Source organism: Micromonospora sp. NPDC049107 (genome assembly GCF_040648595.1).
Classification (GTDB): Bacteria; Actinomycetota; Actinomycetes; order Mycobacteriales; family Micromonosporaceae; genus Micromonospora.
The window spans coordinates 168905-225843 of record NZ_JBEZEC010000008.1; the positions used below are offsets into that span (position 1 = coordinate 168905).

Annotated in this window: 52 protein-coding genes, 4 tRNA genes and 1 pseudogene (2 of these 57 running past the window's edge); 31 read left to right on the forward strand and 26 right to left on the reverse strand. The window is 69.9% G+C overall.

Going from position 1 to position 56939, the window contains the following annotated elements:
- The 7 genes from AB0B55_RS20785 to AB0B55_RS20815 form a co-directional block, all read right to left on the reverse strand.
- Positions 1–470, reverse strand: the 5' portion of a protein-coding gene (locus AB0B55_RS20785) for a glycosyltransferase family 2 protein (RefSeq protein WP_357127643.1). 442 nt of this gene lie to the left of the window's left edge; only the first 470 of its 912 coding nucleotides appear in the window; the start codon lies at positions 468–470; its stop codon lies off the left edge, out of view.
- A complete protein-coding gene (locus AB0B55_RS20790) occupies positions 458–1927 on the reverse strand; it encodes a hypothetical protein (protein WP_357127640.1) in 1470 nt (489 codons plus the stop codon). Before AB0B55_RS20790 ends, AB0B55_RS20785 begins: the two co-directional genes overlap by 13 nt.
- A complete protein-coding gene (locus AB0B55_RS20795; RefSeq protein WP_357173058.1) occupies positions 1924–3018 on the reverse strand; it encodes a glycosyltransferase family 4 protein in 1095 nt (364 codons plus the stop codon). The genes AB0B55_RS20790 and AB0B55_RS20795 overlap by 4 nt, the downstream gene beginning before the upstream one ends.
- Positions 3015–3914, reverse strand: a complete 900-nt coding sequence (locus AB0B55_RS20800) for a glycosyltransferase (RefSeq protein ID WP_357173061.1) — start codon at positions 3912–3914, stop codon at positions 3015–3017. Before AB0B55_RS20800 ends, AB0B55_RS20795 begins: the two co-directional genes overlap by 4 nt.
- Entirely contained in the window at positions 3868–5139 is a 1272-nt protein-coding gene (locus AB0B55_RS20805; RefSeq protein WP_357127634.1) for a hypothetical protein, read from the reverse strand. The genes AB0B55_RS20800 and AB0B55_RS20805 overlap by 47 nt, the downstream gene beginning before the upstream one ends.
- A 138-nt stretch (positions 5140–5277) precedes the next feature.
- Positions 5278–6582, reverse strand: coding sequence for a sugar transferase (locus tag AB0B55_RS20810; RefSeq protein WP_357128029.1), 1305 nt, complete (start codon positions 6580–6582; stop codon positions 5278–5280).
- Positions 6583–6899: 317 nt separating this feature from the next.
- On the reverse strand, positions 6900–7976 hold the full coding sequence (locus tag AB0B55_RS20815; RefSeq protein WP_357173064.1) for an LCP family protein: 1077 nt from the start codon (positions 7974–7976) through the stop codon (positions 6900–6902).
- Positions 7977–8191: 215 nt separating this feature from the next.
- Between AB0B55_RS20815 and AB0B55_RS20820 the strand changes: the two genes are divergently transcribed.
- A complete protein-coding gene (locus AB0B55_RS20820; RefSeq protein WP_357173067.1) occupies positions 8192–9010 on the forward strand; it encodes an MOSC N-terminal beta barrel domain-containing protein in 819 nt (272 codons plus the stop codon).
- Positions 9011–9106: 96 nt separating this feature from the next.
- Positions 9107–10141 (forward strand): expansin EXLX1 family cellulose-binding protein, encoded by a 1035-nt coding sequence (locus AB0B55_RS20825; RefSeq protein WP_357127625.1) that lies wholly within the window; start codon positions 9107–9109, stop codon positions 10139–10141.
- 23 nt (positions 10142–10164) lie between these two features.
- Here the strand turns inward: AB0B55_RS20825 and AB0B55_RS20830 are convergent, their stop codons facing one another.
- From AB0B55_RS20830 to bcp, 4 genes are all read right to left on the reverse strand, one after another.
- Positions 10165–10692, reverse strand: a complete 528-nt coding sequence (locus tag AB0B55_RS20830; protein ID WP_357173070.1) for a GNAT family N-acetyltransferase — start codon at positions 10690–10692, stop codon at positions 10165–10167.
- A 70-nt stretch (positions 10693–10762) separates the two neighbouring features.
- Positions 10763–10836 (reverse strand) — tRNA-Leu (locus AB0B55_RS20835).
- Positions 10827–11423, reverse strand: a complete 597-nt coding sequence (locus tag AB0B55_RS20840) for an HNH endonuclease signature motif containing protein (protein ID WP_357127619.1) — start codon at positions 11421–11423, stop codon at positions 10827–10829. The genes AB0B55_RS20835 and AB0B55_RS20840 overlap by 10 nt, the downstream gene beginning before the upstream one ends.
- Positions 11424–11454: 31 nt before the next feature.
- On the reverse strand, positions 11455–11931 hold the full coding sequence (gene bcp / locus AB0B55_RS20845; protein ID WP_357173073.1) for a thioredoxin-dependent thiol peroxidase: 477 nt from the start codon (positions 11929–11931) through the stop codon (positions 11455–11457).
- A gap of 232 nt (positions 11932–12163) precedes the next feature.
- Here bcp and AB0B55_RS20850 point away from each other — a divergent pair, with 232 nt between their 5' ends.
- Genes AB0B55_RS20850 through AB0B55_RS20865 form a run of 4 tightly spaced genes read left to right on the forward strand, consistent with a single transcriptional unit; the run spans position 12164 to position 14839 of the window.
- Positions 12164–12883: an energy-coupling factor ABC transporter permease gene (locus AB0B55_RS20850; protein WP_357127613.1), complete on the forward strand. Its 720-nt coding sequence runs from the start codon at positions 12164–12166 to the stop codon at positions 12881–12883.
- Positions 12880–13299, forward strand: coding sequence for a PDGLE domain-containing protein (locus tag AB0B55_RS20855; RefSeq protein WP_357127610.1), 420 nt, complete (start codon positions 12880–12882; stop codon positions 13297–13299). Before AB0B55_RS20850 ends, AB0B55_RS20855 begins: the two co-directional genes overlap by 4 nt.
- 14 nt (positions 13300–13313) lie before the next feature.
- The gene (gene cbiQ, locus AB0B55_RS20860; RefSeq protein ID WP_357127607.1) at positions 13314–14084 is read left to right on the forward strand and encodes a cobalt ECF transporter T component CbiQ; all 771 of its coding nucleotides are present in this window, start codon (positions 13314–13316) and stop codon (positions 14082–14084) included.
- The gene (locus AB0B55_RS20865; protein ID WP_357127605.1) at positions 14081–14839 is read left to right on the forward strand and encodes an ABC transporter ATP-binding protein; all 759 of its coding nucleotides are present in this window, start codon (positions 14081–14083) and stop codon (positions 14837–14839) included. Before cbiQ ends, AB0B55_RS20865 begins: the two co-directional genes overlap by 4 nt.
- A 96-nt stretch (positions 14840–14935) precedes the next feature.
- Here AB0B55_RS20865 and AB0B55_RS20870 read toward each other — a convergent pair whose 3' ends face one another.
- From AB0B55_RS20870 to AB0B55_RS20885, 4 genes are read right to left on the reverse strand one after another with little or no spacing between them, the layout of a single operon-like run.
- Positions 14936–16015: a hypothetical protein gene (locus AB0B55_RS20870; protein ID WP_357173076.1), complete on the reverse strand. Its 1080-nt coding sequence runs from the start codon at positions 16013–16015 to the stop codon at positions 14936–14938.
- Positions 16012–16728, reverse strand: a complete 717-nt coding sequence (locus AB0B55_RS20875) for a thioredoxin domain-containing protein (protein ID WP_357127599.1) — start codon at positions 16726–16728, stop codon at positions 16012–16014. Before AB0B55_RS20875 ends, AB0B55_RS20870 begins: the two co-directional genes overlap by 4 nt.
- Entirely contained in the window at positions 16721–17245 is a 525-nt protein-coding gene (locus AB0B55_RS20880) for a MauE/DoxX family redox-associated membrane protein (RefSeq protein WP_357173079.1), read from the reverse strand. Before AB0B55_RS20880 ends, AB0B55_RS20875 begins: the two co-directional genes overlap by 8 nt.
- Before the next feature lie 32 nt (positions 17246–17277).
- Complete coding sequence (locus AB0B55_RS20885) at positions 17278–17868, reverse strand: sigma-70 family RNA polymerase sigma factor (protein ID WP_357127593.1); 591 nt, start codon at positions 17866–17868, stop codon at positions 17278–17280.
- A 202-nt stretch (positions 17869–18070) separates the two neighbouring features.
- Between AB0B55_RS20885 and AB0B55_RS20890 the strand changes: the two genes are divergently transcribed.
- The 3 genes and pseudogenes from AB0B55_RS20890 to AB0B55_RS20900 all read left to right on the forward strand — a co-directional run.
- The gene (locus AB0B55_RS20890) at positions 18071–19735 is read left to right on the forward strand and encodes a copper resistance protein CopC (protein ID WP_357173082.1); all 1665 of its coding nucleotides are present in this window, start codon (positions 18071–18073) and stop codon (positions 19733–19735) included.
- Between the two features lie 17 nt (positions 19736–19752).
- Positions 19753–20484, forward strand: a complete 732-nt coding sequence (locus tag AB0B55_RS20895) for a YcnI family protein (protein WP_357173085.1) — start codon at positions 19753–19755, stop codon at positions 20482–20484.
- A gap of 677 nt (positions 20485–21161) precedes the next feature.
- Positions 21162–21446 (forward strand): annotated as a pseudogene (locus AB0B55_RS20900) (hypothetical protein); the annotation flags it as partial.
- A 171-nt stretch (positions 21447–21617) separates the two neighbouring features.
- Here AB0B55_RS20900 and AB0B55_RS20905 read toward each other — a convergent pair.
- A complete protein-coding gene (locus AB0B55_RS20905; protein ID WP_357127585.1) occupies positions 21618–22895 on the reverse strand; it encodes a glycosyltransferase 87 family protein in 1278 nt (425 codons plus the stop codon).
- A 73-nt stretch (positions 22896–22968) separates the two neighbouring features.
- On the opposite strand from AB0B55_RS20905, the gene orn reads away from it, so the two are divergent.
- Both orn and AB0B55_RS20915 read left to right on the forward strand, forming a co-directional pair.
- Positions 22969–23559 (forward strand): oligoribonuclease, encoded by a 591-nt coding sequence (gene orn, locus AB0B55_RS20910; RefSeq protein ID WP_308195323.1) that lies wholly within the window; start codon positions 22969–22971, stop codon positions 23557–23559.
- A 108-nt stretch (positions 23560–23667) separates the two neighbouring features.
- A tRNA-His gene (locus tag AB0B55_RS20915) sits at positions 23668–23743 on the forward strand.
- Between the two features lie 145 nt (positions 23744–23888).
- Here AB0B55_RS20915 and AB0B55_RS20920 read toward each other — a convergent pair.
- On the reverse strand, positions 23889–25172 hold the full coding sequence (locus AB0B55_RS20920) for an Ig-like domain-containing protein (protein WP_357173087.1): 1284 nt from the start codon (positions 25170–25172) through the stop codon (positions 23889–23891).
- 249 nt (positions 25173–25421) lie between these two features.
- Entirely contained in the window at positions 25422–26693 is a 1272-nt protein-coding gene (locus AB0B55_RS20925) for an Ig-like domain-containing protein (RefSeq protein ID WP_357173090.1), read from the reverse strand.
- Between the two features lie 188 nt (positions 26694–26881).
- Between AB0B55_RS20925 and AB0B55_RS20930 the strand changes: the two genes are divergently transcribed.
- Both AB0B55_RS20930 and AB0B55_RS20935 read left to right on the forward strand, forming a co-directional pair.
- Positions 26882–26957: transfer RNA gene (locus AB0B55_RS20930), tRNA-Lys, on the forward strand.
- 206 nt (positions 26958–27163) lie between these two features.
- Positions 27164–27409 (forward strand): DUF4326 domain-containing protein, encoded by a 246-nt coding sequence (locus AB0B55_RS20935; RefSeq protein ID WP_355052179.1) that lies wholly within the window; start codon positions 27164–27166, stop codon positions 27407–27409.
- On the opposite strand, the gene AB0B55_RS20940 is transcribed toward AB0B55_RS20935, so the two are convergent.
- Positions 27399–28268, reverse strand: coding sequence for a hypothetical protein (locus AB0B55_RS20940; protein WP_357127572.1), 870 nt, complete (start codon positions 28266–28268; stop codon positions 27399–27401). The two genes, AB0B55_RS20935 and AB0B55_RS20940, sit on opposite strands and share 11 nt — an antisense overlap.
- Positions 28269–28440: 172 nt before the next feature.
- Here AB0B55_RS20940 and AB0B55_RS20945 point away from each other — a divergent pair, with 172 nt between their 5' ends.
- On the forward strand, positions 28441–28971 hold the full coding sequence (locus tag AB0B55_RS20945) for a helix-turn-helix domain-containing protein (protein WP_357173093.1): 531 nt from the start codon (positions 28441–28443) through the stop codon (positions 28969–28971).
- Positions 28972–28975: 4 nt separating this feature from the next.
- Positions 28976–29623, forward strand: coding sequence for a PIN domain-containing protein (locus tag AB0B55_RS20950; RefSeq protein WP_357173096.1), 648 nt, complete (start codon positions 28976–28978; stop codon positions 29621–29623).
- A 25-nt stretch (positions 29624–29648) separates the two neighbouring features.
- Here AB0B55_RS20950 and AB0B55_RS20955 read toward each other — a convergent pair whose 3' ends face one another.
- Complete coding sequence (locus AB0B55_RS20955; protein WP_357173099.1) at positions 29649–30854, reverse strand: DUF418 domain-containing protein; 1206 nt, start codon at positions 30852–30854, stop codon at positions 29649–29651.
- Between the two features lie 167 nt (positions 30855–31021).
- Between AB0B55_RS20955 and AB0B55_RS20960 the strand changes: the two genes are divergently transcribed.
- Together AB0B55_RS20960 and AB0B55_RS20965 are read left to right on the forward strand one after the other, a co-directional pair.
- Positions 31022–34087, forward strand: a complete 3066-nt coding sequence (locus AB0B55_RS20960) for a VWD domain-containing protein (RefSeq protein ID WP_357173101.1) — start codon at positions 31022–31024, stop codon at positions 34085–34087.
- Between the two features lie 128 nt (positions 34088–34215).
- Positions 34216–34773, forward strand: a complete 558-nt coding sequence (locus tag AB0B55_RS20965; protein ID WP_357173104.1) for a hypothetical protein — start codon at positions 34216–34218, stop codon at positions 34771–34773.
- 65 nt (positions 34774–34838) lie between these two features.
- On the opposite strand, the gene AB0B55_RS20970 is transcribed toward AB0B55_RS20965, so the two are convergent.
- On the reverse strand, positions 34839–36497 hold the full coding sequence (locus AB0B55_RS20970; RefSeq protein ID WP_357173323.1) for a Na+/H+ antiporter: 1659 nt from the start codon (positions 36495–36497) through the stop codon (positions 34839–34841).
- Positions 36498–36796: 299 nt separating this feature from the next.
- Here AB0B55_RS20970 and AB0B55_RS20975 point away from each other — a divergent pair, with 299 nt between their 5' ends.
- Both AB0B55_RS20975 and AB0B55_RS20980 read left to right on the forward strand, forming a co-directional pair.
- The gene (locus tag AB0B55_RS20975; protein WP_357173107.1) at positions 36797–39781 is read left to right on the forward strand and encodes a glycoside hydrolase family 3 C-terminal domain-containing protein; all 2985 of its coding nucleotides are present in this window, start codon (positions 36797–36799) and stop codon (positions 39779–39781) included.
- 325 nt (positions 39782–40106) lie between these two features.
- The gene (locus tag AB0B55_RS20980) at positions 40107–42797 is read left to right on the forward strand and encodes an RICIN domain-containing protein (RefSeq protein WP_357173109.1); all 2691 of its coding nucleotides are present in this window, start codon (positions 40107–40109) and stop codon (positions 42795–42797) included.
- Positions 42798–43007: 210 nt separating this feature from the next.
- Here AB0B55_RS20980 and AB0B55_RS20985 read toward each other — a convergent pair whose 3' ends face one another.
- Positions 43008–44198 carry a DUF1996 domain-containing protein gene (locus AB0B55_RS20985; protein WP_357173112.1) on the reverse strand — a complete coding sequence of 397 codons (1191 nt, stop codon included), beginning with the start codon at positions 44196–44198 and terminating at the stop codon, positions 43008–43010.
- 154 nt (positions 44199–44352) lie between these two features.
- Here AB0B55_RS20985 and AB0B55_RS20990 point away from each other — a divergent pair, with 154 nt between their 5' ends.
- Both AB0B55_RS20990 and AB0B55_RS20995 read left to right on the forward strand, forming a co-directional pair.
- Entirely contained in the window at positions 44353–44649 is a 297-nt protein-coding gene (locus AB0B55_RS20990; RefSeq protein ID WP_357173115.1) for a DUF6582 domain-containing protein, read from the forward strand.
- Positions 44650–44716: 67 nt separating this feature from the next.
- Positions 44717–44792: transfer RNA gene (locus tag AB0B55_RS20995), tRNA-Lys, on the forward strand.
- Between the two features lie 420 nt (positions 44793–45212).
- Here the strand turns inward: AB0B55_RS20995 and AB0B55_RS21000 are convergent.
- The gene (locus AB0B55_RS21000) at positions 45213–46451 is read right to left on the reverse strand and encodes a hypothetical protein (RefSeq protein WP_357173119.1); all 1239 of its coding nucleotides are present in this window, start codon (positions 46449–46451) and stop codon (positions 45213–45215) included.
- A 168-nt stretch (positions 46452–46619) separates the two neighbouring features.
- On the opposite strand from AB0B55_RS21000, the gene AB0B55_RS21005 reads away from it, so the two are divergent.
- Positions 46620–47186, forward strand: a complete 567-nt coding sequence (locus tag AB0B55_RS21005; RefSeq protein ID WP_357173121.1) for a hypothetical protein — start codon at positions 46620–46622, stop codon at positions 47184–47186.
- Between the two features lie 321 nt (positions 47187–47507).
- On the forward strand, positions 47508–48182 hold the full coding sequence (locus AB0B55_RS21010; protein WP_357127539.1) for a YdcF family protein: 675 nt from the start codon (positions 47508–47510) through the stop codon (positions 48180–48182).
- A gap of 6 nt (positions 48183–48188) precedes the next feature.
- Here AB0B55_RS21010 and AB0B55_RS21015 read toward each other — a convergent pair whose 3' ends face one another.
- Positions 48189–49415: a helix-turn-helix transcriptional regulator gene (locus AB0B55_RS21015; protein WP_357173124.1), complete on the reverse strand. Its 1227-nt coding sequence runs from the start codon at positions 49413–49415 to the stop codon at positions 48189–48191.
- A gap of 370 nt (positions 49416–49785) precedes the next feature.
- Here AB0B55_RS21015 and amcA (AB0B55_RS21020) point away from each other — a divergent pair, with 370 nt between their 5' ends.
- The 6 genes from amcA (AB0B55_RS21020) (at position 49786) to AB0B55_RS21045 (ending at position 52916) form a co-directional block, all read left to right on the forward strand.
- Positions 49786–49950 (forward strand): multiple cyclophane-containing RiPP AmcA, encoded by a 165-nt coding sequence (gene amcA, locus AB0B55_RS21020; RefSeq protein WP_196921378.1) that lies wholly within the window; start codon positions 49786–49788, stop codon positions 49948–49950.
- A complete protein-coding gene (locus AB0B55_RS21025; protein ID WP_357127532.1) occupies positions 49947–50294 on the forward strand; it encodes a hypothetical protein in 348 nt (115 codons plus the stop codon). Before amcA (AB0B55_RS21020) ends, AB0B55_RS21025 begins: the two co-directional genes overlap by 4 nt.
- Positions 50291–51427 carry a cyclophane-forming radical SAM peptide maturase AmcB gene (gene amcB, locus AB0B55_RS21030; protein ID WP_357127529.1) on the forward strand — a complete coding sequence of 379 codons (1137 nt, stop codon included), beginning with the start codon at positions 50291–50293 and terminating at the stop codon, positions 51425–51427. The genes AB0B55_RS21025 and amcB overlap by 4 nt, the downstream gene beginning before the upstream one ends.
- Entirely contained in the window at positions 51424–51606 is a 183-nt protein-coding gene (amcA, locus tag AB0B55_RS21035; RefSeq protein ID WP_357127526.1) for a multiple cyclophane-containing RiPP AmcA, read from the forward strand. The genes amcB and amcA (AB0B55_RS21035) overlap by 4 nt, the downstream gene beginning before the upstream one ends.
- 62 nt (positions 51607–51668) lie before the next feature.
- Positions 51669–52331, forward strand: a complete 663-nt coding sequence (locus AB0B55_RS21040) for a pentapeptide repeat-containing protein (protein WP_357127523.1) — start codon at positions 51669–51671, stop codon at positions 52329–52331.
- A gap of 15 nt (positions 52332–52346) precedes the next feature.
- Complete coding sequence (locus AB0B55_RS21045) at positions 52347–52916, forward strand: kinase (RefSeq protein ID WP_357173126.1); 570 nt, start codon at positions 52347–52349, stop codon at positions 52914–52916.
- 17 nt (positions 52917–52933) lie between these two features.
- Here the strand turns inward: AB0B55_RS21045 and AB0B55_RS21050 are convergent, their stop codons facing one another.
- A complete protein-coding gene (locus tag AB0B55_RS21050) occupies positions 52934–53383 on the reverse strand; it encodes a hypothetical protein (protein ID WP_357127517.1) in 450 nt (149 codons plus the stop codon).
- Positions 53384–53502: 119 nt separating this feature from the next.
- On the opposite strand from AB0B55_RS21050, the gene AB0B55_RS21055 reads away from it, so the two are divergent.
- Entirely contained in the window at positions 53503–54744 is a 1242-nt protein-coding gene (locus AB0B55_RS21055) for an FUSC family protein (RefSeq protein WP_357173129.1), read from the forward strand.
- Here the strand turns inward: AB0B55_RS21055 and AB0B55_RS21060 are convergent.
- Positions 54727–55152 (reverse strand): VOC family protein, encoded by a 426-nt coding sequence (locus tag AB0B55_RS21060; protein ID WP_357127512.1) that lies wholly within the window; start codon positions 55150–55152, stop codon positions 54727–54729. The two genes, AB0B55_RS21055 and AB0B55_RS21060, sit on opposite strands and share 18 nt — an antisense overlap.
- Before the next feature lie 136 nt (positions 55153–55288).
- Here AB0B55_RS21060 and AB0B55_RS21065 point away from each other — a divergent pair, with 136 nt between their 5' ends.
- Positions 55289–56939, forward strand: the 5' portion of a protein-coding gene (locus AB0B55_RS21065) for a glycoside hydrolase family 15 protein (RefSeq protein WP_357127508.1). Its footprint extends 182 nt past the window's final position; the window shows 1651 of its 1833 coding nt (coding positions 1–1651); it begins with the start codon at positions 55289–55291; its stop codon lies off the right edge, out of view.

Genomic DNA, 56939 nt, shown 5'->3' on the forward strand with positions numbered 1-56939 from the left:
ACGGCCGCGCCACCCGACGGACCCAACGGCCCCCGTACCGCGGATGCCGGGCGATCGATGAACAGCGAGATCGGGTTCAGGTCGATGCCGACGTACTCGCCGCCGTGCATCGCCAGACCGACCGCGATCGGCAGCGCGGGCGTCTCGGCCATGGCGGCGCAGATCCGCTTCAGCGCGTCCTCGGGCAGCCAGACGTCCGGATTCAGCAGGAGGACGTGGCTCGTGGCCGTCTGCGCCACCGCCCGATTGCAACCGGTCGCGAAGCCTGGGTTCGAGGCGTCGGGCAGGTAGTCGTAGCGGTCGTCGTCCAGGCAGTCGGCGATGACCTTCCGGCAGCCGTCCTCCGGCGAGTTGTCCGCGAAGAGGAACCGCACCGGGAGACGGTCGGCACTGCGTACCCAGGTCGGCAGCGTGTCGGCGAGCATGCCGGCGGACCGGTAGAGCACCGTGACGACGGTCAGCGTTTCCATGTCGGCATCACCACCTTGGGCCAGGCCGGCATCGCCAGCCTGGACGGGTTGCTGACCAGGTAGAACGCCACGATGCCGGGCACGAGAGAGAGCCAGAACGGCTGGATGACCGGGTAGAACTCGTAGATGCCGAAGGTGGCGTAGTAGATGAGGAAGGCGCGTCCGATGTGGTGCGCCGGGCTGTTGGTGTCGCTGAGCCGACGCTCGGCGAAGCCGACGACGAGCCCGGTTAGGGCCAGCACGAGTCCTGCGCCGACCGGCCCGAAGTCCATCAACGGCACCGCCACGAAGGTCGCGGTGTTCATGTAGAACGGTTGACTGAGCCCACCGGTGATCTTGTAGAGGTCGACCGGTCCGAGGAGTCGCTCGCCCACCGAGCCGGTGAAGGTCAGCGAGTAACGACCCCATGCCGGGTCGTACTCCTCCCGGTGTTCCCAGAGCCGTCCGAACGTCTCCACCGAAGAACTCAGCGACAGGTCCAGAGATCCGACGCTCGTGTAGATCGGGTTGCCGCCGTACTGGGCCCGAAACTGGTCCTCGAAGGTGCCGGTGCCGGCCAGGGTGCGTTGCCCGCCGAGGTAGACCGCGCCGCCCACCACGCCGAGGCCGACCAGGACCACCACCAGAGCAGCGACCTGCCGCTGACGGGCACTCATCCCGCCCGACTCGCGCCGGGTGGAGAGCGCGGCGACAAGTGCCGGCACGATTCCGACCAGGACCGAGTTCTTGCTGGCGCCCAGAGCCGCCCCGAACGTGAAGACCACGACCAGGAGCAGGTAGCGCCAGCGGGCCTCGCTCCTGCCGTTGAGCGCCCGAAGCAGTGAGATCGCCATACCGAGCGTCCACGCCTCCGCGAGCAGACCCACCACGATGTTCGACCGGAGGCCCAGTTCGGCTCGGGCGACGTCCGGGTTCTCGGCGAAGAGTGGAGGCACCTCACCGCCGAACTTCAGCGCGCCTCCGATGATCGCGATGAGCAGCACGACCAGCAGGAAGCCGGTCAGGCGGCGGTCGGCAGGCCACTGCAGTGTCGGCCGGGTCGACCGGTTCGCGCGGCCGAACGAAGGGCTGGCGAGCCGGTCCTGCCCCGCTGGTTGGATCCACCACAGTGGCGGCCCCGCCGGCGGCTCCACGGCGGCGGCCGGCCGGCCCCGCTCGGCCAGCCGCCGACCGGCGTACCAGGCGGCGAGGAAACAGGCGACGAAGACCCCGAGCACCGGGATGACGGCGCGGCCCGCCGGGGAGTCGTACGGCCCCGGGACCGTGATCACCGCGAGGAAGACGAGCGCCCACGCGGCGGAACAGACCGCGAGCCACATGGCCGACCGCACCGCGATGACCGCGACGGCGGCGAACGCCGCCACCACCCCGGCTGCCGGGTTGACCAAAAAGAGCGGTACGACGACGGCGACCGCGGCCGCCCAGAGCCCGACGGTCAGGTACTTCTGAATGATCATTTTGCGTTCCTCGTGAGGAGTGACCGGTACAGGCTCTGCCACCGCTGGACGCACCTGTCGAAGGCGTACTCCTTCGCGTACCAGTCCGCGACGGCGCTCCGCTGCTCCGCAGTCGTCGCTCCGACGGCATGGCGGATCGCGGCGGCTATCGACGAGGGTGTGAGATCGCTCTGGAACGCCAGCGTTCCGGCCGCGTGTCGGGTGACCTCGGCCAAACCTCCCGCGCCCGAGTGGACCACCGGTACGCCCAGGGACATCGCCTCGAGAGCGCTCAGGCCGAAGGCTTCGACCCGGGACGGTACGACGAGGCAGTCGATCTGGCGGAGGAAGTCGGCGGCATCGACCCGGCCGACGAGTTCCAGGTTCGGTCGGGGAGCGAGCGCCAGCGCTCCGCTGCCGGCGACCTGGAAGGTGGCGTCCGCCATGAGCGACGCCACGTCGGGTATCAGGTCGACGCCCTTCTCGGGCTCCACCCGGCCCAGGTAGCCCACCACGAGCGGACGGGTTCCCTCCGGCATCCGTGGCGGTGCAGACGCCGGCCAGGTCGCCGGGAGGGGGTTGGGGATCAGGTGGACGTCCTGGACCTGGCCACGGTTGCGCAGCTCGTCAGCCTCGAACTCTGAGACGGCCACGCTCGCGTGCGGACGCAGACGACGCATGACGAGGTCGAGGGTGATGTTGGATTGGATGCTGGCCTTGCGCTTCAGCGAGGGTGCCGTGTCGCGGAACTGCCACAGGCTGGTGTGCATGGTGACCACCAGAGGCGTACCGCGGCGCTCGGTGGCCAGCGCCGCCCGGCAGTGCATCGCCGCGGACAGCAGGTGAGCACAGACCACGTCGGGCTTGACCTCGTCGACGAGACGCCGAAGCGCCCGGGCGTACCCCAGGTCGACCCGACTGGTCGCGCTGATGTCGACCCACGGAACTCCGGATTCCCGCAGGGAGGCGCCCACCTCGTCGTCGGAGGTGGCGGCGATGACGTCGACTCCGGTCCGCGCGTGCGCGGGGATGATCTCCGTCAGGATCCGTTCGGCGCCGCCGAACTGACGCCGGCCGGAGCCGCCGGTGGTGCAGACGAACAACACCTTCATCGGGAACGTAGTCCTTCGACAGCGCCCCGGGCGATGGCTCGGCGCACCGGATTCGGCCCGACGGCCGCCCGCAGCAGCACCCCCACCACGAAGGCGGCGCTGGCGACCCGACCCCGCCAGCCGGCCATCTGCCGGGTGGCCCGGATGAACTCGCGCGTCCGTCGCTGGGAGATCTCCTCCTCGGTCCAGCGCCGCTTGGCGGTGGCGTCGTCCTCGTGCATGATTACCGCGTCGGGCCGGTACGCCAGGCGCAGGCCCCGCTGCCGCACCGCCCAGCAGAGGCGCATGTCCTCGCCGTAGAAGAAGGACGTCTCGTCGACGCCGCCGATCGCGTCGAGGGTGCTTCGCCGCAGAGCCACGAACGGCCCGGTCAGCCAGTCGGCCTTCGCGGGCTCCGCGATGATCCGCAGGTTCGGCAGGACGAAGCTCAGGCCGGTGGCGTGCGCGAGCCCGACGGGCACGCTCAGAAAGCGACCGCCCTCCGTCTGCGCGACGCCCGACGGGGTGACGACACCCGGGAAGGCCGCACCCACGGCTGGATCGTCCAACGCCTCCAGCAGGCGCTCGACGGCGCCCTCGTGCACGATGATGTCGTTGTTCGACAGGATGACGTTCGTCCTGGTGGTGTGCCGGACGCCCAGGTTCATCCCTCTCGCGTAGCCGAGGTTGCTGCCGGATTGCACGTAGCGGACGCCCTTTTGCGCGCAGAACTCGCTCAGCGCCTGTCGGATACCCTCGGAGCTTCCGTTGTCGACGACGACGATCTCCGCCTCGCGGGGCAGAGACAGCACGCAGGCACGTGTGCGGTCGTAGTCTTCCCAGGCGAGGACCACAATGGAGACATCCAACTCAAACCGTCCCAGGACTTCGCGGCCGCGACCGGCGCAGGCTCGCACGAGAGATGAAGGCGTGCACGCCGTAGGCGAGCGATGAGGCGAGCGCGGCTCCCACCACGCCACCCCAGGGGATGACCCCGAAGTAGGCGGTGATCGCGACGGCCAGCGTGCTGACCGCCGCGACCGTCGTCGCCTTCTCGCCACGCTTCTTCAACAGCAGGGAACTCCAGGTCTTGCCGGCCGCGGCGGCCAGCGTCCCCGGCAGGAGGCAGAGCCCCAGGATCCAGGCGTACCGGTACTCCGGCCGCAGGAAACCCAACACGGCCAGCGCGGCCACGGCCGCCAAGGCCACCGGGACCGCCGCCCGGACAACGGGGCCGGCCCGGTGTGTCGTCGCGTCGACGTCCCGCTCGGCGAGGATCCGCTGGGCGCGCACCACCGCACCGGCCTGTGCGAACTCCAACGCCGCGACGGCCAGGGCGTACACGCCGAGCGGACCGGCACCGACGAACCTGGCCACCAGGATCTGGTTGAACCGCAGCGTCATCATCTGCGCGAAGATTCCGGTGTGCAGGTTGCCGACCGCGCGCAGGTCGGAGCGGTAGTCCAGAGCGTCAGCCGTCGGTGCCGGCGCGGGGCCGACGCGCCGGACCATCCCCAGCACCAGGACGCACACGGCGAGCGCGCCGACCCACTGGACCGCGAGCCAGACCATGCTCCACAGGTCGCCGTCGAGGCGCCCGGCGGCGTAGAGCGCGAGGTAACCGCCGACCAGGACCGCCCCGCTTGCCGCCCGCATCGAGTAGACGACAAGGAAGCCCTTCTGTCGCAACGCGATCGACGAGACCGTGTTGAACACGGTCAGAGCCGCGGCGGAGCCCACGCCGATCAGGTAGCTGCCGATTCCGCCCAGAGCCGTCAGCAGCGCGGCGGCGACAGCGGAGAGAAGCACCGAGATGACGAGCATCGCGAGGACCCAAACGCGGCCACGGGAGAGGACCCACCCGGCCGGACGGGACAGCAGGAAGGTGTCCAGCGACAGCCCGCCGACGGCCGCGCCCAACGTTGCGCTCACCATGTTGGCGGAGAGTTCGCCGCGCTCGGCGGCGGGTAGCGCCACCGACACGACCGCCGCCAGGCCCGTGAGCCCCAGTGCCGCGATGTAGAGGCGCTCCGGTGCGAACAGCCGCCGGAGCAAGCCGGGTGCGGGTACGTTGGGGGAGCGTTCCGGGTCGGGGTCGTTCGGCGACGACCGCTCGGCGTGAAACGACGAAACGCTTTTCACTCGTCTCCCCAGAACGGTGTGCCGCGCAGGCGGGTACGACGAGGTCCACGCCGCTGGCATTGTCTACCCGAACGGTTCGGCACCCGCAACCGCCGTACCGGCGTCGACCGGAGACCCTCCGGCGTCAGGCTCGGCAGATCACCTACCGCCGCCACGGAACACCTCCGCGACCGTCCGCAGCACCACCTTGACGTCCAACCAGAGCGACCAGTTCTCGATGTAGTAGTTGTCGAACCGCGCCCGGTCAGAGATCGGCGTGTCTCCGCGCAGGCCACTGACCTGCGCGAGTCCGGTGAGGCCCACGGGGACGCGGTGGCGTGCCGCGTACGTCGGGTACTCGGCGGAGAACTTCTCGACGAAGTGCGGCCGCTCGGGCCGGGGACCCACCACGCTCATGTCGCCGCGCAGGATGTTCCACAGCTGCGGCAGTTCGTCGAGCGAGGTTCGGCGCATGAACCGACCGATCGGCCCGACCCGCTGGTCGTGGGCGATCGACCAGTTGGTCTGCGACTCCTGCTCGTCCACCGGTCGCATGGACCGAAACTTGATGACCTTGAACGGCTTGCCGTACCGGCCGATCCGCTCCTGGTGGAAGAAGATCCCCGGGCCGCCGTCGACGAACGTGGCGATGGTGCAGAGCAGCAGCAGCGGGCTCAACAGGAGCAGGGCGACCGCGGCGAACAGTATGTCCGATGCGCGCTTGATCGCCCAGCGGGGACCAGTGAGGGAGATGTCCGCGATCTTGACGATCGGGAACGCGCCGATGTGGTCCGGATAGCCGCTGTGCGATCGCGATCCCCACAGGCGCGGCACCGCCCAGAGGTCACAACGGGAACTACGGGGACGCAACAGCGTCTCCATGAGCGTGGACTCCGGACAGTCCGGGTCGGCGATGACCAGCACCTCGCACTCCAACAACCGGACGAGGTGATCGAGGTCCGAGAGCGTGCCACTCAACGGAAGCACCCCGCTGCCCGCACGCGACGGCGCGTCGACGCAGCCGACGAACCGCAGACCGTACTGCGGGTAGCGGCGCAGCAGCCGAGCGAGCTCGACACCGATCGGCCCGCCGCCGACGATTATCGCGTTGTGCTCGATCCAACGACGGCTGCGCGACAGGACGATGAACGCCCGGCTGGTCGCGCGCCCGAGGATAACGAGCCCCGCCGACAGCGCGACGCCCCGCATGAAGCCGCCCACGTACGCCACCGAGGAGTGGCGTTCCGCCGCGATGATCGCCACCACGGCCGCGGAGGCCAGTAGCCGCCCGCACAGGCCGGGCAGCTCGTCGAGGATGCTCACGTGCCGCCGGGGTCGGTAGAGGCCGCCGGCGGCGAAGAAGGCCACCGTCAGGACGGCGTTGGCGAGCGTCCCGCGCCAATAGGTGTGGCTCAGCAACAGCGGTGCGACGAGCGCCACGGCATCCACCGGCGCCGTCATCATCCACGCGCGCGCCCATCGGATGCGCGACGACGTCCGGGACCGGGCGTAGGGCAGCACGGCGGTGGTGCTCGACCCGGTTGCCTCCGGCTCGCGGGTGTGCGGGACTGGCGGGGCGCCGAAGAGCCGGGCGCCGTCGCCCGGCAACTCGAGCGGCCCCTCGGCGACCGGCGGCGTTGGCGTACGGCTTGTCGCCGGTTGGCCTGACACTGTGGACCTCCCCCGTGAACGCCCCAGTCACTTCCCACGACCAGAACGGCGACCGAAATCTACGATCGGTCGGGACGCGCCACCATGGTCGGCAGATGAACGTCGATGTCCTACTGTGCCGAGGACAGGATCTCCGGCACGTTGTCGCTGCGCACCGCCCCGAAGACCCTTGCGGCCTTCTCCTTGTCGGCCAGCACCACGCTCTCGCTGCCGATCATGCCGGTGCCCTTCGTGGGACAGGTCAGGAACGTCAGGTTGCCGCTGCGCAGATCGCGCAGCTCGGATGCCAGGTCGAGCAGGTTCAGCGACTTGTCCACCGCCACCGCGTCCGCCGTGGCCTTGACGAACGAGTTGAGCTTGGCCGGGTTGGCCAGCGTCCCGCCGGATGCCGCCTTGTCCAGGATCGCCTTGATGACCTGCTGCTGGTGCCGGATCCGGGCGAAGTCGCCGTCGGCGAAGGCGTGGCGTTCTCGTGCGTAGTCGAGCGCCGCGGCACCGTCCATCCGCTGCCGGCCCGCCTTGAACGTACGGCTGCCGTTGAGCGCGTAGAGCGTCGTGAAGCCCTTCTCCACGTCCACGTCGATGCCGCCGAGGGCGTCCACGATCTCCTTGAAGCCACCGAAGTCGACCATCGTCACGTGATCGACCCGTACGCCTGTGAACTTCTCCACCGTCTGCACCATCAGCGGAACGCCACCCCAGGCGAACGAGGCGTTGATCTTCGCGTCGCGGCCGCCCCGCCCCTGCGCCGACTTCGGGATGCTCACCCACGTGTCGCGAGGAATGGAGATGAGCTGCGCGCTGGACCGGTCCTTCGGAAGGTGGGCCAGGATGATCGTGTCGGTGCGGGAGCCGTCGTCGCTCTCCGGGTCACGCGAGTCGCTGCCGAGGATCATGATGTTCATGGCGCCCTTGGCCTTCTCGGCCACCTGGGGACGCTCGGCCTCGGGCACACCGTCGAACGCGTCGACCCGTTCGATCCCGTTGTTGATCGATCGGTAGTAGAGGCCTCCGGCGACCGCGCCGCCACCGACGACAAGCGCCAGAACCACGAGCGTGATCAGGGCGATCTTCTTCCACCTGCGACGCTTCGGACGCGCCTCTTCCGTCGGCTCAGTCGGCTCGGTGGGTGACTGCGCCGCGATCTGCTGAGTCTCGGGTTCCGCGTACTCCTGGCGATACTGCATGGGCGCGATGCTACTGATTTCACGTTCCAGCCATGTACCCCCAATGGTGCCTATCCGGGTCCGTTTGGCGACTGAAAGTTTTTTCTCGACAGGCAGTGGCCCAACCTGGTGCGAAGCAGCCGTGGACGCAACGAAGCTCCGACGGGCCATCGCCTGCGAGAGCCCCTCCGACCACCGGCATCCCGGCGACGGCATCGGCATGTCATGGTTACCGGGTGCGGCTGACCTCGATCCACACGTACCCCGTCAAGGGTTGTCACCGGCTCGACCACGACGGCGCGTTCGTGCAGCCGTGGGGCCTGGCCGGCGACCGACGCTGGATGGTGGTGGACGCCGACGGCGTCGGCGTCACCCAGCGGGACACGACCCGCCTGGTCGGCCTGCGGGCCAGCGTGCGCCCCGGCGGCCTGGTGTTGCGCGCCGACGGCAGGCCCGACCTCGACGTGCCGGAACCGGCCGGCGGCGAGCCGGTGCGGGTGCGGACCTTCCGCAGCCGGACGACCTCCGTCCCCGCGCTGCACGCCGGCCCGGCCGCTGACGCCTGGCTCGGCGCGCTCCTCGGCCGTCCCGTCCGGCTGGTCTGGATGGCCAGTCCGACGCGACACCTGCCCGCCGCCGGGCGCGAGTACGACACCGGCGACCAGGTCAGCTTCGCCGATGCCTACCCGCTGCTGCTGACCAGCACCGGCTCCCTCGACGCCCTCAACGGCTGGCTCGCCGACGCGGGGGAGGAGCCGGTGCCGATGACCCGATTCCGGCCCAACCTGGTCGTCGACGGAGCGCCGGCCTGGGCCGAGGACGGGTGGGCGGGCCGGTCGCTGCGCGTCGGCGACGTGCGGCTGCGCGCCGCCGGGCCGTGCGACCGCTGCGTGGTCACCACCACCGACCAGGAGACCGGGGTACGCGCCAAGGAGCCCCTACGCACCCTCGGCCGCCACCGCAACATCCGCCAGAAGCTCCTGTTCGGACTGAACGTGGTGCCCGTCGACAGTGGACCGATACGGATCGGCGACCCGCTCGTCGTCGAACCCTGACCGGCCAGCGGCGGGCTCGTCACCGTCCGTCGATGCTCTCTTAGCTTTCGCTTAGCCGCCTTGTCCGGCCGTACGCCGTTCCGGCAGCATCGCGACGTGACCGACGGAAGCGCTCCCGGCGGCGTCGAGGATCCCGCCCTCGCCGTCAAGGACGTCGACATCGACCTCGACCTGGACCGCGTTCCGGACGACCGGCCCGCGTCCTCGTCCGGCCCGATGCCCTGGCTGGTCGCCACCGGCGTCACCGTGCTCGCGGCGGCCCTCGGACTCACCCTGACCCTGCGGTCCGGCTCCACCCCGGCCTGCGCCGCCGGGCGGACCCTCGCCGCCGCGCCACCCACCGGCACCGCCACCCACAGCGGCAAGGCCACCTTCTACGACTCCAAGGGCGCCGGCGGCAACTGCTCGAACCCGGCCGCGCCGGCCAACCGGCTCTACGTCGCCCTCGGCCCCACCGAGTACGCCGCAGGCGCCGCCTGCGGCGGTTTCCTCGACGTCACCGGCCCGAAGGGCGCCGTCCGGGTCCTGATCATGGACCAGTGCCCGGAGTGCGAGCCCGGACACCTCGACCTGTCCCGGGAGGCGTTCGCCCGGATCGCCGACCCGGTCCAGGGGCTCGTCCAGGTCACCTACCGCGCGGCCGTCAACCCGCCGCTGCCCGGCCCGCTGACCTTCCGCATCAAGGAGGGCGCGTCGCAGTTCTGGTTCGCCGTCCGGATCGGCAACCACGGCAACCCGCTGCGCGCCGTCGAGGTGCGCCAGGGCACCAGCGGCCCGTGGCGGGCAACCGCCCGGCAGGACTACAACTACTGGCTGCTGGCCTCCGGCGCGGGCCCCGGCCCGTACAGCGTGCGGGTCAGCGACGTGTACGGACACCGGGTCACCGTGTCCGGCATCCGCATGACGCCGGGCCAGGTGCAGACGAGCGTGGTGCGAATGTACGAGCGCGGCGTCGTCGCCGCGACCACGCGTCCGCCTACGACGACCCGTCCGCCGGTCGCCCGACCCAACGGCACGCCGACACCGGCCCGCCGCGCCGACAAGGTGGCCGTGGCGAACGCGCCGGCCACCCCGGCCGCCGACGGGCCCTCCACGCGACCCGCCGGGGCGACCGCCCGCTGGTGCGGCTGAGCCCTGCGCGGCGCTCCGGTCCCTCAGTCGGTCGGGGTCAGGTCCAGCCACATGAGGATCTCGTCCCGGTCGTCGCCCGGCGCCACCCGCAGCGCGCCCGGCAGTCGGCCGATCTCCCGGTATCCGAGGCGGCGGTAGAACCCGTCCAACCCCAACCCGTCGCGCACCGTCACGTGCAGCGCCTCGTGGCCCATCTCGCGGCCCAGCCGCGCGGCCTCGCGCATCAGCGCCGACCCGCAGCCCGTGCCCTGCTGGTCCGGGTGGACCATCACCCGTTTCAGCACACACCAGTGCGCCTTGAGCCCGAACCGGTTGTCGCGGAAGACCAGCACCGCGACGGGCCGGTCACCGTCGTATCCGACCAGGAGCCGGTCCGGCCCGTCGGCGACGCCCGCGAACGTCGGGTCGGCGATCGTACGGACGTCGGTGGCGGTCACCGGTGGCACGAAACCCACCGCGCCGCCGGCGTTGCTGACGTCCACCCAGAGGGCGACGATCTCGGCGCGCAGCCGAGGGGTCAGCTCGGGATCCAGGACGAAGCGCAGAGTCACGGCGCCCATCCTGACCGGTCGACCGGGCTCGTGGCCCACCACCGTGACGCGGTCGACAACCGATCTGTTGTGGGGCCGACGGGATTCGAACCCGCACTGGTGCGGACCTAAACCGCATGCCTCCTGCCGTTGGGCTACGGCCCCTTGAAACTGAACTCCACCGGCGTCCACGGCCATTCTGGTCGACGAGGTAGTCGTCGGCCTATCCGAAAACCCGTTGGAGTAACCGCCTCAGGATCGTAGACCACCTCGGGCGCGATGGGTGCAGCCCGTCGTTGCCCAGCGTAGGTGGAGGTCTGGCTGTGGCAGTTCGGGCATAGCAGCCGCAGGTTGCAGGGCCGGTTGTCGAGGAAGTCGCCGTTGATGTGATCGACGTGCAGTGTCAGTGGTCGTCCCTGCCATGACGATCCTGTCCCGCACATCTCGCAGGTCTCGGGAAGGCCGATTGTCGCCAGGGCGCGCTTGAGGCGGAACCCAGGGATCCGGCGAGAGCCATCGGGTAGTACGACCATCAGCTCGACGGGGGACAGCCGCCGCCACCGCACGCCTCGGTTGTGCGCCTGGCCCGTGAAGTGCGACGTGTCGATGCCGAACTTCTTCAACTGGCGGCTGATGTGCGCGTGCGAGCCGCCGCTGACGCGTACGCCGAGCATCCGCATCACCTCGGTGATGTTGCGGGCGGCGGCGGCCGCCTCGGCGAGCAGCTCCGGTGTGTATTTGTATCGGACCATTGACGCACGGTAGCGGTCCGGTGGGACAGTCTCAGTCGAGCCCGAGGTCGCGGCGGAGCTTGGCGACGTGCCCGGTGGCCTTGACGTTGTAGAGCGCCCGCTCGATCTTGCCGTCGCCGTCGATGACGAACGTGGAGCGGATCACGCCGGTGACGGTCTTGCCGTACAGCTGCTTCTCGCCGTACGCGCCGTACGCGGTGAGCACCGCCTTGTCCGCGTCGGACACCAGCGGGAACGTGATCGCGTCGCGGTCGCGGAACTTGGCCAGCTTCGCCGGCTTGTCGGGGGATACGCCGACCACCTCGTAGCCGGCCGCCTGGAGCGAGGCGAGCGAGTCGCGGAAGTCGCAGGCCTGCTTGGTGCAGCCGGGGGTCATCGCGGCCGGGTAGGCGTACAGGACCACTTTGCGGCCGCGCAGGTCGGCCAGGGAGAGCTGGTCGCCGGTGTCGGTGGGCAGGGTCCACTCGGGCGCGGGGTCACCGGGGGAGAGACGATCGGGCGCGGTCATGGCCCTGACCCTACCGCCGGGCGTGCGCGCCCCGCGTCGCCGGCGCGCGCCGGCTCGTGTTCCTGGAAAGCGCGGTGTCCCCGAGCCGCGGACACCGCGACATCAGGGAAACCGGGGTCGACCGAAGTGATCAAGACCATGCGTTGTTGCCAGAGTCTGGCAACAACAAGTCGTAGGAAATAGGCTGACCCCCGCCGGGTCCGGACGGGTCCGCTGACGCGTGGGAGGTCGCGTGGAAACACTGGCGATGCACATCTCGAACGGGATCATCGACGGTCCCGTGGCGGCGATCTTCGCTGCGCTCGCGCTCGTCGCGCTCACCTACTGCGTCCTGCGTGGCCGGCGGGACCTGGACGACCGGCTCGCCCCGATGGCCGGCCTGGTGGCGGCGTTCATCTTCGCCGTGCAGATGCTCAACTTTCCGATCTTCACGGCGGGCGTGAGTGGTCACCTGCTCGGTGGCGCGCTCGCCGCGATGCTGGTCGGCCCGTGGGTCGGTGCGCTCTGCGTGGCCGTGGTCCTCGTCGTACAGGCCCTGATCTTCGGTGACGGTGGGGTGGCGATGCTCGGCCTCAACATCACCAACATGGCGCTGCTCGGCACCGCCGCCGCGTACCTGTTGATCTCGGTCCTGCTGCGGGTGCTGCCCCGCACGCGGGCGGGCCTGGCGGTGACCGCGTTCGTCGCGGCCCTGGTCAGCGTGGTGGTCGCGTCCCAGGGCTTCGTCGTGGAGTACTGGCTGGGCGGCACCACCGACCTGGGCAACAACCTGGCCGGTCTGGCCGGCACGATGGCCGGCGTCCACGTGCTGATCGGCATCGGCGAGGGCCTGATCACCGCGACGACCGTGCTCACCGTCGCGAAGGTCCGCCCCGACCTGGTGTACGCGCTGCGTTCCCTGCGTACCCCGACCACCACCCCCGCCGTCCCGGTCACCGGAGGTGTCCGATGAAGAACCGTTCCTGGGCCTTTCTGGCCGGTGGCCTGCTGGTCGCCCTGCTGCTCGCCGGCGTGGTGAGCAACTACGCCTCGTCGCACCCGGACGGGCTGGACTCCTCCCTGCTCAAGGGCTGCACCGTCGACGCCGACGACAACATCGTCGGTGGCAGCTGCCCGGCGCAGCAGGCCAGGGACCACGAGTTGGGCGACAGCCCGCTGGCCGACTACGGCGTACGGGGGGTGGAGAACAGCTTCCTCTCGACCGGTCTCTCCGGGGTGCTCGGCGTGTTAGTGACCTTCGCGATCGGCCTCGGCGGCTTCTGGCTGCTGCGCCGCCGGGACACCGCGCCGGCCACGGGCGACGGGGGCACGTCCGCCGAGGGCGCGGCGGTCGCCGTTGGGCACGGCCGCACCGGCACGAGCGACTGAGCAGGGGGTACGCGATGGGCGCCGGTCACGGGCACGTGCTGTACCGCGAGTCGGCCTCGCCGGTGCACCGGCTCCCACCCGAGGTCAAGATCGTGGCGATGGTGGTCTTCACGATCGCCGTGGTGGCCACTCCGCGCGAGGCGTTCTGGGCCTTCGGGGCGTACGCCCTGTTGGTGGCGCTGGTGGCGGCGCTGGCCCGGGTGGGGCCGCGCTGGCTGCTCAGCCGCGCGTTGATCGAGGTGCCGTTCGTGCTGTTCGCGGTCGCGCTGCCGTTCCTCGGTGCGGGCGAGCGGGTCGAGGTGCTGGGTCTGCGGCTGTCCGAGGACGGCCTGCACGGCGCGTGGAACATCCTGGCCAAGGGCACCCTCGGCGTCCTCGCCTCGCTGCTGCTGGCCGCGACCACCACCACCCGCGACCTGATCGTCGGGCTGGACCGGTTGCACTGCCCGCAGATCCTCACCCAGATCGCCACGTTCATGCTGCGCTACCTCGACGTGTTGGTCGGCGAGGCGCGGCGGATGCGGGTGGCGCGCATCTCGCGGGGCGACGACCCGCGCTTCCTGTGGCAGTTGCGTGGCTTCGCCGCCGGCATCGGCGCGCTGTTCCTGCGCGCTTTCGAACGCGGTGAGCGGGTCTACCTGGCGATGCTGTCGCGGGGCTACACCGGGCGGATGCCCGCCGTGTGGCAGGGCGACGGCGCGGCGACCGCCGGTCAGTGGCTGGTCGCGGCGACCGTGCCGGTGGTGGCGGCCTCCATCGCCGCGACCGCCGTCGTGCTGACATGATCGGAGTCGTGCAGACCGCCCTCTCGCTGGACGTTCGTGGTGTTCGGTACGCGTACCCGGACGGGCACGTGGCGCTGCACGGCGTGGACCTGGCGGTGCCGCGCGGCGACCGGGTGGCGCTGCTCGGTCCCAACGGCGCCGGCAAGACCACGCTGGTGCTGCACCTCAACGGCATCCTCACGCCCACCGAGGGCAGCGTGAGCGTCGGCGGGCTGACGGTCACTCCGGACCGGGCGACGCTGGCCGAGGTACGCCGCCGGGTGGGCATCGTCTTTCAGGACCCGGACGACCAACTCTTCCTGCCCACGGTGGCGGAGGATGTGGCGTTCGGGCCCGCCAACCTGGGGTTGCGCGGGGCGGAGTTGGCGGCCCGGGTCGACGAGGCGCTGGCCGCCGTGGGGATGAGCGAGCACCGCGCCCGAGCCCCGCAGCACCTCTCGTTCGGGCAGCGCCGACGGGTGGCGGTGGCGACCGTGCTGGCCATGCACCCGGAGATCCTGGTGCTGGACGAGCCGTCGTCGAACCTGGACCCGGCGGCCCGCCGTGAGCTGGCCGAGATCCTGCGGGGCCTGCCGGTGACCCTGCTGATGGTCACCCACGACCTGCCGTACGCGGCGGAGCTGTGCGAGCGCTCGGTGATCCTGGACGGCGGCCGGATCGCGGCGGACGCCCCAACCCGCACGCTGCTCGGTGACGCCCCCCTACTGGCGAAGCACCGCCTGGAGCTCCCGTACGGCTTCACCCCACACCTCTGACCCCCGCACCCCGGTCCCGCGATCTTGCACTTGCTGGCCCGACAGATGCCGCGAATGCCGGTACTTCGGCGACACAAACTGCAAGATCGCGGGAGGTCAGGGGGTGGGGGTGAGGGCGGCGGCCCGGGAGGCCGCGTGTAGGCGTAGGACGCCGGCGGCTGTTGCGCCGACGCCGGTGATCAGGAACGCCGCCACCATGACCCGAGCGACCCCGGGCGACCAGGGCACCGGGGCGACGGACCGGGCGAACACGGCGGCGTTCGCCACCCCGGCGAAGAGCGCCAGGCAGGCCCCGGCCAGCGCCACCGCGAAGTCAGCCGCGGGGCGGCTGCGCAGCGCGTACCAGCCGGCGGCGACCGCGCCGAGGCCGGTGAGCAGCGACCAGATCTGCCCGGACAGCAGCCCGGACAGCACCCCACCGACGCCCTGGGCGCCCGCGTCGATCTCCCGTCCCACCGGATAGCCGACCGCTACCGCGCCGCCGACGACGAGCAACGCGCCGAGTACGGCCAGCGCCCGCGCACCGGCGGTGGAGGCGGCGGCGAACAGGCCGAGCGCACCCACCGCGAGCAGGCCGACGATGCTCACCGCCCACCAGGTGTACGCGTCCGGCGGCGGCACCCAGTCCAGGGTGCCGCCGATCGTCAGCGGGTCGGTGCCGTCGCGCAGCGGCACCGTCCAGTCCCGGACCCGGTGCTCGCGCTCCGGCGCGGCGCGTACCTCCGCTGGCGGCGTCGACTCCGGCCACAGTGCCCGTTGGTCGTGCCAGCGTGCCGTGGTCCCGTCGGCGATGCGCCGCCAGGACGGTGCGGCGGCCGGGTCGGCGTCGGCCGGAAGCGCGGTGTCGCCGGCGAGGGTGCGGTTGAGGTACGTGGCGGGGGAGCGGGTGTTCTCGAAGACACCGTCGGGACCGATCCGCAGGTACGGCTCGCCGGAGTAGCCGATCACCTCGACCGCCCGGCCGGTGCGGTTGGTCAGCTCCAGGCGTGCGCCCGCCTCGATGACCCGGACCGTCAGACCGGGCCGGGCCGGCGTGACGCCGCTGACGCGGGCGCGGTAGTCGGTGCCGTCCGGGGCGTCCGCGCCGTGTGCGGCGGCGGGCGCCGCGCCGAGCAGCGTCGCCGCGCACGCGGCGGCGGCGATCAGGCCGGCGCGCGCCAGGACGGTACGGATCACTTGCCGGCCGCCGCCACGGCTGCGGTGAGGCCCTGCGGGGTGCGGTCGGCGAGTGGCTGACCGTTGACGAGGATGGTGGGCGTGCCGGTGACGTCGCTGCGGCTGGCCTCCTCGGTGACGTGCTCGGTCCACGTCTTGTACGTGCCGTCCTTCACGCAGCCGCCGAACGAGCCCCGGTCCAGCCCCACGCCGACGCCGATGTCGATCAGTTCGTCGTCGCTGAGCCCGGCGCTGTCCTCGGGTGGCTGCTTGGCGAAGAGCGCTTTGGCGTACTCGCGGAACTTGCCGCCGGCCGCCGCGCAGCCGGACGCGGCCGACGAGCGGGTGGAGTACTCGGTGCTGGAGAAGCGGTTGAGGTAGGCGACCGGGTGGTACACCACCTTCGCCTTGTTCTCGGACGCCAACTGCTCCAACGTCGCGCCGCTGCTCTGCTCGAACTGGTTGCAGACCGGGCAGAGGAAGTCCTCGTAGACGTCGACGGTGACCGGGCCGCCGCCGGTGACGATGCCGGTGCCGGGCCCGTTGGCGCCGGGCGGCGTGGTGAAGCTGTCCGAGCGCTGGTTGGACCAGACGCCCCAGCCGATCAGTCCGGCGATGACCAGTACCGCGACGGCGGCGGCGGACACCCAGATCGTGCGGCGGCGACGTCGTTCGCGGGCCAGTTGCTCGCGGACCACCCGGGCCGCGTCCCGCTGACCCTTGCGACTACTCATCCTCGTCCTCCATGGCGGGTTCGGCGGACAGCCAGCCGTCCACTGATACGGGCGTACGCGGCCACACCACCAGAAATCCGGCCAGTACCAAGAATCCCAGGTCCCGCAGGATCTCCGGGAGGTAACTCGGGGCCTGCCCCTCGGCGAGCTGCCCGCCGCTGCCGAAGCAGCCGCAGTCGATGGCCAGGCCACGCGCCCAGGCCGAGGAGATTCCCGCGATGAAGACCAGCAGCAGGGCGGTCGAGATCGCCGCGGTGAGCCGGGAGGCCAGACCGAGCAGCAGGAGCACGCCCAGGGCCAGCTCGACGAAGGGCAGCGCCGCGCCGATCACGGTCGCGGCGTCGTACGGCAGCACCTGGTACGCGTTCACGGCCCGACCCGAGGCGGCCAGGTCACCGACCTTCGACGCCCCGGCGACGAGCCAGACGGCGGCGAGGCCGAGGCGGGCCGCCGTGCCGAGCCAGGGCCGGACAGCCGCCCAACGGCCGACCCGCGTGGGGGGTGCAGTCACGCTCATTTGTCGTTCCGTCTCAGCCGGAAGTTCCCGGCTCAGCCGGTGCGGGCGTCGTCGACCGCCGCGACCAGCTCGTCGCGGGCTCGGGCGACCCGGGAGCGGATGGTGCCCACGGGCACTCCCTCGACGGCGGCGGCCTCGGCGTACGAGAGACCGAGCAGTTGGGTGAGCACGAACGCCGCCCGTCGCTCGGGGCTCAGCCGCCGCACGAGGTCGTCGGCGCCGAGCTGCCCGGCGTGGTCGGGGTGCGGACGGTCGGTGTGGGCGTTCGCGACCAGTCGCTCGTCGAGGCGACGTCGGCGGACCACCGTGCGCAGGTGGTCGGCGCAGGCGCGCCGGGCGATGCCGAGCAGCCAGGTGCGGGCGCTGGACCGGCCCTCGAACGCCGGCAGGGCCTTGAACGCCCGCAGGTACGTCTCCTGGGCGAGGTCGTCGGCGCTGTCCGGGCCGACCAGGGCGGCGGTGAAGCGCCAGACCTCGGCCTGGGTCAACCGCACGAACACCGCCTGGGCGGTGGGGTCGCCGTCGCGCGCGGTCAGGGCCGACTCGGTCGCCGGGTCCGGGCCGGCGTCACCGGACGGACCGGTGGGGCCGGCGGGGCCGGTGTCGCGCGGGACGGGGATCACGACAAACCAGGTTACGCGGCGTCGGGTGCGGCGTCAGGGTCCTTCGGCCCTTGGATGGTCTGCGACACGTCGGGAACTTTTCCCCGTCGTCAGCCGACTACCTGCTCATGACACGCGACCTCTCCCGCGCGGCGATGGCGGCTGAGCGGAATTGAGCCGTTCGCCCGACTCGGTTCGCCGAGATCCACTGGGGTCGGCGACCATGGCAGGCATGACTGTCGCCCCCCGCCGCTGGGCCGCCCGGTTGGCTGCCGCCGCCGGCCTCCTGGTCACCGTCGTCGCCCTGTTGATCGCGCCAGCCACCCCGGCCAGCGCCCACGCGGTGCTGTCCAGCAGCAGCCCGGCCGCCTCCTCGGTGGTGCCGAACGGCCCATCCGAGGTGGTGCTCACCTTCAGCGAGTCGGTCCGCAAGGTCCCCGACAAGGTTCGGGTGATCGCTCCGGACGGCTCCCGGGCCGACCGGGGTGAGCCGTCGTTCGCGGGCGCGGTGGTGACCATTCCGGTGGATCCGGCCGCCGGGCGCGGCACCTACCTGGTGAGCTTCCGGGTGATCTCCGCCGACAGCCACCCGGTCTCCGGCGCGTTCACCTATTCGGTCGGCGCGCCCTCGACGCCGCCGGTTGACTCCGGCAACGACAGCCGCGCCAACCCGGTGGTGGGCACCGCCGTGAAGGTGGCCCGGTTCCTCGGGTACGCCGGTCTGGTGCTGCTGGTCGGGCCGGTCCTGGTGCTCGCCGCGCTCTGGCCCCGGCGGCTCTCCCGGCGGGGGCCCGCCCGGCTGGCCTGGGCCGGTCTCGGCCTGACGGCGCTGGCCACTCTCGCCGACCTGTGGTTGCAGGTGCCCTACACCGCCGGTGGTGGCCTCTTCGACGTGACCGGCGCGGGGTTCGGCAGCGTCTTCGGCAGTACCTTCGGCGCGGCCCACCTGGTCCGGCTCGGCCTGCTGGCCGCGGCGGCGTTCCTGCTGCGGCCGCTGCTGGAACGTCCGGCCGGCCGTACCGACGCGATCATCCTGGCGCTGCTCGGCGGGGCGGCCCTGCTGACCTGGCCGCTGGCCGGGCACCCGGCCGCCTCCCCGGCGCCGGCGGTGTCCGTGGTGGTCGACGCGGTCCACCTGGGCAGCATGGCGGTCTGGTTGGGCGGCCTGCTCATGCTCGCGGTCTTCCTGCTGCGCCAGGCCGACGAGCGGGAGTTGGGCGCGATCCTGCCCATCTGGTCGCGCTGGGCCGCGCTCGCCGTCGCGGCCCTGCTGCTGGCCGGCACCGTGCAGGCGCTGATCGAGGTGGCGACCCTCGACGCGCTCTTCAGCACCACCTACGGGCGGCTGCTGCTCGCCAAGATCGGGCTGTTCGCGATCGTGATCGCCGTGGCCGCGTACTCCCGGCAGTTGGTCCGTCGGCGGGTGGCCGCGCAGCGACCGGCGCCGGTGCGCCGGGCGGTCCTGGTGGAGTTGGCCGTCACCGCCGTGGTGCTGGCCGTGTCCGCGACCCTGGTGCAGACCGCGCCCGCGCGGACGGCGGCGGCCGACTCCTCCGGCGTCGAGGCGGGCCTCTTCTCCACCACCCTGAACAGCTCGCTCTTCTCGATGCAGGTCGAGTTGAGCCCGGCCGAGCGGGGCAACAACTCGGTGCACCTGTACGCGTACAGCAAGGACAACCTGCCGCTGCCGGTGGTGGAGTGGCGGGCGACCGCCGCGCTGCCGTCGGCCGGTATCGAGCCGATCGACGTGCCGCTGCTGCCGTTGACCGACAACCACGCGTACGGCGACATCAGCCTGCCGGCCGCCGGCGAGTGGCAGTTGAAGATCACCGCTCGCACGACCGACATCGACCAGGCCACGGTGACCGCCACCGTGCCCATCCGTTAGAGAGGTCCACGACACCCATGACCCGACTCCGGCGTACCGCATCCGCCGCTGCCGCCCTGGCGCTGACCGCCGTCGCCACCGCCGTGCTCGGCTTCGCCGGTCCGGCCTCCGCCCACGTCACGGTGAACCCGAAGGAGGCGACCCAGGGCGGCTACGCCCGGGTGGCGTTCCGGGTGCCCAACGAGAGCGACACCGCCTCGACCACCAAGCTCGAGGTGGTGCTGCCGGAGAACGCCCCGGTCGGCTCGGTGTCGACCATCCCGGTGCCGGGCTGGACGGTGGCGACGGAGAAGCGCAAGGTGGAGCCGCCGATCGAGGTGCACGGCAGCCAGCTCACCGAGGCGGTCTCCAAGATCACTTGGACGGCCACGGGTGACGCGGCCGTCAAGCCGGGGCAGTTCCAGGAGTTCGGCGTCTCGATGGGGCCGCTGCCGAAGGTCGACACGATGGTCTTCAAGACCCTCCAGACGTACTCCGACGGCAACGTCTCGCGCTGGATCGACGAGCCGCAGCCGGGCGGCGAGGAGCCGGAGAAGCCCGCCCCGGTGCTCACCCTCACGGCTGCCGCGCCGACGGCGTCGGCCGCCGCGCCGTCCGCCGTGGCCGTCGCCGACAAGGACGACGACGACGAGGGCGACGGCGTCGCCCTCGGCCTCGGCGTCGCGGGTCTCGTCGCCGGCCTGGCCGGCCTGGCACTGGGCGGCTTGGCGTTTGCCCGGACCCGCCGGGAGCCGGCCGCCAAGTCCTGATCCCGTCGCTCACCCGCTGGCCCGCCGGAAATCCGGCGGGCCAGCGTGCGTCCCGGGCCGGGAGCGGCCGTGCCGTGGATATCCCCTGATCAGCGGGCGTACGTCGGTAAGGTCGGCCGGGTATCTGGCTACGGAGGGGGACAGTGCGAATGCGGTTCGTGCGGGTGATCGCCGGAATGCTGCTGTTGGTCATCGGGATTCCGGCGCTGCTCGCCGGCGGCGGACTGTGGCTGGTCGCCCGGCACACCGATCCCGGTGGGGCCTACGCCGCCCGGTTCGAAACCGTCCGCACACCGGGCCACGCGGTCGTGGTCACCGACCTCGACCGGCTGCTGCGGCGGGAGGCGCCCTTCGCGCGCGGCACGCAGACCCGTCTGCGGCTCGACGCCCGGACGCCCGACGGCCCGGCGTTCGTGGGGCTCGCGCCGACCGCCGAGGTGCGCCACTGGCTGGAGTCCGTGCCGTACGCCTCGGTCCGCCGGGTGGCGCTGGCCCGGGGGCCGCTGCCGGTCCGTCTGGAAGCCGCGGTCCCACCCGTGGCCCCGGCCGTCGATGCGGTCCGCCCGCCGCTGGGCCTTCCGTTCTGGGTACGCGAGGGCATCGGCACCGTCGAGTGGAGCGCCGACGACCTCGCGGGCGAGCCGATGAGCCTGGTGGTGATGCGCCCGGACGGCCGTGCCGACCTGACGCTGGAGCTGCGCGCCGAGCTGCGGGCCGGCTGGGTCGGCCCGGTCGCCTGGGGACTGCTGGTGGCGGGGGTGTTGCTGGTGGCGTGCGCGGTGCTGCTCCTGCTGCGCCCACCGCGTCCGCGTGAGGTGGTCTTCGTGGTCGAACCGGACCAGGTGCCCGTCCTCGCCGGCCGGCTCGGGGTCACGTCGCTCAGCGGCCTGGGCGTCCGCGATCCCCATCCCGTCCGGTCGGTGCCGGCCGTACGACAGCTCGCCCCGGTCGGCTCCGGCGTGTCCGAGTGGTCCCGGTCGGCGATCGGCGCGGAGCCGGCCCGGCCGACGCCGGAGGACTGACGTGGCAAGTGGCCCTTCGCGCTGCCGACGCGAAGGGCCACTCTCACCGGGGGAGCGGTGCTACCCGAGCGACGCTTGAGGTAGATGGGTTCAGATTAGCGGCGATGGACATTACTGAGGACTTGTGTCCATTTGGCGCGAATTTTCCTCCGTGCGGACCGGGCGGTACACGCGCACCGGCAGCGCCACCAGCAGCAGCAGACTGAGCAGGACGTAGGGGTTCTGCAGGACGAAGTCGACCGGATCGTGGGTGCGGACCGGCGCCGTACCCCATTTCTGGAACGTCACCACGCCGTAGACGATCACGGCGGTGGTGCCCACGGCGAGCGCGGCGGACCACCACCGCTGGCGTGCCTCGTCCGGGCGTTTCGCGCTGAGCGCGGCGTCGGCGAGCAGCACCACCGCCGGCACGAACCAGTAGATGTGGTGGGTCCAGGTGATCGGACTGATCAGAGCACCGACCAGGCCGGTCAGGGTCAGGCCGGTCAACGCGTGACCAGCCCGCGCGGCCCGGGCAGCCCGCCACAGTCCGTAGCCGGCCACCGCCGCCACGATCACCAACCACAGCAGCCGGTCCGGCTTCTCCGGCGCGGTGAACCGGCTCAGCAGACCGAAGACCGACTGGTTGCCGACATAGTCGGTGCGTCCCACCCGGTCGGTGTCCCACAGCTCCTGCGTCCAGAACCGCCAGGAGTCGCCGGGCGCGACCGCCGCCGCCAGCAGGGTCGCCGCCGCCGCCGTCACGCTCGCCACCGCGGCGGCCCGCCACCGGCGGGTGGCCACCAGGTACACGATGAAGATGCCCGGGAAGAGCTTGAGCGCCGTCGCCAGCCCGATGCCGACCCCGGCCCAGCGCCGCGCCTGCGGTACGGCGAACAACAGGTCCGCCAGGATCAGCACGACCAGCAGCATGTTGATCTGCCCGAGGGTGATCGTCTCGCGGGTGATCTCCACCGCCAGCACCAGCAGCACGGCGGCCGTCACGGTGAACGTGCGGGGCAGGTCATGGCGGACGATCACGGGCATCACCAGCCACCGGGTGGTCAGCACCACCGCCGCCACCGTGAGCACCGTGAAGATCGTCACGGTGACGCCGAGCCGGAGCAGTCCGAACGGCCACAACAACAGGGCGCTGAACGGCGGGTACGTGAAGTACAACTCACCCTGCACCCGGTCCGGCTGGACGTAGTCGTAGAGCGGGTGACCGGCCGTCCACCAGTCCATCGCCGACATGTAGATCTTCAGATCGAAGAAGTTGTGCACCAGGTTGCGCAGGTAGAGCGCGGGCAGCACGGCGACCAGCGCCACGATCGCGACCAGCCGACGGACCGTACGGCCACCGGGATCGTCGTCGGTGACGGCGGGCGGTGCGATGGGTTCGGCTGGCACTTGAGAAACCCTAGCGGTCCACCCCCTGAAGAGCGCGCAGCAGCGGGGCGTGGGCTGCGCGTAGGCTGTCCCGGTGGCTGACCTCCTCGTCTGGATCGACTGTGAGATGACCGGGTTGGACCTCGGCAGTGACAAGCTGATCGAGGTCGCGGCACTGGTCACCGACCCCGACCTCAACGTGCTCGGTGATGGTGTCGACGTGGTGATCCACGCCGACGAGGCGGCGCTGGAGGCGATGCCGGAGATCGTCCAGACGATGCACGCCAAGTCGGGCCTCACCGAGGAGGTCCGTCGGTCGGCGGTCACCCTGGCCGAGGCCGAGGACCGGGTGCTGGAGTACGTGAGCACCTTCGTGAAGGACCCGCGTACCGCGCCGCTGTGCGGCAACTCGATCGCCACCGACCGCGGCTTCATCGCCCGGGACATGCCCCGCCTCGACGCGCACCTGCACTACCGCATGATCGACGTGTCGTCGATCAAGGAACTCTGCCGCCGCTGGTACCCCCGTGTGTACTTCGGCCAGCCGCAGAAGGGCCTGGCGCACCGGGCGCTCGCCGACATCCGCGAGAGCATCCGCGAGCTGGAGTACTACCGGCGCACCATCTTCGTGCCGCTGCCCGGCCCGGACGTCGAGACCGCCAAGGGCATCGCCGCCGAGCTCTGATCCGGCGCCGCTCGGCCGGCGGGGAACCCGCTGGACGCCGTGCGCGGTGGTGGGGCTATTATTGGTCCGCACGACGCCCGGGGCGACAGACCGAGTGTCGGAGGCGTGGTGGCTGTAGCTCAGTTGGCAGAGCACCGGGTTGTGGTCCCGGTTGTCGTGGGTTCAATTCCCATCAGTCACCCCAATAGTCAGGCCCCCTCCTCGGAGGGGGCCTGAGCTGTTTGTGCGGGCCGCGCGCCTGGCTGATCCACTCCAGGTCGCCGATCTGCGGGTATCCAGCCGCCCGGACACCCCGACATCGCCGACCTGGAGTGGATCAGCCTCTCGGCTCAGCTCGTCGGCGTCGGCGACGGGGTGCCGGCGGCGTCCGGGGCCGCCGGGGCGTCCGGGTCGTACGGCAGGGCACTGCCCTTGACGTACTCGTCCCAGCTCATGTTCCAGTCCGTCCAGCCGTTGCCGTTCTGGAGCTTGCGTTCGGTCCCCTTGACGGTGATCGGGTCACCGACCTCGGTGTTCTTGAACAGCCAGTCGCCGTTCGCCATCGACACGTTCACGCACCCGTGCGAGACGTTGACGCTGCCCTGCTGACCCTCGGACCAGGGGGCCGCGTGGATGAACTCGCCGCCCCAGGTGAGGCGCTGCGCGAAGTCAATCTTGGTGCGGTAGCCGTCCTCGGGGCCCAGCTCCTCGAACGTGTCGAAGACCGTCTTGCGCAGCTTCTCGATCACGATCATGGTGCCGCTGGACGAGGGGGTGCTCTTCTTGCCCAGGCTGACCGGGATCGTCTTGATCACCTTGCCGTCGCGGGTCACCGTCATCCGCTTGGTCTTGTTGTCGACCGTCATGATCAGCTTGGGGCCGATCTTGATGTCGACCGACAGGTCCGCGCGGCCGTAGTAGCCGTCGCCCATCGGCAGGCCACCCGCCTGGACGCGGTACGAGACCTTGCTGTTCGCCTTCCAGAACTCCTTCGGCCGGTACCGGACCTCGGTCGGGCTGACCCAGTGCCAGATGCCCGGCTGGGCCGGCGTCGAGGTCACCGTCATGCGGCGCTGCACGTCGTCGCGGTAATCCTCCGGGATGTCCCGGCTGAACTTCACGATCAGCGGCATCCCGACACCGACCTGCTGGTTGTCGCCGAGGAAGCTGCTCACCCGGACCTGCTTGTCGGGCTTGGCCATCGTGGTGAAGGTGCTGGTCGCGGTGGCCGGCCGACCGTCGTCGCCGGTGGCCGTCACCGTGGCGGTGTAGCTGGTGCCGTACGCCAGGGCTTCGCTCGGCAACCACGACTTGCCGTCCGCCGCGAGGGTCCCCTTGACCGCCTTGCCGGCCGCGTCCTTGAGCTCGACGGCGGTCTCCTGGGCATCCTGCGTGGTGAAGGTGATGCCGGTGGAGGCGGGGACGTCCTTGGCGTCGGCCGCCGGTTCGGCGATGGTCGCCGACGCCTTGGGCGCGGGTGTTTCGGCCCCGCCCTGCCACGAGGACGGCTTGCCGCCACCGCCGTCGCCGTCGGTGCAGCCGGCGGTGAAGGCCAACGCCACGGCGAGGAGTCCCGCCGCGAGCACGCGGCGTCGCCCGCGGGGCGGGATCAGCTGGTCCTGGCTAGCTCGCATGATGTCCTCACAGTCGTGGTCGCTGACCCATCGTCTCCTAAAGACGTGTCAGAACCGGTCCTGGTTGCCGCGGGTGGGCAGGAACACGCCGCGCACGATGTCGGATTTTTGTTACTATCCGGCGTTTCGTGATTAGGGTTCGTCTTCCTGTCGAAGCCGAAGGGTCGCCGCCGCCGTCACGTCGCGGGCAGTGCAAGGGTACGCGCCGGCCCGTGCCATCGGCAGGGCCGGCGCGACGACGCCGGACGCTCAGAGCGCCGGGCCGGATCCACCCTTGGGTACCGGCAGCGCGCTGCCCTTGATGAACTCCGACCAGCTCAGACTCCACGCCGTCCAGCCGTTGCCGGCGGCGATCTTGCGCTCGGTGCCCTTGATGGTGATCGGGTCACCGATCCGCGTCTTGTCGAACAGCCACCTGGCGTTGGCCGTCGACACGTTCACGCAGCCGTGCGAGACGTTCTGCCGTCCCTGCACGTGCTCCGACCAGGGTGCGGCGTGGATGTACTCGCCGCCCCAGGTGAGCCGCTGGGCGAACTGGATGTCGGTGACGTAGCGGTTGGCCGGATCGGGATCGTCACGGGTGTCGAAGACCGTGGCTTCCTTCTTCTCCATCACGACCATCGTGCCGCTGGACGACGGGGTGCTCTTCTTGCCCAGGCTCACCGGGATGGTGCGCGTCAGCGCGCCGTTCTCGTACACCGACATCTTCTTCGTGGCGTTGTCGACCTTCATCACCAACGACCGGCCGATCTTGGCGGTCGCCTTGCGGTCGATGTCGCCGTACCTGCCGTTGCTCAGCGGCACCCCCGCCAACGCGATCCGGACGCTGATGGTGGTGCCCGGCTTCCAGTACTCCGGCGCCCGGTAGTACGCCTGCGTGCCGTTGTCGACCCAGTGCCAGGCGCCCGGCTGCGGCGGGTCGGTCTTGACGAACATCCGCTTCTGCACCGCCGCCCGGTCCTTCTTGGGGATGCCCGGGTGGAACTCGGTCACCACCGGCATCGCGACGCCGTAGCTCTTGTCGTCGAAGAGGTACAGGCCGGACCCGATGGTCGACTTCGGCTTGGCCATCGTGGTGAAGGAGCTGGTGCCCTGGCTGCTCGTGCCGTCCGGCGTGCTCGCCGTCACCGCGGCCGTGTACTTCGTACCCCACTTCAGGGGCGCGGACGGCACCCAGGCCGAGCCGTCGGCGCGGAGCTTGCCCTCCACGGTCGCGCCGCCGGCCGCGGTCAGGGTGACCGCGGACACCTTCCCGCCGCTCGGCAGCTTGGCGCTGATCTCCGTACTCACGGGCTTGTTCTTCGTGCCGTCGGCCGGGCTCAGCGTCAGCGCCGGCCCACTGGGCGCGCTGGGCTCGCCGCTCGTCGACGGGGCGGCCGAGTCGGGTGCGGTACCCGCATCCGCCGACGTCCCGCCGACGAATTCCGGTTTCTTCTGCTCGTCGCCGCACCCGGTCAGTGCCAGCGACGCCGCCAGAGTCAGAGCGCCCACCACCGCCCCGGCTCGCGTGAACCGTGCCATCCCCACCTCTGTTCTCGCGTACCTGGCGGACATCGTGCCGTATCAGTGGCCCGACCCACGCCCCCGTCCCAGGCCCGAGGGCTGGTTTGTGGCTGTATGCCCGTTAAGCTCGACCGAAGGGGGGAGTCGGGTAACCGGATTGGAGCCCGCCTTGGCGGGGTGCTAATGTTCTCTCCGTTGCCGAACGAGCGCCGCTAGCTCAACTGGCAGAGCAGCGGACTCTTAATCCGCGGGTTCGGGGTTCGAGTCCCTGGCGGCGCACCAAACGAGCAAGGCCCTGACCGGGTTGATTTACCGGGTCGGGGCCTTTTTCGCGTGCGACGGGCGGTGGGCACGGGTCGAAAAGTCGAAGGACCGGAGCGACCGACTTTCCTCGAGCATTCTCGCGAGGGCCGGGTGTCGACGATTACGGTGGTGGCGTGGGGGGACGTCGGCGGGTTCGCGTGCGGGGAGACCTCTACCACCCGGTTGTGCCGCCTGGCGCCGTGTACGTCGGACGGCAGGGGTTCGGGTTGCGACGTTCTCCGTGGGCCAATCCGTTCAGCCTGCGGCAGCATGATCGGGCGGAGGCGTTACGCCTCTATCGGCAATGGCTTGTGGGGCAGCCTGCTCTTGTTGATCGAGCGCGGCGGGAACTCACGGGGAAGCAGTTGGCGTGCTGGTGCCGCACTGAGGACCCGTGCCATGCCGACGTGCTGGCCGAACTCATCGGTTGACGTGCGATCGGTGTCGAGCTGCGGGCCGTCTCGGTGCGTAGACACCGCCGATGCTGAAGGATTGCGGTCGTGCCGCCTGGTTGCCTACGTAGAAGGCGACGTCGCGGTCAGCCCCGCAGAGTTGGGTGAGGAACTTGTCTCTCAGCTGCTCCGCAGCCTCCGCGTCGGTGAGTCGGTCCAGCCTGCGTTGTAGGGCGACGAACTCCCAGTCCCAGAGGGTCTGCTGGTGGCCGCGGCAATGGCGGTCCGCGCAACGGTAGCGGTACGCACCAGTGAAGCGTGGTGCTTGAAGTGCGCTGCGCTTGGTCGGTTCCAGCAGATCGAGCTGGTTGAGGTAGCCCTCGATCTTCTTGCGGTCCTCCGCTGACCAGCCGGGATGTCGCTTGACCTGTAGAGCTGAGATGTCAACCGCGCGAATCAACGCGATCGATCGTCCGCTCGGATCCTCACGGATCTGCTTGTTGAGCCGGCACATGGAGTCTTCGACGAGTGGATCGAGGAGACTCCGACGCGATTGCCGACTGGCAAGATGCCGCTCGGTCGTGATCGTGTCCACGATCGGCTTCCAGCTCTCGCGCCGCTGGTCTTGCCTGGCTGGCAGCGCCTCAACGTGGATGACGTCGTACTTGTGGAACTTGCTGTCGTCGTCGAGATCCCGGTAGTGCACGGGATAGAGGCGGATCCACCCCGTCCAGGGCGGGTCCAGGCCCAGTGCCCCGACGCAAACCGTCTCCCCGTACCGGGCGGAGGGGTTGGGGGCCGCCTTCACTGTGATCAGGAGGCGAAGTCTTGCTGGTCGTGCCAGGACTGGCTTTGGCTCGTCGTCGGTGCTCGGTCCCCACAACGGAAGCTGTTCCATCGAAACCACCTACATCGCTAGATGTAGCTATAGGAACGCACTGAGTTACATAGACAGTCTCATGTTCGGCGGATCTGGCGCTAGTCCATCGCGGGTTGCCCTCGGCCTGTCTCATCCGTTTCGTGGACGAAAGAAACGAAGGTGGTTACGATGATTTCGACTAGGAGGCGTCATGACTGCGGCTGCACTGAAGGAAGAGACGTACCTGCCAGAAGCTGATGGGCAGGTTGCCCAGGTCCACGACTTCATCCAGGCCCACGAGCGGACGGGACGGGGGCCGGTCGCACCACGTTACTTCCTGGCCGGAGCCACCCCAGGTGACCGCGTCGAGCTTCCAGCCGAGGTCTACGGGGCGCTTCGCCAGGTTGTCGAGGCGCTCCAGCAGGGGTTTGCGGTGACTGTGGCTCCGCGGACGCTGAAGCTGACAACCCAGCAAGCCGCCGACCTGCTCGGAGTCAGTCGACCGACGGTCGTCAAGTTGCTTGACGAGGGCAAGGTTCCGTTTGAGCGATTGGGGACTCACCGACGCATCCTTCTCCCCGACCTGCTTGCGTACCGGGCGCAGCGCAGGGCTGACCAGTACGCCGCGCTTGAAGCAACCTCAGTGGACATTGATGACGAGGAAGACCTCGACGCGTTGACGCGGCGACTGCGCGAAACGCGTCGCGCAGTCGCACGACGCCGCAAGGGCCTGACAGAATAGGCCAGTGTTCACGGCCCTTCTCGACACCTGTGTTCTCTGGCCAGACCTGCAACGCGACTTTCTTCTATCCCTTGCGATCGAGGGCTTGTATCGGCCTGTGTGGAATTCGGTCGTGCTCGAGGAGTTGGAATACGAGCAGAGAGCAAAGTTGATCGAGCGAGGGCATGAAGCTGACGAGGCCGCCAAGCGCATCGAGCAGATCAGACAGCATTTCGACGATGCGGAGGTCGGTGGGTGGGAGGGTCTGGAAGGTACCTACGGCCTGCCCGACCCCGACGATGAGCATCTCGTTGCTGCCGCGGTTGTCGCCAACGCCGGCGCTGTCATTACGCTTAACGTGCGAGACCTGCCTCCGGGTAAGTTGCCTCGCGGGTTGCAGGTGCTCTCGCCCAAAGAGTTCGCAGCCAATACCGTCTCCCTTGATCCGGTTAGAGCCTGCGCTGCCGTGGCTGCCATAGCCAAACGCTCCGGCAGACTGGGTCGGGTTCAGGCCGAAGAGGACATCTTGGAAATTCTCGACCGCCGCTACGGGATGACGTCTGCGGTCGAGATGATGCGACAGGCGGCGGTCGATCTGCTGGTGCCGCCTCCGCAACCTCGGGTCGGCGAGCCGGCGACGCGCTTTGACGCCCGCGGATCGGCTGCGAAGTGACCAAGCAAGGCGCGAGTACCGTCCGTCATACGTGGTCGGCGACTCGCAACCGTGGCCACTGCTGCTCGGTCCAGGCCCGCAACAGCCACTCCGCCGGCCCGTACCGGAACCGTGCCATCCACGCCGCGCTGGCTGCGACCTGCACGCCATAGATCGCGACCGCGACGAGGAGCACGACCGGGGGCGCGACGGCACCGGCGAGGCCCAGGCCGACGCCGGTGAAGACCAGTACGCAGAGCACCGACTGACCCAGGTAGTTGGACAGGGACATCCGTCCGGCCGGCGCGAGCACGGTCACGACCCGTCGTCCCCGGTCGGTCGCGAAGAACTCCAGGAGCGTGGCGGCGTACGCGGCCGCGAGCAGCGGCGCGGTCAGGACGCCCACCGTCACTCCGGTCAGGTTGCCGGTGCCTCCACCCGAGGCGAAGACCACGGCGCCGGCCAGGCCGACCGGATAGCCCACGCGCTGTACCCGGCGTAGGAGCTGCCGGTTCCCGGCGATGTCGGTGAGGAGCCGGCGACGCCCCGCCGCGTACCCGAAGAGGAACGCCGAGAGGGCGAGCGGCCCCTGCACGAGGAGCGTGCCGACCATCGCCGGCAGTTGGCGTACGTGCTCGGCGATCACCGATCCGAGCCCGCCCTGTAGCGCCTCGGTGGACCGCTGCCCCGCGGCGAGCGCCGCCGCCGGGTCGGTGACCAGTTCGGTTCCGCCGACGGCCGCGAGCGCGAGGACGAAACCGATCCCGGCGGTCAGCAGTACGGCTGCGCGCAGCGCGGTTCCGACCGCGACTCGTCGCATGGCGAGCAGCACCAGGCCGAGAAGCGCGTACGTGGTCAGGATGTCGCCCTGGAACAGCAGCACCGCGTGCAGGACGCCGAGGACGAAGAGCCCGGCCAACCGTCGCCGGAACCGGGGGACGATGTCGACGCCGCGCCGGGCAGCGGAGTCGAGCTGGAGGGTGAAGCTGTAGCCGAACAGGAAGGCGAAGAGCAGATACGCCTTCATCGCGAACAGCAGCTCGACCGACCACAGTGCCGCCTGGTCACCCCATGAGTCGTGGGCGGGATCGGGAACCAGGTGGAAGGGGTAGCCGGAGGCGAAGAAGGCGATGTTGACGAGCAGGATGAGCAGCAGTGCCACGGCGCGCAGGGCGTCGACGTCGGCGATCCGGGAGGACGTCCCGGGCAGCTCGGCGAGCACGACTGGCGGGTCTTTGCTGGAGAATTTCACGACTACCCCCGTAAGCGACAGAGAACCTGTTCGCAGGCTATGAAGCGGCCGGTCCAGGTGACAGCCGGTGAGCGGGACTGTCGCCGGTGGGGCAGGCCCTACCTCCACGGCGACCGGTCCCCGACAGAGCGCGGGAATCCCGTCGCCGCGCCCCTACAGTCCCCACCATGAGGTGGACGCTTCGATCGGCTACCGGACTCGCCGTACTCGTGACGGCCCTGGTGGCCGGGGCGGCGAGCGCCGCCGCGGCGCCCGACGGCGACGGCCTCGGCCTGGCCCTGCGGCCCGGGCAGGCGGACTACCGCGCCGGTGACCAGGTCCGCCTGGACCTCACCGTCACGAACTCCACCGGGTCGGCGTGCGCGCTGCCCACCACGGCCGTCGGCACCGTCCAGATAACCGGGGTACGCCGGGACGGGCGCGATCTCACGCCCACGCTCGCCCGCAGCTTCCACGACGACGGGATCGCCGCGGCGGCCACCGCCGGTCTGACCACTGTCGAGCCCGCGGCGACGGCGACCGTGACGCTCACCGGGATCCGGCTGGGTGACGCTCCCGGCGAGGTCGTGCTCCGCTCGGTGGCGGCCACCGGGGACGGCGGCGGTCTCGACTCGCTCTGGCCGGTCGGCGCTCCCGGCCGGTACGAGGTGACGGCCGGCTACGTGCCACTGCCGGTCACCGGCGCGGTCGACCCCTGCACGGGTGCGACGGCCCTGCGGAGCACCACGTTCACGGTCGGCGACGGCGGTGCGTCCGGTCGCCGCTGGCTCTGGCCGGCGGCCGGCGTACTGCTGCTGGTGCTGCTCCTGGCCGCGCTGGTGATCCTGCTGCGGGTACGCCGCCGGCCGACCGCCGCCACCGTGGTCCTGCTGCTGGTGGCCGTCGGTGCGCTGGTCGGCGGCGGGGCCCGCCCGGCGCGGGCCGACTACTCGGTCGACCCGACCTCCGGTGTGCCGATCAAGGGCGTCGACTTCCAGGCCGCCGTGGACGGCTGTCTGAGCGGGTTCGCCGCGCCGGGCGGGGACCCGTCCGGCATCCTGCCCCGGCTGAAGGACAAGAAGAGCCCGAAGGTGCGGATCATCCCCACCCCGGGCGGCTCCGGCGCGTTCGAGACGCCGGACAGCCCCGACGGCAAGGGCTCGTCCACCGTCACCTGGAATCCGACCTCCACCGACCCGTACGAGGACGGCGTGGCCCGCGATCCGTGCGCCGCGCTCTACCACGAGCTGAACCACGCCGACGACATCTCCCGCGACGCGGTGCCACCGGGCGAGTGCGGAAGCACGGGCATTCCCACCGCCGAGGTGCGGGCGACGTTGGCGGAGAACCGTTACCGGGCGGCGAAGGGCCTGCCGCCGCGCAAGGACTACAAGGGCAAGCCGCTGCCGAAGAGCCTGGACGAGTGCAAGAAGCCGCCGAAGAAGACGCCCCCGCCGAAGGGGCCGGTGAAGATGTGTGAGGACGGCGCCGACTGCGGCGGCAGCAACGGCGACCCGCACCTGGTCACGTTCGACCGGGTCGCCTACGACTTCCAGGCCGTCGGCGAGTTCACCCTGGTCGCCGCGACCGAAGGTGACCCGCTGGAGGTCCAGGTCCGGCAGTCGCCGATGACGGGCTCCCGGTCCGCCTCGGTCAACTCGGCGGTCGCGTTCCGGATCGGCGTCCACCGCGTCGCGCTCACCCTCACCGACGGCGCCACCCGGGTGCACGTCGACGGCACGCCGGTCGCCGCGCCACCGGAGCGGACCGACCTGGCCGGCGGCAACCTCACCCGCCGCCCGTCCGACACCGGCGAGACCGACGGGTACGACGTGACGTGGCCGGACGGCTCGGCGGCGGCGGTGGACCAGATCGGCCGTTACGGCTACCGGGTGCTCGTCCGGCTCGCCGACGGCCGGGCCGGGAAGGTACGCGGCCTGCTCGGCGACTTCGACGGCGACCCGGCCGACGACATCGCCCCCGCCGGCAGCGCGGCCCTCGCCCAGCCCGTGCCGTTCGCCACGCTCTACCCGTCGTACGCGGACAGTTGGCGGCTCACCCAGGACCGCTCGCTGTTCCCGTACGGCGACGGCGAGGACACCGGCACGTTCACCGACCGGACCTTCCCCGAGCGGGAGGTGACCGTCGCCGACCTCGACCCGGCCCGGCGTGCCGCCGCCGAACGGATCTGCCGGTGGGCTGGCGTCACTGCCGCGGGCCCGCTCGCCGACTGCGTCTTCGACGTCGCCGTCAGCGGGCGTGGTGAGTTCGCCGTCGCCGGGGCCACCACCGAACGGATCGCCCCGCCGACCGCCCCGCCGATCAGCGCCGTGCCGATCGCCACGGCCAGCCTCACCCCGGGCGGCGAGCCGTTGACGTTCAACGGCCGCACCGGGGACGCCGTCTTCGTCGACGTCAGCGCGCCGGGGATGGCCGACCGCTGCTCGCCGTACGTGCTCACCGACCCGGCCGACCGGCTGCTCGGAGCCGGCTGCGCCATCGGCGGCGTCGGGTACATCGACCGCGTCGACCTCACCACCACCGGCACGTACGCCGTGCGGGTCACCGCCGCCGCCGGCGACACCGGACGAGCCGTCGTCCGGGTGTACGTGGCCCGGGACGTCGACGGCACGCTGCAGGCGAACGGCCCGGAGGTCACCGCGACCCTGGAGCAGCCCGGCGCGTGGGCCCGGTACCGGTTCGCCGGGCAGCAGGGCGAGCGCGTCTTCGTCGAGGCGCCCACGAGCACACTGCCCAACCAGTGCACCCCGCTGGAACTGCGCGACACCGAAGACCGGCTGCTGAGCAGCGGCTGCGTGATCAACGGCGTTGGCGAGATCGACGGCACGCTGTTGCCCGCCGACGGGACGTACACGGTGGTGGTCGATCCGACCGGACGCACCACCGGCACGACCACACTGCGGCTGGTCAGCAGCCGCGACCGGGCGGCGACGATCACCGTTGGCGGTCCGCCGGTCGTCGCCACCGTGGACCGGCCGGGGGCGGTGACGAGCTACCGGTTCACCGCCGCCGCCGGGACGTCGGTGAGTCTGACCGCGACCGCCTCCGACCTGCCCGACCAGTGCGGTGTGCTGGAGCTACGCGCCCCCGACGGCAGCCCGATCACCAGCGGATGTGTGATCAATGGGGCTGGTGACATCGACCGGACGACGCTGCCGGCCGCCGGCACGTACACGGTGGTGGTGGACCCGTCCGGGGTCGCGACCGGGCAGGTCACGTTGACGCTGCGGTGATGCGGTGATCGGTGGCGGCTGGGCGACACCACACGCCGGGCGGCGCGCTGCTGAGCAGCCACCGATCGACCCCTCGGGCGGCCCGGGTCTAGGTTCTTCCCGGTTGGTATCGACGACGGGGGTACGGGGTGGGCGACGAGAAGCTCGACGATGCGGGCATCAGGGACGGGTTCGACCTGCTGGTCACCCCCGACGTCCGGTACACGCGGTTGCGGCGACGGGATCTGCGGCGGATGAGTTTGCTGTTCGTCATCTCGGGGCTGCTGTTGTCGATCACGAGTCTCGGTACGTTCTCGGCCGATGGTGGCTGGCTCCTCGCCGGGCTGTTCGGCCTCCCGTTCGGGGTGGTCTGGTTCGTCGTGGGGCTGATCAACGGCTCGGCGTACCTGCGAGGCCACGCCGAGTTGAGCGCGCCGGTGCGGTACGTGTTCACCGCGGAGGCCATCGAGTGGCACGCCGCCCATGCGACGTTGCGATTGCCGTGGACGGCGATCAGGCACGCCGTCCGGATGCGGGAGGCGTACCGTCTGGACTGCGCAGACCAGCAGCCCCGGTACCTGTGCCGGACGACACTGACGCCCGCTGAGGACGCGCGGCTGACGGCGTACCTCGATGAGCGGTTGGCCGCGCGGCTGGCCACCGAGGCGTCCGTGCGGCCGATGCCACCGGTCGGTGCCGGCTCGTAGTCGGGCCGGCCGGGCGAGGTCCGGATCCGTTGGCCGACCACTGGTGCGCCCCCATCGGTGCGAACCTACTGCCGCTTGGGGAGCAGCAGTTCCTCGTGGTCGAGTTCCCGCTCCAGGACCCGCAGCTCCTCGTCCGGGAGCCGCCCGGAGTCACGCCAGCGCACCAACTCCTCGCGCTGCGCGTCGAGCGCGGTACGGCGGACCCGTAGCGCCGTCTCGTACTGCGGTGACGTGGGGATCTCCGACGATCCACTCTGTTCGAGCAGGTCGAGCCGGCCGCGGTAACGCGCGAGGCGGGCCAGCAACTGGGTACGCGTGGTGTTGACGGCCACCGCGCTGTCCGGTTCGGCGGCGGCGACCTCGTCGAGACGGGCCAGAGCCGCCTCGACCGCTGCGGAGCGGGCCTCGTTGCGTACCCGGGCCTGGTCGGTTTCGTTGGCGCGCAGGCCGAGCATCCGCACGAGCGGTGCGAAGGTCAGACCCTGACCGACCAGCGTCACGAGCACGACCACGAAGGTGCAGAACAGCAGCAGGTCACGGTCGGGAAAGGGCGACCCGTCGTCGGTGGTCAGCGGCAGGGTGAAGATCGCGGCCAGGCTGATGACGCCGCGCGTGCCGGACCAGCTCAGCGCCACCACCTCGCGGGAGGTGAGTCGGCGGGCGTTGCGGTCCGCCCGCGCGACCTGTCGGGCGGTGTTCGGCTCGTCGGCGTCGTCCTGCTCGGAGATGCCGCCGAGGCGGGTGTGCAGGGACCGGGGGAGCGACTGGGTCAGCACCAGCCACCCGGGACGCAGGAGCAGCACCACACCCACGGACACCGCGACGGCGATGACGATCGTCGACGTGTCGTACTGGCGCAGTCCCTTGACGACCTCGGGGAGCTGCTGGCCGATCAGCAGGAAGACGAAGCCTTCGAGGAGGAAGTCGACGAGGCGCCACACCGCGCTGGTCTGGAGCCGGGCGGCCCCGGACCCGACCTGGGGCGTCTGGTGGCCGACGATCAGCCCGGCGATCACCACGGCGAGTACGCCGGAGACGTGCAACGCCTCGCCCAGCAGGTAGGCCACGAACGGTGTCGCGAGCGAGATCGCGTTGGACAGCAGCGGGTCCGCGGTGAGCGGGCGGGCCAGTCGTTTCGCCCAGGCGACGGCGACGCCGACGGCGACCCCGCCGACCGCCGCCAGCACGAACTGGGCCACGGCGGCGGGGAACGAGAACGTGCCACCGACGGCGGCGGCCACCGCGACGCTGAGCATCGTCAGCGCTGTCGCGTCGTTGAGCAGCCCCTCGCCCTGGATGATCGTGACCATCTTCGGCGGCAGGTTGACCCGGCGGCCCACCGCGAGGGCGGCCACCGGGTCGGGCGGGGCGATGGCGGCGCCGACCGCGATGCCGGCGGCCAGGGTCGCGCCCGCGACGAACAGGTGGAACCCGAGGCCGACGAGCAGCCCGGTGAGGAGAACCAGCAGCACCGAGAGGCTGACCACGATGCGCAGGTTCCGGCGGATGTCCAGCAGTGAGGAGTCCAACGCCGCGCTGTAGAGCAGCGGCGGCAGCACGACCATGAGCACCAGCTCCGGGTCGAGGCCGATGTTGGGGCCGGGTAGCAGCGCGTACACGATCCCGATGAGCGGCAGCAGCGCGGCCGCCGGCAGGCCGGTACGGGACGCCACCCACCGGACGGCGACGATGACCGCCACGGCGGCGAGCACGAACAACACCATCGAATGGGCGCGCACCTGGTGACGTCCCCCCGGATCGGCGCGTGGGTCTCGGGGTCGACCCTACCCGGCACCGGACCGTACGGACTCGTCGCGGACTCGGCGCGCGAGCGTCCGGCCTTGCCCATCAATTGGTGCGCTTCTATAGTTGCGCGATCACCACATTCATGGCCGTGGTTACGCGGCCGGGTCGTCGAAGCGCTTCGACGATTCGTCGTTCAGGCCCGTCAGCCGGGTGTCGAGCCTGGCCACGCCGGTCTTGGCGCTGAATCGCGCCTGTCGTACGACATGAGGAGAATCGCATGCGGAAGTGGCGCCTTCGGCGCGGAATCACCGCGCTCGCGCTCGCCCTGCTCGCCCTGCCGACCGTCCCCGGCGCGGCACACGCCGACCCCACCTACCCGTTCCGTGACCCCAGCCTGCCCGTCCAGGTCCGGGTCGACGACCTGCTCGGCCGGCTCACGCTGGACGAGAAGATCTCCTGGCTGCACCAGTACCAGCCGGCCGTTCCCCGGTTGGGCATCGGCCTGTTCAAGACCGGCACCGAGGCGCTGCACGGCGTCGCCTGGTCGACCGACATCGACAACAACGGCGCGGTGGTCAAGGCGCGCGGCACGTCCTTCCCGCAGCCGGTGGGCATGGCGAGCACCTGGAACCCCGACCTGATCCAGCGGGTCGGGTCGGCCGTGGGCGACGAGGCGCGCGGCTACCACGCGCAGAACCCGCGGGTCTGGGGTCTCAACCTCTGGGCGCCGGTGGTCAACCTGCTCCGCGACCCGCGCTGGGGTCGCAACGAGGAGGGCTACTCCGAGGACCCGCTGCTCACCGCGAAGATCTCCACCGCGTACGGCTCGGGGATGACCGGCGGCGACCCGGACCACCTCAAGAGCGCGCCGACCCTCAAGCACTACCTGGCCTACAACAACGAGGTCCGGCGCGACGTCACCTCGTCGAACGTCCCGCCGCGGGTGCTCAACGAGTACGACCGGGCCGCCTTCAAGCCGGCCATCGCGGCCGACGCGGCGACCGGCGTGATGGCCTCGTACAACCTGGTCAACGGCCGCCCGGCGACCGTGGATCCGGACCTGGCGACGGTGGTACGGGGCTGGACCGACCAGCCCCTGATGAACGTCACGGACGCCTGGGCGCCGAACAACCTCGTCGCCTCGCAGGGCTACTACCCGACCCAGGCGCAGGGGAACGCCGCGATCGTCAAGGCCGGCCTCAACAGCTTCATCACCGACGACACCAACGCCCAGCCGACCGTCACCGCCATCAAGCAGGCCCTCGCCGACGGCCTGCTCACCGAGGCGGACATCGACGCCCGGATCGCCGAGATCCTGAACCTGCGCGTCCGACTCGGCGAATTCGACCCGGGCGGCGGCCGGTACGGCGGCATCACCCCGGACGTCATCAACAGCCCGGAACACCAACGGCTGGCCCGTCAGGCCGCCGGTGAGGCGATGGTGCTGCTCAAGAACTCGCGGCAGGCGCTGCCGCTGAACCCGGCCCGGACCCGCAAGGTGGCCGTGCTCGGTCCACTCGCCGACACCCTCTACACCGACTGGTACGGCGCCGACCTGCCGTACCAGGTGACCGCGCTGGACGGCATCCGCGAGCGGTTGGGCAGTTCGGCGAGCGTCGACGGGCTCGACGGGGCGGACCGGATCGCCCTGAAGGACCCGTCCACCGGCCGGTATGTGACTGCCACCGGCACCACCGACGCGGACCCGGTCGCCGCCACCGGCGCCGACGCGTCGCTCGCGGCCCAGTTCGACAGCGTCGACTGGGGACAGAACGTGGTGACCCTGCGCAACGCCGCGAACGGCCGTTACCTCGGCTACAACTGGGGGCCGTTCGTCACCCGGGACGAGCAGCCGAACGGTTGGTACGTCCAGCAGCAGTTCACGCTGGAACCGCAGGCCGACGGGACGGTCGCGTTGCGCTACGCCGGCTACGAGACGACCGAGAGCTGGTTCGGCGTCAACACGTACGTCACGGTCGGCGACGACGGCGCGCTCAAGCTCGGGGCGTCCACCGCGGCGGACGCGACCCACTTCCAGCGTGAGGTGATCAGTAGCGGAGTCGACCGTGCCGTCGCGGCGGCGAAGGCGGCCGACACCGCCGTCCTGGTCGTCGGCAGCAACCCGTTCATCAACGGGCGCGAGGCCCACGACCGCACCACGATGGCGTTGAGCGCGGGCCAGGAGGCGCTGGTCAAGGCCGTGACGAAGGCCAATCCGCGAACGGTGCTGGTGTTGCAGACCAGCTACCCGGTCACGATCGGGTGGGAGCAGGAGCACGTGCCGGCGATCGTGTGGACCACCCACGCGGGCGCGGAGACGGGTCACGCCGTCGCCGACGTCCTGTTCGGCGACCGCAACCCGTCCGGCAAGCTCACCCAGACCTGGTACCGCTCGGACCGGCAACTACCGCCGGACCTGCTGGAGTACGACATCATCTCGTCCGGGCAGACCTACCTGTACAGCGCCGCCAAGCCGCTCTACCCGTTCGGCCACGGGCTGTCGTACACCGGGTTCCGGTACGGCCAGCTCCGCGCGGACGGCCGTTCGGTCGCGGCGGACGGCACCATCACGGCCCGCGTCGACGTGACCAACACCGGTAGCCGGGCCGGCTCCGAGGTCGTCCAGCTCTACAGCCACCAACGCACCTCGCGGGTGAAGACGCCGATCCGGGCGCTCAGGTCGTTCCAGCGGGTGGACCTCGCCCCCGGGCAGACCCGCACCGTCACGCTACGGGTGCGCGCCGCCGACCTCGCGAACTGGGACGTCACCCGGAGTCGGTGGGTGGTCGAGTCGTCCGCGTACGACCTGATGGTCGGCGCGAGCGCCACGGATGTCCGGGGCCGCACGGCGGTCATGGTCCGCGGTGAGACGATCCCGGCCCGGGACCTGACCCGGACGACCCGCGCCGAGAATTTCGACGGGTACGCGGGGGTCCGGCTCGTCGACGAGACGAAGGTACGCGGTACGGCCGTGGGCGCCACCGCAGCCGGTCAGTGGATCTCCTTCGGGAAGTCCGCCCTGCGCCCGGGCGGCCACACCTTCACGGCGCGGGTCGCCAAGGCCACGGCGGGCACCGGCACGATCCAGGTTCGGCTGGGTTCGCCCACCGGTCGACTGCTCGGTACGGCCACCGTGCCGAGCACCGGCGACGACTACCGGTACGTCAGCGTCAGTGCCGAGGTTGCCCGGGTTGCCGGGACCCACGACGTCTACCTGGTGTTCGACTCTCCACTGCGGCTGGCGGACTTCTCGCTGCGCTGATCCGGACGGCTCGGGCCGGGGTGTTGGTGTCCCTCGGCCCGAGCCGATTCCGAATTCATCGGATGATCGACGATCAAGCATTGTGCTGCTCGTCTGCTTTGCGCTTTTGATAGGCATTTAGACATAGATGGGACCCAATCTCGTATTGCATTCGTCACACGTCTGACATACGCTCCGCCCAAGACTTCGTAGCGATTGGCAAAAGAGTGTGGTCGGGCCGCACCACGCGCCCCCCGCCGATCCTTGGTGGCGTCGCTGTTCCCTGCTTGTCGCTCGATGCACGTCCCAGGCACCAACGTCGACGACAAGTGAGAGAGGACAGCACGTGAGACCAGCCGCATCCACCACCCGCACGGCACTGCTCGCGGCGGCGCTCGTCGCCGCCACGCTGCCGGCCGTGGTGATCAGTCAATCGCCCGCCTCGGCCGCGGTTCAGGAGACGTACTACGTCGCCCCGGACGGTAACGACTCCAACGCAGGCACGCAGGCGTCACCGTTCAAGACGGTGCAACGCGCGCGGGACGTCGTCCGTACTGTTAACGCGAACATGTCCGGCGACATCAACGTCTACCTGCGTGGCGGCAGATACCCGGTCACCAGCACCGTCGAGTTCGGCGCCAGCGACTCCGGCACCAACGGGTACCGGATCAGCTACGCCGCCTATCCCGGCGAGACCCCCATCCTCGACGGCGGCGTCCCGGTCACCGGCTGGACCCAGCACAGCGGCAACATCTGGAAGGCGCCGCTGGATCGCAGCACCAAGCTGCGCACGCTGTACGTCAACGACAAGCGGGCGCAGATGGCGACCAAGACCGTCAGCTCGGGCGGGTGCTACGGGACGTACAACGTCACCGCCGGTCAGGCGTCCTGGGCGTGGGAGTCGGGCTCCCAGTGCGACGGCGCGAAGTACAGCCAGAACGACTTCCCCGCCATCCCCCGCAACCAGGACGACATCGAGATCGAGACGGGCACGACCTGGACCACCGCCATCGTCGGGGTCCGCCAGGTGACCACCGACGGCTCGAACCGGGTCGCCCTGTTCCAGCAGCCGGGCGCGGCCATCGCGCAGGGCGCGTTCAACGGCAACGCCCAGGTCGGCGGCAGCCACAAACTCATGAACGCGTACGAGTTCCTGGACGCCCCCGGTGAGTTCTACTTCGACAAGGGCACCAAGACGGTCTACTACTACAAGGCCAGCTCCGAGGACATGACGAACGCGTCGGTGTACGCGCCGAACAACGTCACCACCGTGCTGCGGGTCGCCGGCACCTCGACCACCAGCCACGCGCGCAACATCACGTTCTCCGGCCTGACCGTGCAGCACTCCGACTGGAACCTGTTCAACGTCGCCGGCTCGTCCTTCAAGCAGGCGCAGCAGGGCAACCTCGGCGCGCAGGCGTACGCGAAGGGCAACTTCCACGTCTACTACTACCGCAACGTGGACGTCACGCCCGGCATCGTCCAGGTGCAGAACGCCGACGGGATCCTCCTGCAACGCAACCGGGTCCAGCACACCGGCGCCGACGGCATCAGCATGGTCAACGACGTGCAGAACTCGCAGTTGATCGGGAACTACACGAACGACGTCGCCGGCTCCGCCATCGACGTCGGCCATCCCCAGCACGTCTACATCGGAGACGGCACGTCGAGCAACCGGGAGAAGTACCTCCCGCAGGTCGAGGGGTTGCCGAAGAACATCGAGATCAAGAACAACTACCTGTACGACAGCGCGGTGCTGTTCAACGGGCACAGCCCCATCTCGGCGTACTTCGTCGACACCCTGACGATCCAGCGCAACCGGATCGAGAAGGCCCCCTGGTCGGGCATCACGATGGGCTGGGGCTGGTGGAACTTCGACGGGTCATCCGGCTCGATCGCGCCCAACCGGCCGACCACGACGGCGCGGAACAACACCATCAGCTACAACCACATCATCGACACGGTCCAGCGCCTCAGCGACACGGCGCCCATCTACACGCTGGGCAGCCAGCCCGGGACCACGATCACCAACAACTATTTCCAGGGTGTGCCCTCGGGCCACAAGTACGGACTCCACCCCGACGAGGGCTCGGCGTACATCACCTTCCGGGACAACGTCCTGAGCATCGACAAGAACGTCACCTGGATGATCAACTCCGACGACTTCGGTCGGAAGCACGATCTGAGCATCACGCAGATCTACGGCCCGATCAACAAGGTGTCGAACAAGAACCTGCCGAACAGCACGGTCGCCGACATCCTCGTCTCCTCCGACTACGTCTGGCCGGCGGCGGCGTACGGCATCGCGGCCAGCTCCGGTCTTGAGGACGCCTACCGGGACATCATCCCGGCCAGCAGGTTCTCGGTGTCCAACTACGTGCTGCCGGCCAGCACGTACGTCACCAGCGCCACGGCGACGATCCCGATCCGGAGCACCGGCGACGCCGGCAAGTCGGTCTGGCTGGCCCCGTTGGGCACGACCACCTTCACGGCCGGGGCGACGATGACCCGGGCGGCCGGTAACGCCACGTCCATCGCCGTGCCGTCGACCCAGGGCGAGTACCGCCTCTACGTCGTCGACGCCCAGGGCAACCGGTCGGCGGAGTCGATCTCCCTCGTCCGGCAGCAGAGTGGCGGCGGCACCCAGCAGGGCGGCCAGCTCGTGGGCGGCCAGTCCGGCCGCTGCGTCGAGGTCCCCAACTCCTCGACCACCAACGGCACCCAGGCGCAGCTCTGGGACTGCGGCAGCGGCACCAACCAGCGGTGGACCGCCACGTCCAGCAAGCAGCTGATGGTGTACGGCAACAAGTGCCTGGACGCGTCCGGGGCGGGCACGGCCAACGGCACCCAGGTCATCATCTGGGACTGCCACGGCGGCGCGAACCAGCAGTGGAACATCAACAGCAACGGCACCATCACGAACGGCCAGTCCGGGCTCTGTCTCGATGCCAACGGCGCGGCCAGCGCCAACGGCACGAAGATCATCCTCTGGTCGTGCAACGGCGGCGCCAACCAGCAGTGGACGCTGCGTAGCTAAGGGCCTGTTTCATAAGAACTGGCCGGCCTGCGGCGGGCCCGGACGACGACCGGCGGCGTTGCGGTTTCGTCCGGATACAACACCGGTATCCGGACGAAACCGCGCCTTGCCGGATCGCCGCCCGGACTCCGCCTCGGCTCGACCGCCCTTATGAAACTGGCCCTAGGCGATCGTCAGTCGGGGCCGGGCCGTTCTCCGGTCCGGCCCCGACTACTTCTGGTAGCCGTAGTTGTCGCAGGTCCTGCGCCCCAGGACGCAGTTCTTGGTGCGCTTGTTCATGGTGTTGACGTCCCACACCACGAACGCGTCGCCGTGCATCGACGAGGCGCTCTTGCCCGCCTTGTCGGAGGAGAGGTAGTAGCCCGCCGGGGTGCCCTTGGCCGGGTACTGGATGTCGAAGGTGATCGCCGGGATCCGAACCGGGTGGCCGGGCGGGCAGGTACCGCCGCTGCCGTACGCCACATGGTCCTTGTGGTTGGGGCTGTCCAGGTGCTTGCCGTCCCAGCAGTCCGGGAACTGCAGCATGAAGTGCAGCGTGGCGGTCCCGCCGCAGATCGGCCAGTTGCCGTTGGTGCTGCGGGCGACGCCGTCGAGGTCGCCGGGACCGTAGAAGGCGCAGTAGAACTGGCCGGTCGCGCCGCGCGGTGTCGGCTGCTTCTTCTTGGCATCCCCGGAGATCATGCGCAGGCCGTTGGGCATGGGCATCTGGCCGGTCGAGTTCTTCGCGAGCGAGCGGTAGTAGACCCGGAAGCCGGTGGTCTCGACCGGCTTACCGGTCGCGTTGTCGTAGAGCGTGGGCACCCAGTACGCGGAGTGATCCTGGATCGGCTTGCAGGACGTGGCCGTGAACTTCGTCAGGTCTCCGGCGACGGTGTTCGCGTCGACGGCCTTGTTGCCGACGAAGGAGTGCATGTGTGAGGCGCCCGGGAGGCCGGGGGCGACGATCGGGTCGTCCGGCAGTCGGTGGCTGTACTGGCAGTCCGCCCGGAACTCCGGCAGGTCGCCGACACCGGCCGGGGCGGGGTCGATCTTCAACGCCTGGTACGCGTCGGCCTGCGCCTTCCAGGCCGCCCGGTCGATCGGAACCCAGCCGGTGGTGGGAACCTTCGGTGCGGCAGCGGCCGACGGCGTCGCGCCGGTCGACGGAGTCGCGGAGACCGAAGGTGTCGCCGAGGCCGACACCGCCGTTCCGGACGACTCCGGCTGCCCGGCCGACGGCGACGGGTACTCGGCGGCGTTGGCCGCGTTTGACGGCTCGGACTGCGCGGCGCCGTTGCCCAGGTACACGGCGCCGGCCGCGACGACGAGCACGACGGCCGCGCCCGCGGCGACGCTCAGTCTCTTGTGGGTGGCCCACCCCGGGGGACGATGACGGGACGGCGGCGGGCCTTCGTACGACACGGGTCACTCCCAACGAACACACGACAAGCTGACCCGAACGGTCACGGCCGCCGTATGGTAGGCACTCGCCGCGCGTGCCGGACAGGGTCTTTAAACACCCTTAATCAAGCCGGTCCGGGCGTACGTCTGGACGAAAAATGGGTAATGGTGGGCGATGAAGTCGACCTGGAAGCCCCACGAGAAGCACGGCGGCCTGACCGACAAGGACAAGCGCGAGCTGCCGGAGACCGTCTTCGCCTTCCCCGGCAAGCGCAAGGAGCCGATGACCGACGCCAGCCACGTCCGCAACGCCATCGCCCGCTTCGACCAGGTGCAGGGCGTCACCGACGCGGACCGCGACCTGGCCTTCCAGAACATCCTCGCCGCCGCCAAGCACTACGGCGTGGACGTCGCCGAGACGAACTGGAAGCAACTCGGCAAACTGCCGCACACGCCCAACCCGGCGCACTGAACGCGGGCCGGGGAGGGGTTCCGAGGTCGGTTCGCGCACGTGTTAGCGTGCTCGTCGTTGTCAGCGAGCGCCGCTAGCTCAACTGGCAGAGCAGCGGACTCTTAATCCGCGGGTTCGGGGTTCGAGTCCCTGGCGGCGCACCAACGAGATAGGCCCTGACCTGGTGGTTCACACTGGGTCGGGGCCTTTTTCGTGTCCGGCCGTCGCCGGTGGTCAGGAGCATCGGGGGCGGTAACGGTGGGATGCGGCGGGCTGCTCTAGGACACCGCTCCGTGGCTGCTGCGCACGATGGTCGGGTGGTCGAGGGCTGCGGCAGTCGGCGGTTCTTGATCGGTTCGGGGGGGGGCGAATCCCGAATGGGCTCGGAGCCGAGGTCCGGCGATCTAGGGCAGAACGCGGTAGCCGGGCCGCAGTAAGGGGTGTAGGAGCCGCAATGCATTCGGCACCCTGAGGGGCAACGTCGGCCATATGAAGCAACTGCCCCTGCCCGAATTGAGTCCGTTCGCTGGGGCGACAAACGTGGCCGACGAGCGCTCGGGCGATTAACGCAACAGGCTGCTCAGCTACCGAGCACCGCCGACTAGAAACGGCAGGAACGCGATGTGCATCTCGCGGGCAGGGTCACCGTTCGCGTGGACCACGAAGTCGTACCGCTCGTCCGAGGCGGTCGAGCCACGCCGCTTGAAGTTCGGATGCGCCTCGAACGCCGCGACGGCCTTGCCGATCACGCTGGTGACGTCGCGGTCCCGGATGAACAGCAACAACGCGGCCTTGGTGTCGCGCCAGGTCAGGTAGCCCAAGAGTTGATCGATCGTGTCCGTAATCTTGGTGGCGCCGTCCTTGGGTCCGAAGATCTTGCACTCCCCGATGAACACGTTGGCGTCCTTCTCGCGGATAAGGATGTCGGTCTTGCCGCCGCAGTTAAATAGTTCGCCGCCAGCTCTGCCCTCGAATTGAGCGTTCAAGAGGATCAGCAGCAGATCACGGATGAGTTCTTCGCCGAGCTTTTCGGTCAGCGATGGACTGCGCTCGAACGCGTTACGCGCGTTACGCAGGACCGCGAGTGCATCTTCGTAGCTTGCTTTTTCAAGGGCCGGCTCGGGCTCAAAGGGATTAGCCTGGGCCCGGCTCGACTGCGTCGTGCGGGTGACGAGGCGACGCCGCTGTACCGGCAGTGCGTAGACGTTGGCGTCAGCCCGCCGCCGGATCGGAATGCCGATACTGGCATGGACTTGCCGCGCCGCGAGCAGTCGTGCGCGGCGTTGGGCCACCCATTGCGGCATCTGGTTAAGTAGGTTGCTGTTATGGGTGTTGATGTCAGTGCGAGCGAAGCCCAGACCCTTCTCGATGCGATCGATTCGTGTGCGAAACCACTGTCTGACTGCCTCCGGATCGGGGCGGGTTCCCTCCCAGACGATCACCAGCTCGCTGGCCTTCTCGTCGACCTTAGCCTCTATCGGCGCAATGAAGTACTGACTTGCTTTCATCGTGAACGGAGCCGGGTGGCCGCTGAAGGGGATCCGGACTGTGTACTGAACGACTCGTTCGCGTACGCGCTCTCCGAACATATTGACCACCGAGCGCTCAGCCTCGGTGGGCCTCTCGTCCATGTACCACTCGTCCGGATGCAGCGCCGGGCATTCGACGGCGCCGACGGCGACGAGCTCGGTGATGAGGTCGGCGTCGGTGCGCGCCAGGAAGTCGTCATCGTTCCAGGCGTTCAGGGCGTCCATGACCTGCTTGAGGTTGGTGCCCAGGTCTGCCGCTAATTCGCGGCCGTTGAATAGATGGTTGCTCGCCACCCGGCTACTTTACGGGGCAGGTCTGACATCTTCTCTGGTCGACTGCTGCAAGCTCGTGCGGCTGGCATTTTTTTGCGTGCAGTTGTTCGCATACGTCCCATCTGATGCTGCGCGAGGCTGGGGTTCTGACGAACTCTCCTATCGTAGTCAGTCGCTACGATGTTGGTCATGCCTGACTGGGGAAATGCTCCTGAATGGGTGGCCGCAGCGATCGCGGCCGCCGCTGCACTGTTCGCGTGGCGTTCGTATGTGGCCTCGGCAGAGTCAGCAGCGACGGCTGCGAAGCTGCTCCAGCAGCAGCAAGCGCCGCAGTTCACTGCCGAGGTGGAGAACCCTAACGGTGATGAGACCGGCCACCATGGTTGGCACAGGCTGATGATTGGCGTCGCAGCGTCGCCAGCTGGCCCACTTGATGAGCTGCGAGTCGATCTGCTAACCGATGGCGTCTCGTTCACCCCCGGCATCAACGGAGTCGAGCCGGGGGAGCCGCGGTTCACTGCGGTGCATGCGTACGAAGGGGTCAAGCCGGCCGGGCTGGATGTCGGCGACCGGGCACATTGGCGGGTGGAGTTCGCGGAGAGCGATGCTGGTATGCCTACCCTCGATCAGGTCGAGATCCGCGTAACGGCGACTCGCGGCGGACACAGCTGGACCAGCAAGTTGCACGCGGACGTCGCAGCGTGCCGGACAGAGCGGGAAGCGCTGCGAAGTTGGCGTCGTTCGGATCGGAGCTGAAAACACCAGTCCGGGTCGCGAAACTACAAGCGCCTCGCCCTACCGAGGCGCTCATCTGCCGCAGATCGCGTGGGCTCGCTCCGTGCGCGGTGCGGCCGTCCGCGAGGCTGGCGAGATGGCGTTGTGGGTTCAGGTACGCGAGCGGGCACCGACGGAGGGAGCGGCTGCCGATGGCGCTGATGGTGTCGGCCCTACCTGAATGCCCCCCGCTGGACAGACGTGCTGTAGCTGATCTGCGTCGCCCGGCCTGCCCTACGCTGACATCATGAGTAAACGGGGCGTGAACCAAACTCCAGCGCTCGCCCTAGCTGGCGGGCGCTGATGGAACGGCAGACCGAAGTGCCGACTCACGTGCTCTCAGACGAAGTCCGTGCTCACGTGGCGACGCTGTGGCGATACCACGACATGCACCACGAGCTACGCCCGTGCGACGTGGGCATCGGGCTGGGCAGCCATGACCTCGGCGTTGCAGTGGTCGCATCGCGCCTGTTTCAAGCAGGCCTGTTCCCATGGATTGTTTTCACCGGTGCGAACGCCCCGACCACGGTCGAAAGGTTCCCGCGTGGAGAGGCGGTGCACTACCGCGAGTACGCCGTCGAGCAGGGTGTGCCCCCGGAGGCGGTTCTCGTGGAGCCGCGTGCCACGAACACCGCCGAGAACCTCGAATTCTCCCGTGCGCTCCTGGCCGAACGCCAGATCCCGGTGAAGTCGGTGCTGATCATGTCGCGGCCCTACCAACAGCGTCGGGCCTACGCCACCTGCAGGCTGATCTGGCCGGAGGTCGATGTGGTGTGCGCCTCAAACCCGCTCGAGCTGGACGACTACGTGCGCAGCATCGGCGACCCGCGGCGGGTGGTGGACATGCTGGTGGGCGACACGCAGCGGATCGAGGTGTACGCCGAGCGCGGGTTCGCTATCCCCCAGGAGATGCCGGACGAGGTGCGGGCGGCCTTCGAGCGCCTGGTGGCGGCTGGCTACACGAGCCGGTTGATCTGAGCCCAGCTACCAGCGGGGGCCTCCCGTCCGGACGCCCATTCGGTCGCTGAGTTCGACGGCCAGTCGTGGTGGCCGGGGGCGGGTGAGGATGTCTCGGACGAGGTCGCGGGAGAGCTGGTGGTAGCGCACCTGGTCGGGCCCGAGGGTCTCGGCGTCTAGGAGCGCGGCGAGCGCGTCGTCGATGCGGTTCCACCGGGCGAGGGCTCGGGCAGTTTCGATGGCGTGGCGAACCTGCCGCTCGACGGGCACGGTGCTGGTGTCGAGTGGGGCGCCGATGGCGATGGCGCGTTGCACATCGCCGAGTTCCATCGCCACGGTCGTCTTGTGGATCGATACGTTGGTCGGCCCGAACGCGGTCCACACGTGGTTGCCGTCGGCGCCGAGCCGCTGTGCGGCGGTATCGGCTTCGTTGATGTGGGTGTCGGCGGAGGCGCGGTCGTCGTCTCGGGCGGCGGCGAGCGCGCAGACGAGGTGCAGGCTGCCGTAGACCGACAGCAGCTGCGGAGTCGGCCTGACGAGCCGGGGTTCCAGGAACCGCGCCGCCGTGGCGGCGAGGCCCAGGGCTTGGGCGTACTCCCCGATGGAGGCGAGCGAGTGCGCGGCGGAGCGGCTGAGTGAGCCGATGACGACGTGGTCGTGGCTGGCGTTGGCGGCGGCCAAGCCCCGGCTGGCGGCGGTCCACGCGAGGTCACCTTCGCCGAGCTTGGTGAGGAACAACGCGGCGAGCTGGTGGGCGTAGGCGGTCATCGCGTGCGCTCGCTGGCCATCGTCTCCGTCGTACGCCTCGGTGGCGGTGAGGCAGTCGTGGATGAGGTAGGGCAGCCGGCGGGCGAGGGTGCCGTATCGCGAGTGCTGGTAGGCGGTCCAGATCTCGGCGACGTCGTTCTCGATCTCGCGGAGGGCGGGGGCCTCGACGTCCCCCGTGCTGGCCAGCGTCGGCGCGAGGTGACGATAGTCGTGAAGCGCGGCCCGCAAGGCCGGGATGGTCTCGCGCCCTGAGTCGTCCGACCACTCGAACAGGCTCGGTGCCTCGATCAGGTCGCCGAGGGACACGTCGAGGGCTTTGGCGATCGCGCGTATGACCGATAGCCGATCGAGGTCAGCCCGGTTCGTCTCGACCTTGCGTAACCACTCCTGGGTCTTGCCAACCAAACCGGCCAGCACCTCCTGGGAGAGCCCTCGTCGACGCCGGTAAAAGGCGACGCGCTGGCCGGTGGTCATGTCTTCCGTCATCCCTCGCACACCATCACCCTGCCCGCTGAAGACCGCCGGACCCGGTACGGATTTTCCCGGTCCTCCGTACGGACCGCCCCTACGTTCAGTTCACCCCAGATCACCGGCGCGTGTCGATGCCGGTGTCGGGGATGACTAACAGGGAGCTGCAGATGGAGGGATCGATGAGCGGCGCACCACACCACGGCTTGGGCCGCTGGCTCGGCCCGTCCTGGAACGAACTGTCTCGGTGTTCTCCCCGCCTGCGTACCGCCATGAGGGCTGCGTGGGTGGGTGATCGGCGGCCTGCTCCCAGCCGCCGTGATGCGGCGGCGGGCTCGCCATTCCCCCGGCGAGCCCGCCGCTCATCGATCCTGGCGGGGGTGGAGGCATGACGGTGTACGTATCGCGTAACGCGATAGCCAGCCAGTCCCGGCGCCCCGAGCCCAGGTGGACGTCCTCACAGGGTCAGGTGCGGCGCGCTGATCCTCCGCTGCTCACCTTCGTGTGGCGTCGGCTGTTCGAGCAGCAGGCCCGCGAGGGCGGTCGCCGGTGACCGGGCAGCAGCGCCGTCTGGCGGCGAACGGGCTCGCGCCAGCCGAGGTGGAACATCTGCCGATGCGCCCGCTGTGGCTGTGCCGCCGGTGCGGGCAGCCATGGCCCTGCGGCGCGGCGAAGCTCGCGCTCCTCGCCGAGTACCGGGAAGAGCCGGTGAGCCTGTTCCTCTACCTGGCCGGCTGCCTGCACGACGCGATCGACGACCTGCATCGGCTCAACCCGAGCGTCACAGGCAGCGCCGCCGACATGTTCGACCGGTTCCTCGGCTGGCCCGCCCGCCACACCCACGCCTACCGCGTCAGTACCACCACGGCCGCCAGCATCGAAGAGGCCTCCTCGTGAACGGCATCGGCCTCATCAACGCTACCGGCCAGCCGGCGGTCGCCGGCAGCTTCCACACCCTGGTCGTGCAGCCGACGAGCTTTTGCAACCTCGACTGCACCTACTGCTACCTGCCCGACCGGAGATCCCTCCGCCTGATGAGCAGCGCAGTCGCGCAGGCTTGCGCCGAGTCGATCGCGCAGCAGAACAGCGGCCATCCGGTGAGCGTCGTGTGGCACGGGGGCGAACCCACCGCAACACCCACCGGGTTGTTCCGGGATCTACTAGACCCATTCGAGGAGCTCCGCCGCGCGGGGATGGTGCGTCACGAGATCCAAACAAACGCGACGTTGATCAACAGGCAATGGTGCGAAGTTTTCACCGCTCATGGGTTCGAGGTCGGGGTCAGTATCGACGGACCGGGCGCGTTGAACCGGAACCGCCTCGACCGGGCCGGCAACCCGACGGACGCCCGAACCCTGCGCGGCATACAGACCCTGGCCGAGGCAGGGCTGAGGTATTCGGTGATCTGTGTTGTCACCCCGGAAACCATCGACCACGCGGAAGCCCTCATCGACTTCTTCACCGGCCTGCCCGGCTGCGAGTCGGTGGGCTTCAACATCGAAGAGCAGGAGGGCGCTGACCGGGCACCGGTGTCGGAGGACGCCGCGTACCGGTTCTGGCAGGGCCTTATCGAACGTCGCGTCGGCGGCAGCCCGCTCCGGATCCGCGACGTGGACCGGCTGGCCGACTATCTCGCCGCCACCCGCGCTGGCCGCGTCGACCACGAGCCGTACGAGCCGATCCCGACCGTCTCTTGGGATGGACAGGTGGTGCTGCTGTCACCGGAACTGCTCGGCATCACCGAGCCGCGATACGGCGACTTCATCGTCGGCAACGTCCTTCAGCAATCCATTTCCGCCATGCTTGCCGGCGCCGGCGACCTGGGCTACGTCGCCGAGTTCATTACGGCCCTCAACGGCTGTGCCGACCACTGCGCCTTCTACGACTTCTGCCGTGGCGCCCAGGCCGGCAACCGCTACTTCGAGCACGCGACGTTCACCGCCCGAGAGACGACCTACTGCCGGACCACCCGACAGGCCCTCGTTCGCGCCGCCGCGGACCACCTCACCCCTCAAGGAGTAGCACCATGACCAATGCTCTCGCGATCCTCGTCAACGCCGCACCCGAGCAACTCGCTCGCCTCGGCGTCGACCCTGAGCGGTCAGTAGCGTCGATCGACGCGGCGAAGTTCGACAACCGCCCCGCCTGGGCTAACAAGGGTAAGTTCGACAGCCGACCCGGCTGGGACAACTGGAACAAGAAGAAGTAGCCCCAACCACGGGAATGCGCGGGGTGGCGTGCCCACCCCGCGCCTACACAGGTTGAGGACACATGCGCACCACCACGATCGGCGACGTGAAGGTCCTGCTGCCGGACCTCGAACCGGACGACCTCGACATCACCGCGGACCTCGCCGGCGGCCTCACCGAGGCTCTCGTCAACGGCGCAGCGTGGCACGGCTCGCACCTTGAGGACGCCCGCATCCGCAGCAGCCTGATCACCGGCGTGGACCTGAGCGAGAGCACCTGGGAGGCCGGCAGCCTCTACGGCTGCGAAATCACCCGCACCGACTTCTCCGGCGCGACCCTGACCGGCATCACCATCGAACGCTGCGCCATTACCGGCTCCCGGTTCACCGGCACCAGGCTCACCGACGTACGCCTCAAGGACGTCCTGTTCGACGGCTGCCGCTTCGACTACGCCACCTTCCAACGCGTCACCGCCGCCGGCTCGGTCGCCTTCACCGACTGCACTCTCACCAACGGCGCGTGGTCCTCCTGCCGACTACCTCGCATCGCGCTGCGGTCATGTGACCTCGCCGGACTGGAATTGGACTCCTGCCAGCTCGACGGCACCGACCTGCGGGGCAGCCGGCTCCAGGGCCTCAAGACGCCGCTGGACAACCTGCGCGGCGTCACCCTCGGCGAGGACCAGCTTCCTGACCTCACCCAGCTGACCGTCGCCGCCCTCGACCTCAGTGTCCGCAACGACTGAAGCCGAGGAGGCATCGTGCTCGCTGAACCCACTGGCAGCCCGGACACGATCCTCGTCTGCATCCGGGGCAACTCCGGCTCCGGCAAGAGCAGCATCGCCCGCGAGCTACGACGCCGGCACGGCCGGGGCTGCGCCCTGGTCGAGCAGGACTACCTGCGCCGCATCCTGCTGCGCGAACGGGACAAGCCCGGCGGCATCGCGCCTGCGCTGATCGCGCAGACCGTTCGGTTCGCGCTTGACCACGGCTATCACGTGGTGCTGGAGGGCATCATGCACAGCAGCCGCTACCGAAGCATGTTGACCGCGCTGCGGGACGACCACCGCGACCGGTCGCTGTTCTGCTATCTCGACGTGTCGCTGGCCGAGACCCTGCGCCGGCACCTCACTCGCCCGCAGGCCAGTGAGTTCACCGCCGAGCACATGAGCGGCTGGTACGCCGCTCATGACGTCCTGGGCTGGCCTGACGAACTCGTCCTGCCGGAGACGACCGGCCTGGACGAGGCCGTCGAGGCCATCGCCGCTGCGTCCGGGCTACCCCAGAGCGGATGCGACGACGACCTGCTGCCCGGCCGGCCGTACTCGTGAAGGTGCCCCGAACGCTCTCAGGCCTTGGCGAACCTCGTGGTGAGTCGTGCGGTTGCCTTGACCTCGTACTTCAGGTGGTAGCCGGCGGCGATCACCATCGCCTCGGCGACCTTCGCCGCGTGCTCGTGGCCCTTGACGGCGGCGTTGGCGGCCAGGTCGACCGGCTGCCCGGTGGCGAGGCTGCCGGCCAGGGCGAGCAGTCGTTGGTCGTCGGCGGACAGGTGCTCGACCGCCGGTAGCGCGAGCAGCGCCGCCCAGTCGCGGATCACCGCCACCTGGATGTCGTGGCCGTCGTCGTACTCGGGGATCTGCACGACCTCGACCAGGTCCGCGAAGCCGGGTTGGTCCGGGAACTTGGTGAAGGTCAACAGGTGTACGGCGGCCTTCTCGGTGTCGGAACGGCCGACCCAAGCGCCGGCGCGGATCAGCGTACGGAGGGCGTCGGGGCTGAACTCGGAGGTGGACATGGCAGTGCCTCCTTCGCCGAGGGAATCCTCGTGTCGAGTACAGCAGACGTCGACAAGCATGGATCCCAAGCGATTGGCGCAGCCGGGATAGGTTTGCGCGCTCCGGGTAAGCGGCGCGGATGTGTGCCCACCAGGAGTCGGCGGCTGTCGGCGAGCCGGCGGACCACCGGGAGGCCCGGTTCGACCGCCTGCGGGCGTGGGCACAACGGGCGCTGCGCTCGCGTGCCTGGCGGCTGCGTCTGTTCGGTCTGCTCGCGGTGCAGGCCGGCGTCGCCGCCGCGATCGCCTGGTTCGTGGCGTACCAGTTCTTGGACAATCCGTCCCCGGTCCTGGCGCCGACGACGGCGGTCGGCATCGTGGCGGCCTCGATGGGGTCGCGCCTGCGGCGCACCATCGAGCTGCTGGTCGGGGTGACCCTGGGGCTGGCCGTCGGCGACGTGCTGATGCCGTTCTTCGGCATCGGGTTCTGGCAGACCGGTGTGGTCGTCGTGCTGGCGATAACGGTCGCCATCCTGCTCAAGGGGGGCGGTTCGCTGCTCACCCAGGCCGGCGGCACGGCGGTGCTGATCGCGACCCTGGAGCCGCCGCTACGGGACCTGTCCGTCCCCCGCTTCGTCGACGCGGCGGTCGGGGGGCTGGTCGGGCTGGGGGTCGGTCTGCTCCTGGTGCCCATCCATCCGCAGCGGACGCTGCTGCGGCTGGCCGAGCCGGTGGTCGGGCCGGCAGCCGACATCATGCATGACCTGGCGACGGCGCTACGTAAGCGCGATCTCGGGGACGCCGAACGGAGCCTGCGCGGGTTGCGCGAGCTCGATCCCCGCCTGGCCGCTCTCAACGACGGGCTCAGCGCCGCCCAGGAGGTGACGCGGCTCGCGCCCCTGCGGTGGCGCGACCGTGACTCCTTGGCCTTCCACACCACGGCGATCCGGCACCTGGAGCGGAGCCTGCACGGTTGCCGTTCACTGTGCCGGCGACTGACCACCGCGCTGAAGGACGACGAGCCGATTCCCGAGGAGTTTCCGCAGGCTATCGACCTGCTGGCCGACGCGATGCCAACGCTGCGCCGAGCTGTCCAGGTCGGTCGGGAGCCTCAGGAGACCCGCGACCAGATCCTGGCGGGCGTCGAGCTGGTCGGGCGGGCGCAGGGAGCCGTCCGGGACTCGACCCGCCCGCACATCCATCGTCTCGGCTATTCGGGTTTGGTCGCGGTGGGGGAGTTCCGGGCGGCCGCCCACGATCTGCTGATCGCCAGCGGAATCGAGACCGTGCGGGCGGCGGCCCTGGTGCGGCAGGCGGTGGATGAGGACTACCAGGATCGAGCGGCGGAAACGGGGACGCCGAGCTCAGGCCGCCCGGAGTGAGGCGAGGATGTCGAGGTAGTGCGGGTTGGTCATGACGCCCAGCACGTTGCCGAAGGGGTCCACCACCGACGCCGTCACGAAACCAGTGTCTCCGCGAGGCGTGATCGGTTGGTACTCGGTGGCGCCCAGGGCCAGGAGCCGTTCCACGGTGGCGTCGAGGTCGTCGACGTGCCAGTGCATGACCGCCCCGCCAGGCCCGCTCGCCGCGCCCGGGGGCGCGTACCGGCGGTCGATGATGCCCAGCTCCGCCTGGTAGTCGCCGAGGCGGAACTCGGTGTAGGCGGGACGCCCGTCCGGGCCGGGTCGCGAGAAGTAGGCCTCCTGGCCCAGGAACCGGGCGTACCAGTCGGTGGCCGCCGCCACGTCGTCGGCCCAGATGTTGAGGGTGGCGAATCCGCGCAGGCTCATCCGGTGTCCTTTCGTCGATGTCGTCGAACGGTCACGCTATCGGCGGCCACCGACACCCTCGCCGGATCTCGGGGCTGCGTTCGTGTAGCGACGGGTTTCCCGGGTAGTCGCCGTCAGCCTGACGAGGGGGGTCAGTGTGCAGACGCGATATCCGGGGATCGAGGAGCACGGCCTGATCGGCGACCTGCAGACCGCCGCGCTGATCAGTAGGGACGGAACGGTCGACTGGTTCTGCGCGCCGCGCTTCGACTCGCCGAGCGTCTTCGCCGCCCTGCTCGACCGCGACAAGGGCGGACACTTCCAACTCTCGCCCGACGAGATCGAGTATTCGAGCAAACAGCTCTACCTACCCGGCACGCCGATCCTGATCACCCGCTTCCACAGTGCCGACGGCGTGGGCGAGCTGTTGGACTTCATGCCCGTAACGGGCGAGCAGGCCACCGACCGGCACCGGCTGGTCCGGCTGGTCCGGATGGTTCGGGGAAGCATGCGGTTCCGCTTCGACTGCCGGCCCCGGTTCAACTACGGGCGCGACCCGTACGAGTTGGAGGTCCATCCGGAGGGCGACGTCTTTCGCAGCTCGACCCTCTCGCTCACCCTGACTGCGTTCAAGGACGCGAAACGGCTTGTCGACAACGGGGCGATCCACCGGGACGCGGAGGGCGTCTGCGTCCGTTACGAGTTGCACGAGGGCGACATCGGTGGGGTCGTGCTGGAGACGGCCTGCCCCCACCCACCCCGGGCTCTCACCACGGAAGAGGCCTGCGAACTGCTCGCCGAAACCCGGGACTACTGGCGTCGGTGGGCCCTGCGAACCTCCTACACCGGTCGCTGGCGGGAGATGGTCGAAAGATCGGCCATGACCCTCAAGCTCATGACGTACGCCCCGACAGGCGCCCTGGTCGCCGCGCCGACGGCGGGGTTGCCGGAGCAGATCGGCGGCCCGCGGAACTGGGACTACCGCTACACCTGGATCCGCGATGCCTCGTTCTCGGTGCACGCGCTGCTCAGCGTCGGTTTCACCGATGAGGCCCAGAAATATCTGTCGTGGCTCGAAGCGCGTATCCAGGAGGCCCACGACGGCGGCCTGCCACTGCAGATCATGTACCGCATCGACGGCTCGCCGGACCTCCCCGAAGAGGTGCTGCCGCACTTGGAGGGGTATCGCGGGTCGGCGCCGGTGCGGATCGGCAACGGCGCGGCGGGCCAGCTGCAACTGGACATCTACGGCGAGGCGCTGAACTCGCTGCACCTCGCCGACCAGAGCGGACTGATGACGTCGTACGAGGGGTGGCGCAAGACGGCCGGCCTGATGGACTGGCTCTGCGACCACTGGGACCAGCCCGAGGACGGCATCTGGGAGACCCGGTCCGGCCGGCAGGACTTCACCTACGGGCGGATGATGTGTTGGCTCGCGTTCGACCGTGCCATCCGCATCGCGCACAATCGGGGGCGTCCCGCGAGCATCACCCGGTGGGCGGACCAACGCAACGCCGTTTACGAGCAGGTCATCGCACGGGGATTCCATCCGGGACGGCAGGCCTTCGTGCAGCACTACGGGAGCGACATCACCGACGCCTCGCTGCTCGCGATGCCCGGCGTCGGCTTCATCGCGCCGAACGATCCGATGTGGCTGTCGACGTTGCGGGCGATAGACAACGAGTTGGTGTCGGACAGTCTCGTCTACCGGTACGACCCGAAAGCCTCGCCCGACGGGCTCGTCGGCTCCGAGGGCACCTTCAGCATGTGCACCTTCTGGTACGTCCAGGCTCTCGCCCAGTCCGGAC

Coding starts and splice junctions, on each gene's coding strand:
- AB0B55_RS20790 (WP_357127640.1), bottom strand. CDS start 1,927: ATGATCATTCAGAAGTACCTGACCGTCGGGCTCTGGGCGGCCGCGGTC.
- AB0B55_RS20795 (WP_357173058.1), bottom strand. CDS start 3,018: ATGAAGGTGTTGTTCGTCTGCACCACCGGCGGCTCCGGCCGGCGTCAG.
- AB0B55_RS20810 (WP_357128029.1), bottom strand. CDS start 6,582: ATGATGACGGCGCCGGTGGATGCCGTGGCGCTCGTCGCACCGCTGTTG.
- AB0B55_RS20815 (WP_357173064.1), bottom strand. CDS start 7,976: ATGCAGTATCGCCAGGAGTACGCGGAACCCGAGACTCAGCAGATCGCG.
- AB0B55_RS20840 (WP_357127619.1), bottom strand. CDS start 11,423: ATGGTCCGATACAAATACACACCGGAGCTGCTCGCCGAGGCGGCCGCC.
- bcp (WP_357173073.1), bottom strand. CDS start 11,931: ATGACCGCGCCCGATCGTCTCTCCCCCGGTGACCCCGCGCCCGAGTGG.
- AB0B55_RS20855 (WP_357127610.1), top strand. CDS start 12,880: ATGAAGAACCGTTCCTGGGCCTTTCTGGCCGGTGGCCTGCTGGTCGCC.
- cbiQ (WP_357127607.1), top strand. CDS start 13,314: ATGGGCGCCGGTCACGGGCACGTGCTGTACCGCGAGTCGGCCTCGCCG.
- AB0B55_RS20865 (WP_357127605.1), top strand. CDS start 14,081: ATGATCGGAGTCGTGCAGACCGCCCTCTCGCTGGACGTTCGTGGTGTT.
- AB0B55_RS20875 (WP_357127599.1), bottom strand. CDS start 16,728: ATGAGTAGTCGCAAGGGTCAGCGGGACGCGGCCCGGGTGGTCCGCGAG.
- AB0B55_RS20880 (WP_357173079.1), bottom strand. CDS start 17,245: ATGAGCGTGACTGCACCCCCCACGCGGGTCGGCCGTTGGGCGGCTGTC.
- AB0B55_RS20890 (WP_357173082.1), top strand. CDS start 18,071: ATGGCAGGCATGACTGTCGCCCCCCGCCGCTGGGCCGCCCGGTTGGCT.
- AB0B55_RS20895 (WP_357173085.1), top strand. CDS start 19,753: ATGACCCGACTCCGGCGTACCGCATCCGCCGCTGCCGCCCTGGCGCTG.
- AB0B55_RS20920 (WP_357173087.1), bottom strand. CDS start 25,172: ATGCGAGCTAGCCAGGACCAGCTGATCCCGCCCCGCGGGCGACGCCGC.
- AB0B55_RS20925 (WP_357173090.1), bottom strand. CDS start 26,693: ATGGCACGGTTCACGCGAGCCGGGGCGGTGGTGGGCGCTCTGACTCTG.
- AB0B55_RS20940 (WP_357127572.1), bottom strand. CDS start 28,268: ATGGAACAGCTTCCGTTGTGGGGACCGAGCACCGACGACGAGCCAAAG.
- AB0B55_RS20945 (WP_357173093.1), top strand. CDS start 28,441: ATGACTGCGGCTGCACTGAAGGAAGAGACGTACCTGCCAGAAGCTGAT.
- AB0B55_RS20960 (WP_357173101.1), top strand. CDS start 31,022: ATGAGGTGGACGCTTCGATCGGCTACCGGACTCGCCGTACTCGTGACG.
- AB0B55_RS20970 (WP_357173323.1), bottom strand. CDS start 36,497: ATGGTGTTGTTCGTGCTCGCCGCCGTGGCGGTCATCGTCGCCGTCCGG.
- AB0B55_RS20975 (WP_357173107.1), top strand. CDS start 36,797: ATGCGGAAGTGGCGCCTTCGGCGCGGAATCACCGCGCTCGCGCTCGCC.
- AB0B55_RS20990 (WP_357173115.1), top strand. CDS start 44,353: ATGAAGTCGACCTGGAAGCCCCACGAGAAGCACGGCGGCCTGACCGAC.
- AB0B55_RS21005 (WP_357173121.1), top strand. CDS start 46,620: ATGCCTGACTGGGGAAATGCTCCTGAATGGGTGGCCGCAGCGATCGCG.
- AB0B55_RS21010 (WP_357127539.1), top strand. CDS start 47,508: ATGGAACGGCAGACCGAAGTGCCGACTCACGTGCTCTCAGACGAAGTC.
- AB0B55_RS21015 (WP_357173124.1), bottom strand. CDS start 49,415: ATGACGGAAGACATGACCACCGGCCAGCGCGTCGCCTTTTACCGGCGT.
- amcA (WP_196921378.1), top strand. CDS start 49,786: ATGACGGTGTACGTATCGCGTAACGCGATAGCCAGCCAGTCCCGGCGC.
- amcA (WP_357127526.1), top strand. CDS start 51,424: ATGACCAATGCTCTCGCGATCCTCGTCAACGCCGCACCCGAGCAACTC.
- AB0B55_RS21040 (WP_357127523.1), top strand. CDS start 51,669: ATGCGCACCACCACGATCGGCGACGTGAAGGTCCTGCTGCCGGACCTC.
- AB0B55_RS21050 (WP_357127517.1), bottom strand. CDS start 53,383: ATGTCCACCTCCGAGTTCAGCCCCGACGCCCTCCGTACGCTGATCCGC.
- AB0B55_RS21055 (WP_357173129.1), top strand. CDS start 53,503: ATGTGTGCCCACCAGGAGTCGGCGGCTGTCGGCGAGCCGGCGGACCAC.
- AB0B55_RS21060 (WP_357127512.1), bottom strand. CDS start 55,152: ATGAGCCTGCGCGGATTCGCCACCCTCAACATCTGGGCCGACGACGTG.